Genomic DNA, 56369 nt, shown 5'->3' with positions numbered 1-56369 from the left:
TCGTCAGCCTGGCCACCCGCGTCGACTGGCCGAACTTCGGCGCTCTCGTCACCAGCCCCTCGTCGCTGGCCGCACTAGCTCTGAGCCTTCGCACCTCGGTTGCCAGCACCGCACTCTGCATTCTGCTCGGCGTACCGTTGGCGCTCGTCCTGGCGCGCACGAGCTTTCCGGGCAAACGCATCCTCCGTGCGCTGATTCTTCTACCCCTCGTGCTTCCGCCGGTCGTCGGCGGCATCGCCCTGCTCGCGGCCTTCGGACGCCGCGGCCTGCTCGGTTCCTCGCTGGAGACCCTGGGCGTGAGCATCGCCTTCTCGACCGTCGCCGTGGTGCTCGCTCAGACGTTCGTCGCTCTGCCGTTCCTGGTGCTCAGCCTGGAGGCGGCCCTGCGTGCGGCCGGGTCGCGATACGAGGCCGTCGCATCCACCCTGGGCGCATCACCCAGCACCGTTTTTCGCAGGGTGACGCTGCCGCTTGTGCTGCCGGGCCTGGTCACCGGGGCAGTGCTCGCCTTCGCCCGCGCCCTCGGCGAATTCGGGGCGACGCTCACCTTCGCGGGCAGTCTCGAGGGGGTCACCCGCACACTGCCGCTCGAGATCTACCTGCAGCGTGAGACCGATCCGGATGCCGCGGTGGCGCTCGCCCTCGTGCTCGTGGTGGTGGCCGTGATCGTGATGGTCGTCACCTACGGACGGCGGGAGATCCGATGAGCCTCGACGTTCACGCCGTCGTCGAGCCTGACCGGCTCGATGTGAGCTTCTCACTCGCAGGGGGCGAGACGCTCGCCGTTCTCGGGCCGAACGGTGCTGGCAAGTCGACTTTACTCGACGTGCTGTCGGGCCTGGTGCGACCCGATTCGGGCCATGTGCGCCTCGGCGGCACGACGCTCGTATCGGCCGGGGGCGACGAGCCTGACAGCTGGGTGGCGCCCCACTCGCGCGGCGTCGCACTGCTCGCGCAGGAGGCACTTCTCTTTCCGCACCTCAGCGTGCGCGACAACGTCGCGTTCGGCCCTCGCAGCGCGGGCGTCGATCGGGCCGAGGCCCGACGCATCGCCGAGCGATGGCTCCAGCGGGTGGATGCCACGGGGCTGGCCGATCGGCACCCCCGTCGGCTCTCGGGCGGTCAGGCCCAACGCGTCGCGGTGGCCAGGGCGCTGGCGACCGAGCCACGGCTGTTGCTGCTCGACGAACCATTCGGGGCATTGGACGTCGGTGTCGCGCCGGCGATGCGGCGCCTGCTGTCCGACGTTCTCGCCGAGCGCACGGTGGTGATTGTCACCCACGATCCGCTCGATGCCCTCGCCCTCGCCGACCGGGTGATCGTTCTCGATGAGGGGCACATCGTCGAACAGGGCGACACCCGTGAGGTGCTTCTGAACCCCCAGGCGGACTTCACTCGTCTCCTGACCTTCGGGCTCGGCGCGATCTGACGACGTAGGCTGGGTGGATGAGCATCACGCTCGGCATGCCGACCATCCCTATCCGCGGCACAGCTGTGACGCCCGGCCGACCCCAGGCATCCGATCGCCCCACTGTGCCCGGCCTTCTCGACCGTTTCGGCCGCACGGCCACCGATCTGCGCATCTCTCTGACCGACAAGTGCAATCTGCGCTGCACCTATTGCATGCCCGCAGAGGGCCTGCCGTTCTTGGCGGGACCGAAGTTGCTCACTCGCGAGGAGATCGCTCGCCTTGCCCGCATCGCGGTGGAGGAGCTCGGCGTGCGGCAGATCCGCTTCACTGGTGGAGAACCGCTGCTGCGCAAAGACCTGGTCGAGATCATCGAAGACTGCGCGGCTCTCGAGCCGAGACCCGAGATCTCGCTGACCACCAACGCGATCGGCCTCAAGAGCCGTGCCGCGGCGCTCGCCGCTGCGGGCCTCGACCGCGTCAACGTGTCGCTCGACTCGATCTGTGCCGAGACCTTCGCCACGATCACCCGACGGCCGTTCCTCAATCGTGTGCTCGAGGGCATCGACGAGCTGCGCACCGTGGGCCTCGAGCGCACCAAGATCAACGCGGTGCTGATGCCGGGCATCAACGACGACCAGGGCGTCGAGTTGCTCGAGTGGGCGCTCGCGGGCGGCCACCAGCTGCGCTTCATCGAGCAGATGCCTCTGGATGCCGACCACTCGTGGACGCGCGACGGCATGATCACCGCGGCTCAGATCCGCGAAAAGCTCGAGGTGCGCTACATTCTGACGCCCGACGATGCGCCACGTGACGGCGCCCCGGCCGAGCTGTACCAGGTGCGCGAGAAGTCCGACCCCACGGGCGAGATGCTCGGCATGGTCGGAATCATCGCGAGCGTCACCGAGAACTTCTGTGACGACTGCCGCCGCACGCGCATCACGGCGGAGGGCGGGGTTCGCAGCTGCCTCTTCTCCGAGGGCGAGACTGATCTGCTCGGATCGCTCCGCGGCGGGGCGACCGATTCCGCTATCGCGGATCTCTGGCGCGCGGCGATGTGGGCGAAGCCATCCGGACACGGCATCAATGCAGCGGGGTTCGAGCAGCCGGCCCGTTCGATGAGCGCGATCGGCGGCTGACATGCAGGTGCAGGTGAGGTACTTCGCTGCGGCCAAAGCGGCCACGGGTGTGGCCGAGGAGGTGCGCTCGATTGGCGTCGGAGACACAATCGGCGCCCTGCTCGACGAGCTTGGAGACGACCCTCGGGCGGTCTTCGCCCGCTGCTCGTTCATCCTCAACGAGGTCACCACGACTGACCGCGACATCGTGCTGCGCGACGGCGACCGCCTCGACGTGCTGCCCCCGTTCGCCGGCGGCTAGGCGCGGCGGGCGTCGGCCTCGATCATGGCGCGGTAGGCGGCCCACTCCTCTGCGGAGCGCCCGGGGATATTCGGATCCGCCGCACGCAATCCCACCTCGCCGTCGATGCCCTCGCGCAGAATGTCGGCGTGGCCCGCGTGCCGGGCAGTCTCTGCGACCACGTGGACGAGGATCTGGTGCAGCGTCACTCGGCGCGTCCCCGGCTTCCACCAGGGCACCTCGCCGATGGCGTCGATGCTCAGTGCATCGATCGTGGCATCGCTGCGCGCCGCGGAGTAGTGGTGGAACTCGATGATCTCCGCACGTGACTCGGCAGCGGGAACCCACATGTCGGAATCCGGCACCGCATCCTCGGCCAGCCACGGAATCGCGCGATCGGCGGGGCGACCGAACGTCACCCCGAAGTAGTCGAGTTGCACGCTCGCCACGTGTTTGACGAGGCCGAGAATGTTCGTGCCCGTGGGAGTCAGCGGTCGACGCACGTCGTACTCGCTGAGTCCCTCGACCTTCAACAGCAGGCTGTCTCGCCCACGCCGCAGGTAGTCATGCAGAGTCGTCTTCTCATCCATGCGTCTACTCTGGCCCGTTCGGGCGCCACGCACCATCGAGTTGCCTCACATGCACCGAAAATCGGTTCCGAAGGTGCTTCTGCGCCGACTCGACGAGTGCCGAGGCGGCGCGTCAGTACCGCGCCTTGTCGGGCTCGATCTCGGTGACCCACGCGTCGACCCCTCCGCCGAGGTCGGAGATGTTCGACCAGCCGTTCTGGGCCATGTAGTCCCGGGCCTGGCCCGAGCGGCCGTCGTGGTGGCAGTACAAAATCACCCGGCCGTCCTGAGGCATCTTCTCGCGAGCCTCGTCGCTGAGCAGCTGGCTCATCGGAATCAGTTCTGAGCCCTCGATCGCGACGATGTCACGCTCCCACGGCTCGCGCACGTCGACCAGCACGAAGCTCTGCTCGCCGCGCTCGCGGGCGTCGAGCAGGGCCTTCAGTTGGGTGGGCGTCATGCGCTCGGCGGTCGGTTCGGGCAGTGCGGTGGATGCGTCGGGCTGGGTCACAGGGGTGCCTTTCGTGTCGTGGGTGCCGGACGCCTCGGGCGAGGCCGGCAGGGTTGGTCGCGAGGTCGTGGTTGCAGCGGATGCCACTGCCGACCGCTCTCGCGGAGCCGCGTCGCGCGCGGCCGGGCCGAAGCGGATCTCGCGCCACGTCGCATCCAGGCCGTCGTGCACGAGTAGCCGGCCCAGCAGCAGTTCGCCGAAGCCGAGAAGCAACTTGATGGTCTCGGTGGCCATGACCGAGCCGATCGAGGCGCAGATCGATCCGAGCACACCCGCGGTGGCGCAGGTCTCGCCCTCATCGGCCGGCGGCTCCTCGGCGAACAGGTCGCGAACGGTGACGCCCGCTCCCAGCGCGGCGGGCGGTGTCGCCCAGAACACGGTCGCCTGGCCGTCGAATCGCAGCACGGAGCCCCACACGTAGGGCTTGCCCAATAGCTTGGCCGCGTCGTGGGCCAGATAGCGGGTCTCGAAGTTGTCTGTGCCGTCGACGATCACATCGTAGTCGGCGACGAGGGCGAGCACGTTCGCGCTCGTCACGCGAACAACGAGGGGAAGAATGTCGACCAGGGGGTTCAGCTCAGCGAGGGCCGAAGCCGCAGCCTCGGCCTTGCGGCGACCCACATCGGCGGTGCCGAAGAGGGTCTGGCGTTGCAGATTGGAGGGCTCGACCGTGTCGGAGTCGACGACGCCGACGGTTCCGACGCCTGCCGCGACGAGCGAGGTGAGGATGGGCGACCCGAGTCCGCCCGCGCCCAGCACGAGCACGCGCGACGCCTTGAGGCGGCGCTGGCCGTCGACGCCGATCTGCGGGAGCGTGAGTTGCCGGGAGTAGCGGCTGAGCTCGGCCGGCGTCAGCGCGGGGCCGGGGGAGACGAGCGGGGGATGAGCCATTCCGGCGGGAGTCCTCTTCGGATCGATGCCCCGGTGCGACCGGGAGCGAGCAGACGATTCAAGCGTACGCCGCCTAGCATGAGCGGTATGCAGGCAAGGATCTCGACGGCGTTGGTCGCAGGCGCAGCGACCGTCGCGATTCTCGGGTTGCTCGCGGCGTGCACGTCGGATGCCCGAGACGACGAGACGACGTCGCCGAGCTCCAGCGACTCCTGGACCGTGACAGAAGCCGGCCTCACCCTGCCGCCCTTCGGCGAACCGGCCGACTACCAGCTCGGGGGCAGCTACGACGTCGACGCCGCCGTGAAGATCGTCACCCGCGACAGCACGTCGGAGCCGGCCGAGGGCGTGTACTCCATCTGCTACGTCAACGGATTCCAGTCGCAGCCCGGCGACGATGAGCGGTGGAGCGTCGACAACCCCGACCTCGTGTTGCGGGCTGATGACGGCACGGCGATCATCGACCCGAACTGGCCCGACGAGTTCATTCTCGACACGTCGACGCCCGAGAAGAGGCAGCGCATCTCGCGCGTGATCGGCGCATCCATCGAGGCGTGCGCCGACAAGGGGTTCGACGCTGTCGAGATCGACAACCTCGACACCTACTCGCGTAGCGACGGACACCTCAGCATCGGCGACAACCTGGCGCTCGCGAAGCTCTTCGCCGACCGGGCTCACGGACGTGCCATGGCGATAGGGCAGAAGAACTCAGCCGAGCTGGGCGGGCGCGGTCGCACCGAGGCGGGATTCGATTTCGCCGTCACCGAGGAGTGCGTGCGCTTCGAGGAGTGCGGTGCCTACGCCGAGGTCTACGGCGACCGGGTCATAGACATCGAGTACACCGATGACCTCTCGGCCCCGTTCGACGAAATCTGCGCCTCGAACGAGAGACCGGCCAGCACGATTCTGCGCGACCGCAACCTCGTCGCGAAGGGCCACGCCGACTACGTGTTCGAGCATTGTTGACGAGCCTCGCCCCCGCATCGGCGCGGGTTCGGTACCGTAGAGCAACCACTGGAAGTCAGAACGAAGCGGAGGGCGTCGGGTGTATCTCAAAAGCCTGACCCTCAAGGGTTTCAAGTCGTTCGCGCACCCCACGACCTTCGCCTTCGAGACCGGGGTCACCTGCGTCGTCGGTCCGAACGGATCGGGCAAGAGCAACGTCGTCGACGCACTCGCCTGGGTCATGGGCGAGCAGGGCGCGAAGACTCTCCGGGGCGGCAAGATGGAGGACGTCATCTTCGCGGGCACGGCCACGAAGGGTCCCCTCGGCCGGGCCGAGGTCATCCTCACCATCGACAATGCAGACGGCGCCCTGCCGATCGACTATTCCGAGGTCACGATCAGTCGCACGCTGTTTCGCAACGGGGGCAGCGAGTATGCGATCAACGGCGAGGGCTGTCGGCTTCTCGACGTTCAGGAGCTGCTGAGCGACTCCGGGCTCGGCCGCGAGATGCACGTGATCGTTGGTCAGGGCCAGCTCGACGCCGTGCTGCACGCGACACCCGAAGGACGACGCGGTTTCATCGAAGAAGCCGCAGGGATTCTGAAGCACCGGCGCCGCAAAGAGAAGACGCAGCGCAAGCTCGAGGCGATGCAGGCCAACCTCACTCGTCTCAGCGACCTTGCGGGCGAGATCCGCCGTCAGCTCAAACCTCTGGGCCGCCAGGCCGAGATCGCGAAAGAGGCGCAGTCGATCGCCATGATCGTGCGGGATGCTCGCGCCCGGCTTCTCGCCGACGAGGTCGTCACCCTGCGCACCGCGCTCTCAGACCATGGACGAACCGAGAACGAGCGCCGCACCGAACGCATCGTGCTGCAGGAGCGGCTCGAGCAGAACCAGCTTCGCGTCGCCCGAATCGAGGGCGCCCAGGTGGGCGACGCCGTCGACATCGCGCGGCGAACGAGCTTCGGTCTCGAGTCGGTGCAGGAGCGCTTGCGCGGCCTCTTCACCCTGGCCAACCAGCGGCTCGCGCTGCTGGGTTCGGATGCCGAGGGTACGGCCACAGGGCCCACGGTCACCCCGCAGATGGTCGCCGACGCGGCCGACGAGATCCTGCGGCTCCGCGGCGAGGTTGAGGCCGCCGAGCTTGCCCTCACGGTGGCCCAGGCCGACTCAGTAGACGCGCGCTCCTCGCTCGACTCGGTCGACGAGGAGATCGCGGCCCAGAGCGCCCTCGTGTCGAAACACGATCTCGAGATCTCCAAACTGCAGGGTCAGGTCGACACGGCCAACTCGCGGCTCGCTGCCGTGCGAGGCGAGGTGCTGAGGCAGACCAACGCCCTCGAGGCCGCGACCGCTCGGCGTGAGACGGCGAAGGCCGAGTTCGCTCTTCTCGAAGCAGAGGCCGCCGTTTCTGGAACATCCGAGACCGACCTCGACGAGGCCTACGAGTTCGCGCAGGCCCGCCTGTTCGAGGCCGAGGCCGAGATCGAGGTCCTGCGCGAAACCCTGCACGGCCATGAGCGCGAGCGCGATGCGCTCGCCGCCCGAACGAGCGCCCTGACTCTGGCCCTCGACCAGAAAGACGGCACGACCGACCTCATCGCAGCGAAAGTCCCTGGTGTGCTCGGGCTGGTTGCCGACAACGTCACGGCCAAGCCGGGCTTCGAGGCCGCGATCGCGGCGGCCCTCGGCACCTTGGCCGATGCGGTTCTCGCCGAGACACCGGATGCTGCGCGCACCGCCATCGACCTGGCCCACAGCGACGAGCTCGGCCGCGTCGAGATCGTTGTGGCCGATTCCGCCGATCCCGTTGCTGGAACCGATGCGGTTGCCGAGCCCATCGCATCCGACGCCGCTGGAGTCATCGCGGCCGTCGACGTGATCACGGCACCGGCCGGCGTGCGCGGTCTGCTCGCCCGAACGCTGATCGTCGACGATCTCGCCACGGCCCGAAAGGTGTGGCCGTCGGTGGCGAAGCACGCCGGAGCCACTCTCATCACCCGATCGGGCGACGTGCTCACCGAGTACGTGCTGCGTGGAGGATCGGGTGCCAAGCGCAGCCGCATCGAGCTGCGCGCCGAGCGTGACACCGCCTCGGTGAACCTCGATGAGACGCTCTCGCTGATCGAGAGGGCCAAGTTCGCCCTCGCCGAGCAGCGTGGCATCGTGCAGCTCGCGAAAGAACAGTCGGCGCAGGCGCTCGCGGCGCTCCGCGAGTTCGATTCCGCGCTCGCTGCACAGACCGAGAAGCTCGCCAGGCTCAAGGCCCAACTCGACGCGTCGACGGGCGAGTTCGATCGGCTCAGCTCGGCGCTCGCGGTGTCGGAGGAGACGGTCGCTCAGGCGGAACGTGCGGCCGCGACGGCGAAGGAAGAACTCGAGACGGCTCAGTCCCGCCCACGCCCCATGCTCGACGTGAGCCAGCGCGACGCGCTGTACGCCGAGCTCGAGAGCGCCAGGGAGAGGGAGATCGGGGCGCGGCTCCAGCTGGAGACCGCTCGCGAGCGGGTGCGCGCCGAGGAGGCTCGTCGTGCAGCGCTCCAGAAGCAGGTCGAGGCCGACCGGGCGGCGGCAGAGGAAGCGGCGCGGCGAGCCGTGATCCGGCGGCGTCAAGTGCAAGCCGCCACGGATGTGGTCGAAGCCCTGCCCGCCGTGCTCAGTTCGGTGGAGGCGTCGGTTGCCGAAGCGCGCCTCGAGCAGGCTCGCGCCGAGGCGGAGCGCGCGGAACAGAATCAGGAGCTGCTCGCTCTGCGCCGCGACGAGGCCGCGCTGCGCGAGCGCCTGCAGGCGATCACTGAGAACGTGCACGGTCTCGAACTGCAGATCTATGAGAAGAAGCTGCACCTGTCGAGCGTGCTCGAGCGCGTGGGCAGTGAGCTCGGGCTCGTCGAAGACGTGCTCGTCTCCGAGTACGGTCCCGACCAACTGATCCCACCGGACTCGCCGCTTCCCGAGCCTGTCGAAGGGCAGCCCGCGGGTATCCCCTTCGATCGCGTCGCGCAACAGGCCAGACTTGCGAAGGCCGAGCGAAAGCTCGCCGAGCTGGGCCGAGTGAACCCGCTTGCGCTCGAGGAGTTCGACGCGCTCGAGCAGCGACACAAGTTCCTCACCGAGCAGCTGACCGACCTCACGAAGACGCGCACCGACCTGCTCACGATCATCGACGAGATTGACGTGAAGATGCAGGTGATCTTCGACGAGGCTTTCACTGATACCAAGGCCGCGTTCCAGGAGGTGTTCCCGATCCTGTTCCCGGGCGGAACGGGCAGCATCAGCCTCACCGATCCTTCGAACCTGCTCACCACCGGCATCGAGGTGTCGGTCAAGCCCGCCGGCAAGAAGATCGAGCGGCTCTCTCTGCTGTCAGGAGGGGAGCGCTCGCTGGCCGCGGTCGCGCTGCTGATCGCGATCTTCAAGGCCAGGCCCAGCCCGTTCTACATCATGGACGAGGTCGAGGCGGCCCTCGACGACGCCAACCTGGGTCGGCTGCTGACCATCTTCGAAGACCTCAGAAAGACGAGTCAGCTCATCGTGATCACGCACCAGAAGCGCACGATGGAGATCGCAGATGCCCTCTACGGCGTCTCCATGCGACAAGACGGGGTGTCGGCGGTGGTCGGCCAACGCGTAGGTGACAACCAGCCGGCCTGATTAATTGGACTGCGTCTATTAAATAGCTAGACTGCCTGCATGACAGAGCTTCTTCTCGCCGGATTCGGCGATCACGCGGTGGACTACGCCGATGGATGGGCGTTGCAGCGTCGCCTCCACGAAGGTGTCGTCGCCCGCACGACACCCGACACGCTGGTGCTGCTCGAGCACCAGCCGGTGTTCACCGCTGGGCGCAGAACGGATGCTTCGGAGCGGCCGACCGACGGAACCCCCGTCATCGACGTCGACCGGGGTGGCAAGATCACCTGGCACGGGCCCGGTCAGCTCGTCGGCTATCCGATTCTGCGGCTCGCCGAGCCGATCGACGTCGTGGGCTACGTGCGCCGTCTCGAGGGGATTCTGATCGATGTGCTCGACGAACTCGGTGTGGAGTGCGGACGTGTCGACGGGCGCTCTGGGGTCTGGGTCTCGAGAGGCGGGGCCGATTTCAAGATCGCGGCCATCGGCATCCGCATCGCCCATGACGTGACGATGCACGGCTTCGCGCTGAACTGCAGCAATAGCCTCGAGCCGTATTCGCGGATCGTGGCCTGCGGCATTCGCGACGCGGGAGTGACCACGATCAGCGAATGCATCGGACGTGTGGTGCAGCCGAGCGACGTCGCGCCGCTCATCGCCGACCGCTTCTTGGATTCTTCAGTGATTGCGGGATTCGCTACGGCTGCGGAGGTCGCCGCGTGAGCGCCGTGCCCGAAGGGCGCAAGCTGCTGCGCCTCGAGATCAGAAACGCTGAGACACCCATCGAAAAGAAGCCGGAGTGGATCAAGACGAAGGCACGCTTCGGCCCCGAGTATCGCGCCCTGCAGAACCTCGTGAAAGACGAGGGGCTGCACACCGTCTGCCAGGAGGCCGGGTGCCCGAACATCTTCGAGTGCTGGGAGGACCGCGAGGCGACGTTCCTCATCGGCGGTTCTCAGTGCACCAGGCGGTGCGACTTCTGCCAGATCGACACCGGCAAGCCGGCCGACTACGACACAGACGAGCCGCGGCGAGTTGCCGAATCGGTCGAGAAGATGAACCTGCGCTATGCGACCGTCACCGGCGTCGCCCGCGACGACCTGCCCGACGAGGGCGCCTGGCTGCACGCAGAGACGGTGCGCGAGATCCATCGCCGCAACCCGGGAACCGGCGTCGAGATCCTCGCTACCGACTTCTCGGGCAACAGTGATCTGCTCGCCGAGGTGTTCTCGTCGAGGCCCGAGGTCTTCGCCCACAACGTCGAGACCGTTCCCCGCATCTTCAAGCGCATTCGCCCGGCCTTCCGCTACGAGCGTTCGCTCGACGTGCTCACGCAGGCCAGGGCGGCGGGCCTCATCACCAAGTCGAACCTCATCCTCGGCATGGGGGAGGAGCCCGCCGAGGTGAGCCAGGCGCTGCGCGATCTGCACGACGCCGGCACCGACATCATCACACTCACGCAGTACCTGCGACCGAGCCCTCGCCATCTCCCCGTGTCGCGCTGGGTCAAGCCGGAGGAGTTCGTGGCGTTCAAACAGGAGGCCGAGGAGATCGGCTTCCTCGGGGTGCTCGCCGGTCCGCTGGTGCGCTCGAGCTACAGGGCAGGGCGCCTATGGGCCCAGTCGATGGCCCGCAAGGGTTTCGAGCTGCCCGAGCGGCTCGCTCACCTCGCTGCCGAGGCTGAGCGGTCGGACGGCTTCGTGCAGGCTGTCGGCTAGGGGCACGCCGGTAGTCTTGTCATATGGCTGAACGCACCCCCTGGTCTTTGTCTGGCGCCCTCCGAGGCATGTTCACCAAGCCCACGATCGACGCCAACACGTGGGAGGACCTCGAAGACGCGCTGCTGAAGGCCGACTTCGGCCCCGACGTCACCGACTCGGTCGTCACGGATCTTCGAGCCAAGGTCGACCGCTTCAAGACGACCGACCCCAAAGACCTGCAGCGCATGCTCCGCGAGACCATGGAGGAGCGGCTGTCGCGGCTCGACACCACCCTGCATCTGTCTGAGCGCCCAGCCATCGTGCTCGTCGTGGGCGTCAACGGCGTCGGCAAGACCACAACCATCGGCAAGTTCGCGAAATTCCTCGCCACCTACGGGCGCACGGTCGTCATCGGCGCGGCCGACACGTTCCGCGCCGCCGCCGTCGAGCAGGTGGCCACCTGGGCAGAACGGGCGGGCGCCGCCATCGTGCGTCCGCAGCATGAGGGGCAGGATCCGGCATCGGTCGCGTTCCAGACCATCGAGTACGCCAAGCTGCACGGCACGGAGATCGTGGTCATCGACACGGCAGGCCGCCTGCAGACCAAGGGCGGACTCATGGACGAGCTCGGCAAGATCCGCCGAGTCATCGAGAAGCAGGCCCCCGTGGCCGAGGTGCTGCTCGTGCTCGACGCGACCACCGGCCAGAACGGGCTCGCCCAGGCCGAGGCGTTCATTCAGCACGCGGGCGTGACCGGCCTCGTTCTCACCAAGCTCGACGGGTCAGCCAAAGCCGGCTTCGTACTCGCCGTTCAGGAGAAGACGGGTATTCCGATCAAGCTCATCGGCCAGGGAGAGGGCATCAACGACCTCACCGGCTTCACCCCGCACGTCTTCGCGCAGAACCTGGTCGGCTAGCCGCCTAGAAGCGCGAGGCCACCTCGTAGAGAACCTCTTCGTCGCCTGCGTAGATTCCCTCGGCTCGGGGCCAGTGTGAGATCACGTCGGTGAAACCGAGTTCTGCCGCGCGCCCGACCAGGTCTTCGAAAGCGCCCACGCTCTCGAGCGAGAACTGCCCGCCAGAATCGAGTGACAGGTAGCGATCGATGGATGCAGGGTCACGGCCTGCTGCGTTTGCCGCGTCATCGAGGCGGCCGGCCAGAGCGGCCACCGCCGACCACCACTTCTCGCCGGTGGCGCCGTCTTTGCCGGTCGTGACCCAGCCCTGGCCGTGCTTCGCGACGAGGGCAAGACCTTTCGGACCATTGGCGGCGAGCACGAACGGCACCCGAGGCCGCTGTGAGGGAACCCCGACCATGCGCGCGTCGACCGCCTCGTACCAGTCGCCATCGAAGGAGATGCCGCGCTCACCGTCGCCCTCATGCCGCAGCAGCTCGTTGAGCAGGGTCACGAACTCGGCGAAGCGTGCATGGCGCTCGTGGGGCGTGTACTCGGGCTGACCGAGCACAAATGCGTCGAACCCCGTGCCTCCAGAGCCGACGCCGAGCACGAACCGCCCGCTCGAAATGTCGTCGACCGTGGCGATTTCTTTCGCGAAGGGCACTGGATGCCTGAAGTTCGGCGATGAGACGAAGGTGCCGAGGCGGATGGTCTCGGTGACGACGGCCGCAGCCGTCAGAGTGGGGATGGTCGCGTTCCATGGCTGGTCGGCGAGGGAACGCCACGAGAGGTGATCGTAAGTCCACGCATGATCGAAGCCGAGTCCCTCGGCTGACTGCCACTTTCGGCGGGCGATCGACCAGGGGTCTTGGGGCAGGATGACGATTCCGTGGCGCATGCCCCGAGTCTAGAGACTGGCTCCGACATCGATCGCGAACGGTATCGTCGGAGACGTTCCCCGCGAGAAAGAGACCCATGCGCGCTGTTGTGTTCACCGAGTTCGGCGGCCTTCCCGAGCTGCGAGATGTGCCGGATCCCATTCCGTCGGCCGACGGTGTCGTCGTCAGGGTTGAAACGACGGGAGTGTGCCGCAGCGACGCCCACGGATGGCTTGGTCACGACGACGGAATCGCCCTGCCGCACGTTCCGGGGCACGAACTCGTCGGCCGTATCGCCGCCGTGGGTCCGGAGGTCACGAAATTCACGGTGGGCGAACGGGTGACGGTTCCCTTCGTCTCGGCCTGCGGGCGATGCCCGGAATGCGCCGATGGCAACGGCCAGGTGTGCCGCAACCAGACCCAGCCCGGGTTCACCCACTGGGGATCCTTTGCCGAACTCGTTGCCCTGCACAATGCTGACGTCAATCTCATTCGGGTTCCAGACGAACTCGACTCGGGTGCTGCGGCCCTTCTCGGCTGCCGTTTCGCTACCGCCTATCGAGGACTCGTGCACCGGGCCCGGCTCAAGCGCGACGAGCGGCTGCTCGTCGTCGGCTGTGGTGGTGTGGGGCTGAGTGCGGCGATGATCGGAGTCGCTCTTGGCGCGGAGGTGATCGCCGTCGATATCGATCCGGTCGCCCTCGATCGGGCATCGTCGCTCGGAGTGGCGCACACCATCGGCTCGTCCGGCCTCTCGGAATCCGAGATTCTCGATGCGGTCGCGTCCGTGGCTCCCGCCGGCGTTCAGGTGTCTGTTGAAGCCCTGGGCAGGCAGGCCACGATGCGGCTCAGCGTTCTCGCGCTCGCGCCCACAGGCAGGCAGGTGCAGATCGGCCTGTTCTCTGACGAGCCCGCCGTACCGATCCCAACGATCATCGCCAAAGAACTGTCATTGCACGGCAGTCACGGAATGCCGGCGTCGGACTACCCGGCGCTCCTCGACCTCGTTCTGAGCGGCGCCCTCGACCCTGCGCGCCTCATCGAGCACCGCATCTCGCTGTCGGACGCACCGGGGGCCCTCCAGGCCATCGCGGCCGGTGATAGGTCGTCAGGAGTCACCGTCATCGACGTCGAGTGATGTAAGCGGTGGCGATCAGCGCTCACGATCTCCGGGCGTCCGCCTCGTCGAGAGCGAGATCCTCCTCGAGATCCTCGGCCGTCTCGGGTGAACGGCCGCGCGAGTACGGTCGACCGTCGTGGCTAACGACGAAATGGGGATGCGCCCCACTGTCGTAGTGCAGCCGGAGGTGGCGGAACACGATGAGCCAGCCGAGGCCGATCGCCGCGGCCACAAGCCCCGACGCGGCGGCCACTCCGATCGCCCATCGCGGCCCGAAGGTGTTCGCCACCCAGCCCACGATCGGTGCTCCGAGTGGTGTCCCACCCATGAACACGGCCATATAGAGCGCCATTACGCGCCCACGCATCTCGGGTGCGGTCGTCGTCTGCACGGTGCCGTTCGCGGTGGTCATCAGGGTCTGCGCAGACAAACCCACGAACACGAGCACCACGGCGAAGCCCCAGTAGCTCGGTATGATGGCGGCGACGAGGCAGCTCACCCCGAACGCGGCGGCGGCAACGAAGGTGAGCCGTAGCCGCGGCCGATCGCGCCGCGCCGACAGCAGGGCTCCCGTCACCGAGCCCACCGCCATCACCGACGAGAGCACCCCGAAGGCGGCTGATCCCTGGCCAAACTCCACGCTCGCCATGGTGGAGGTGAAGATGGCGAAATTCATGCCGAATGTGCCGATGATGAACACGATCACGAAGATCACCAGCAGATCGGGCCGGGCTCGCACGTAGCGGAAGCCCTCCAACAGCTGGCCCTTGCCCTGGGGGGCGCGCTGTGTGCGACGAAGCTGGTCGACCCTGATGAATGTGAGTGACGCCAGAACTGCGCCGAACGTCACGGCGTTCAACATGAACACCCAGCCCGCGCCAATCACGGCAACAAGCAGGCCCGCGACGGCCGGGCCGATCATGCGGGCCGCATTGAACGAGGCCGAGTTGAGCGCCACGGCATTCGACAGGTTCGAGCCGCCGACGAGTTCGGAGACGAAGGTCTGCCTCACAGGTGCGTCGATCGCCGAGGCGATTCCCAACAGCAAGGCGAACAGATAGACGTGCCAGAGCTGAGCGACGCCTGTCACCACGATGAGGCCGAGCCCCAGCCCCAAGACACCCATGGATGCTTGGGTCACCATCAGCGTGCGGCGCCGATCGAGACGGTCGGCTATCAGGCCCGACCACGGCACGAGCAGAAGCTGCGGGCCGAGCTGAAGTGCCATGACGATGCCCACCGCTGCCGCGTCGTGGTCGGTCAACTCGGTGAGCACGATCCAGTCCTGTGCCGTGCGCTGCATCCAGGTGCCCACGTTCGACACCAGCGCTCCAGCGAACCAGATGCGGTAGTTGACGCTCGAGAGCGAACGGAACATCGCGCTCACGGAGCCACAAGCTTTCTCAGAATGACCGTCGCCTCCTCGAGCGTTCGACGTTCGTCGGGTGTAAGCGCCGAAAGCCTCGAATGCAGCCACGCGTCGCGCCTGCGCCTCGTTTCCTTCACGACCGCGCAGCCGTTCTCTGTGGCCGTGACGAACACTTTGCGGCCGTCCGACGCATCCGGTGTTCGAGCGACGAGCCCGGCGGCCTCGAGAGCGTTGATCGTGCGGTTCATCGACGGGGGAGTGACGTGCTCCCAGACGCTCAATTCGTTCGGTGTGTGCGCCCCGGTGCGAACGAGATACGCCAGCACGCTGAACTGCGAGTCGCTGAGCTCGATATCGGCCCGCTCGTTGCGGAGTCGTCGGGAGAGATGCATTGTGACTCCGCGCAACTCGGAACTGAGAGCGGGCAACGAGAGAGGAGGGGTCATATAGTTAGCCTAACTCATTAGCTTGGCTAATGACCCCAGCGGTGGGTTCTCTCCCTGCTCCGAACGAATAAACTGTTCGAACCATGGCTACTTTCGGAAACCTGTCTGACCGGCTCGCAGAGACCTTCAAGAACCTTCGCACCAAGGGCAAGCTGAGCCCCGCCGATGTGGATGCGACCGTCCGTGAGATCCGGCGCGCGCTGCTCGACGCCGACGTTGCGCTCGAGGTCGTCAAGGACTTCACCGGCAAGGTGCGCGAGCGTGCGCTGGGCGACGAGGTCAACAAGGCGCTCAACCCCGCCCAGCAGGTCGTGCAGATCGTCAACGAAGAGCTCGTGGCGATCCTCGGTGGCGAGGCCCGTCGCATCCAGTTCGCAAAGAAGCCGCCGACAGTGATCATGCTCGCCGGACTCCAGGGTGCCGGTAAGACCACCCTGGCGGGCAAGCTCGCCAAGTGGCTCGCCAAAGACAATCACACGCCCTTGCTGGTCGCTGCCGACCTCCAGCGCCCGAACGCCGTGAACCAGCTGCAGGTCGTCGCCGGTCAGGCCGGCGTCGCGGTGTTCGCCCCCGAGCCGGGCAATGGCACCGGAAACCCGGTGAAGGTCGCGAAGGACTCGATCAAATTCGCCATCGACAAGCAGTACGACGTGGTCATCGTCGACACCGCCGGTCGTCTCGGTGTCGACGCGGACATGATGAAGCAGGCGTCAGACATCCGCAAGGCCGTCGACCCCGACGAGGTGCTGTTCGTCATCGACGCCATGATCGGTCAAGACGCGGTCGCCACGGCCAAGGCCTTCCAAGACGGCGTCGACTTCACCGGAGTCGTTCTCACCAAGCTCGACGGCGACGCCCGCGGTGGAGCCGCGCTCTCGGTGGCTTCCGTCACCGGTCGCCCGATCATCTTCGCGTCGACGGGCGAGTCGCTCGACGACTTCGAGCCCTTCTACCCCGACCGCATGGCGAGCCGCATCCTCGACCTCGGCGACATCCTGACCCTCATCGAGCAGGCCCAGTCGGCCTTCGACGAGGGCGAGGCCATGAAGATGGCCGAGAAGTTCGCCACCGACACCTTCACGCTCGAAGACTTCCTGTCGCAGATGCAGCAGCTGCGCGGTGCCGGCTCCATCAAGAAGATGATGGGCATGCTCCCCGGCATGGGCGGCATGAAGCAGCAGCTCGAGAACTTCGACGAGCGCGAGATCGTGCGCACCGAGGCGATCATCCAGTCGATGACCAAGGCAGAGCGGCAGAACTCGAAGCTGCTCAACGGATCGCGTCGACTGCGCATCGCCAAGGGCTCGGGAATGACCGTCACCGACGTGAACCAGCTCGTGCAGCGCTTCGAGCAGGCCGCCAAGATGATGAAGACCGTGGCCAAGGGCGGCATGCCGAACATCCCCGGAATGGGCCCGGTGCCCGGCGCCCACGGCGGACGCAAGCAGGTCGCCAAGAAGAAGGGCTCGAAGTCGGGCAACCCGGCCAAGCGTGCAGCCGAAGACGCGGCGCGCGCCGCGGGCATCAAACCGGATGCTGCGCCCGTCACCGCGGGCGGCTCAGGCTTCGGCTTGGGGCTGGGTAAGGGCAAGAGTGCGCCCGGTGCGCCGAGCGAAGAAGAGCTGGCCTCGCTGCAGAAGTTCCTGGGCCGCTAGGCAACGGCCGTCGTTCCCTGAGCTTGTCGAAGGGCAGCGCCGTCTAGTAGCTGGCGTTCGCCGTTAGATAGGCAATCGGATCGAAGCGCACGCCGTCGGCGAAGAACAGCTCGAAGTGGCAGTGTTCGACAGTCGCGTTGCCCGTGTCGCCGGTGAGGCCGATCACCGTGCCAGCGGTGACTTCCTGACCGACCGTCACGGTCACCGATCCGTCTTGGAAGTGCATGTACATGCTGCAGAGGCGTTGGCCGCCGACCATGGTGGCGATCGCTACGTAGTTTCCGGCGGAGCCGTTGTAGCCCGAGGCGGTGACGATACCGTCGCCGATGGCCTGGACCGGTGTTCCATTTCCGGCGAGCAGATCGACGCCGTCGTGCATGCCCTCGGCGCGCGGACCGAATCCGTCGCCGATCTTGACGGGGTGGTCGTAGGGCCAGGTCAGACGTGTCGTCTCGGTGGGTGCATCACGCTGGCAGCCCCACCCTCCGGGGCTTCCGCCAGTGGATGCCGCGGCGGGCTTTGCGACGGGTGTCGGAGTGGGAGTCGGGGTGGGAGTGTTCACGGTGTAGCCGTCGCGCAGAATGCTGACGTCGGCGGCCGAGGCGTCGACCGATAGCAGTTGGTCTTGCGACTGCGGCCCGCCTGTCGCTCCGGTCAGACCGAACGACGAGCCGGGCCCGAACGCGGCGGCGGGAAGTGACGTGGCTACGGCGAGTGCGCCCACGAAAAGCAGCGCGGCTGGGGGCAGAAACCGGGAGGCGATGTTGCGACGGGGCCGCTGAGGGCGCACGTTCGCAGACTTCGGCTCTATCGACTTCACCTGTTCATTGTGAGGTGAGATGCCGGATGCCGCAAGGTGAGTTCTCGATCAGGCGTGATAAGTAGGCTCACATCATGACGACAAACACCTCGCGCCCCGTGCGCATCGGCATCCAGATCGCACCCCAGCACTCCGACTACACGACGATCCGCGACACCCTTCGCCAACTCGAAGAACTGGGCGTCGATATCGCCTTCAACTGGGATCACTTCTATCCCTTGTCGGGAGACCCGGCCGGCCTGCACTTCGAGGGCTGGAGCATGCTCGCGGCCTGGGCGGAGCAGACGTCGACGATCGAGTTCGGCCCCCTCGTCACCTGCAACAGCTACCGAAACCCCGACCTCCTGGCCGACATGGCCCGCACGGTCGACCACATCAGCGCCAAGACTCCGGGAACAGAGGGTCGGCTCGTCTTCGGCATCGGCTCGGGCTGGTTCGAGCGCGACTACGACGAGTACGGCTACGAGTTCGGCACGGTTGGTCAGAGACTGGATGCGCTGGGCGAGGCGCTCCCACGCATCGAGGCGCGATGGGGTGTGCTCAACCCGGCTCCCACCCGCAAGATCCCTGTGCTGATCGGTGGCGGCGGCGAGAAGAAGACCCTCAAACTCGTCGCTAAGCACGCGACGATCTGGCACAGTTTCTCCGATGTGCCGACGCTGCAGCACAAGCTCGAGGTTCTGCGCGGCCACGCGTCGGATGTCGGCCGCGACGTGTCCGAGATCGAGATCTCGAACGATGTGAAGCTCACCGGTGCCTTCGGCTCCGCCGATGCCGCGGTTCTCGACGAGAAGGCCGAGGTGGGCGTCACGCTGTTCACTCTCGGAATCACCGGTCCGTCGATCGACCTGGGCCCGGTGAAGGATCTGCTCGCCTGGCGAGACGAGAAGAACGCCTAGGGGGCGACGTTGCCGAGGCCGTGGCGCAGCTCGCGAGTGAGTGACGCGACCACGGCCTTGAGGCTTCCGCCGTTCTCCTCGGCGACACGGAGCTGGCGCTGGTAGCTGGCGCCGTGTTCGAGAATCAGGTTCACCTGGGCGAGTTCGTCGACGCAGTCGAGCCGCTCGGCGACCGGCGCCAGTGTGACCAGCAGTTCTCGCACATCGTCGGTGACCAATTTTTCGGCGCCCTGCGCATCCACGATGATCTCGGCGTCGAGGCCGTAGCGCGCGGCGCGCCATTTGTTCTCGCGCACGTACCAGGGCTGCAGCGTCGGCAGGGTCTCGCCCGCGTCGAGCCGATCGGACATGTGCTCGACGAGACACTGGATGAGGGCCGCGACCGCGCCGATCTCCTCCGGGCTCGACAGGCCGTCGCAGGCGCGCATCTCGAGCGTTCCCCACTGGGGCGAAGGGCGGATGTCCCAGCGCACCTCGGTGTGATCGTCGACGATGCCCGTGACTTTCATATCGTCGACATACGACTCGTACTGGCCCCACTCGTCGAACTGGTAGGGGAGTCCCGCGGTCGGAAGCTGCTGGAACATAAGCGCGCGGTTCGACGCATAGCCCGTCTTCTCGCCCGCCCAAAACGGGCTCGACGCAGACAAGGCCTGCAGGTGCGGGTAGTAGTTGAGGAGCCCGTTCAAGAGGGGCAGCACCTTGGCGCGGCTCTCGACGCCGACGTGCACGTGGATGCCCCAGATCATCATGTTGCGGCCCCACCACTGGGTGCGGTCGATCAGCTTGTGGTACCGCTCCTTGTCGGTGATCTGCTGGTCGAACCACTGGGCGAAGGGATGCGTTCCCGCGCACATGAGTTCGACATCGAGCGGATCGGTGATGGCGCGCACCTCGGCGAGCTGCTCCTGGAGATCGTCGACGGCATCCGACACCCGTGTGTGCACTGCGGTGACGAGCTCGACGGTGTTCAGCAGCAGCTCTTCGGTGATGCGGGGATGGGCTTCGCCGTCGGGGCCGCGCAGAGAGTGCAGCACGTCGCCGGCGACGTTGACCAGATCGCCGGAGCTCTGCTCGACGAGCGCGATCTCCCACTCGATGCCGAGTGTCGAGCGTTCGGAATGAGCGAACGAGATCTCCATGAGCGGCTCCGATCGATAGCAGCGGGTCGGCTTATCCTGACAGACTCGAACTATCGCATCCCGGAATTACGCGCGCAGGGCGAATATCTGACAGAATGATCTGTCGAGTCTGCCCGCCCGACCCTCTAATCAGGTTGCGGCAGAACCCTCGAGAACTTTTTACGCCGAGTGTGCACCCCACGCTCACGGCTGCCAGTTCACCCACATTTAGGCCCATGAGGGCCGAGAGAAAAACCTAGGAAGAATTGTGGCTGTAAAGATCCGTTTGAAGCGCATGGGCAAGATCCGTGCACCGTACTACCGCATCGTCGTTGCCGACTCGCGCACCAAGCGCGACGGTCGTGTCATCGAGGAGATCGGCCAGTACCACCCCACCGAAGAGCCTTCGGTCATCAAGATCGAGTCCGAGCGTGCGCTCTACTGGCTCGGCGTCGGCGCTCAGCCGACTGAGCAGGTTGCTGCACTCCTCAAGCTCACGGGCGACTGGGGCAAGTTCAAGGGCGACAAAGACGCGGTCTCGACCGTGCGCGTCAAGGAGCCCAAGGAGCCGTTCGTCGCCGACGAGAAGAAGAAGCCGGTTCTGAAGCCCAAGGCTGAGGTCAAGGTCGAGGCTCCCGCCGCGCCCGCCGAAGAGGCACCGGCTGCCGACGAGGCTCCCGAGGCTGAAGCAGAGAAGGCCTAGCCTTGCTCGCTCCTGCTCTCGAGCACCTGGTCAAGGGCATCGTCGACAAACCTGCCGACGTGCATGTCGTTGCTAAGAGCTCGCCGCGCGGAGAGGTTCTCGAGGTGCGCGTGCACCCCGATGACCTCGGCCGCGTGATCGGCCGTGCTGGTCGCACGGCCAAGGCTCTTCGCACACTCGTCGCCGCGCTCGCTGATGGCAAGCGCGTTCGTGTAGACGTGGTGGATACCGATTTCTAAGAACGAGACGCAGCAACTCCGGGTTGGTCGCCTCCTGAAAGCCCACGGGCTCAAGGGGGCGATCAAGCTGGAACTCTTCACCGACGACCCCGCACGACGCTTCGTGCCGGGTGCGGTGTTCACCCTCCAGGTTCCGACATCGTCTCCGTGGCACGGCAAGACGCTCGAGCTCATCGAACTCAAATGGTTCAACAGCCATGCCGTCGGATTCTTCAAGGGCGTGCCCGACCGCACGGCCGCTGAAGGTCTTGTCAAGGCGATCCTGTGGATCGATCAGGACTCCGACGAGCAGTCCGCCGAAGAAGACGCCTGGTTCGATCACCAGCTCGTCGGACTCGACGTGATCCGCGACGGCGAGAAGATCGGTGTCGTGCGCCAGGTCAACCACATGCCGGCACAAGATCTTCTGGTTATCGAACAGGCATCCGGCGAGGTGCTGGTTCCCTTCGTCAAGGCGATCGTTCCGGCCGTCGACATCGCGGCGGGAACGATGACCATCACGCCGCCGCCGGGCCTCCTCGAGGAGCTCCCGGAGTCCGACGACGACGAGGCTCCCTCACAGGAAACCTCGGACGAGGACGCCCTGGCCGAATAGGCGCTTCACCCGAACGGGCGGAGATCACGCCGTCCGACGCGAATATCGTGTCGGACGTGCTGATCTCCGCCCGTTCGTGTTTTCCACAGATTTGCCGATGCGCCTGAACCGGGCTGTCGTGCCGTGCACCATCGTCATATGGCAGATATTGAGACCGTCATAGCCTCGTCAGGCGGCGTCGCGTCCCTGACCTATCTCCAGACCCGCGGTATATCGCTCAGAGAGATCGACCGTGAGCTTCGCTCGGGTGGACTCTTCCGGGTGAGACAGGGGTGGGTGGCGTCGCCGAAAGCACGTGCCGACATCGTCCAGGCCGTTCGAGTGGGCGGCGTCCTTACCTGCCAATCTGTTCTGCGGCCGCTCGGGGTGTGGTGCGACGACGATCGGCTCCTGCATGTTCGCGTAGGCAAGCACACGACGCATCTCTCCGCCCCTCACGATCGTCGCGTTCCGCTGGGCCGTCCCGGTAGTCGCGGCGTTCGAATCCATCGCACGGTCACCGGGTTCGAGGTTCCCGATCCAGGACGCCCTGTCGACTCGCTCGAGACAGCCGTCGTGCATCTCTTCCAGTGTGAATCTCGCGACAACGTGATCGTCAGCCTCGACTCAGTCCTCAACAAGAAACTGCTGAGTCGCGAGCGACTCGAGGAGCTGGCTGCGATCCTGCCCAAGAAGTTTCGTTCGTTCGTATCGCTCACCGACTCGGCGGCGCAGTCCGGATTGGAGACGAAAGCGCGTCTTGGCTTGAGGCGGCACGGAATTCCGTATCGCAGCCAGGTCTTCGTTGAACGCGTGGGGCACGTCGACCTGGTGGTCGGTGATCGCGTGGTGCTCGAGGTCGACGGGGAGGCCTGGCACTCGGGCCCGCTCGCCTACACCGAAGACAGACGCCGCGACCTGGAGCTTCTGCGTCAGGGGTTCATTGTGGTTCGGGTGAGCTACGCACAGGTCATGAACCAATGGGCGCTCATTGAGGAGGTCATCCGCTCGCTTGTGGCCCGTCGGGAACATCTGTGGGCCGCTCGGCACCGCCGTGCCGGTCTCGCGAGTATCGGAACGGGCGGAGATCAGCGCATCCGCACCAAATAGAGTCGCGCATGTCGTCTCCTCCGTCCGTTCGCTCAGGGCACCGTCCGCTGCGCGCACACAGATAGGCTTTCAGGATGCGTATCGACATCGTCTCGATCTTCCCGAGCTTCTTCGACGCGCTCGACATCTCTCTGCTCGGCAAGGCCCGCCAGTCCGGCCTAATCGAGCTCGGCGTTCATGATCTGCGCGACCACACCCACGACAGGCATCGCAAGGTCGACGACACCCCTTTCGGCGGAGGCGCAGGCATGGTGATGAAGCCCGAGCCGTGGGGAGAAGCGCTCGACGCGATCCTCGATGCCGAGCCCACGGCATCCGGTGCCCCGCTCGTGATCTTTCCCTCGCCGGCCGGCGAGGTGTTCACACAGAAAATGGCGCGTGAGCTGTCGACCCGAGAACACCTGATTTTCGGATGCGGTCGGTACGAGGGCATAGATCAGCGGGTGTTCGACGACACGGCCGCCAGGGCCGAGGTTCGCCTGGTGAGCCTCGGCGACTACGTGCTGAACGGCGGCGAAGTTGCCGTCATGGCCATGATCGAGGCGATCGGCCGGCTCATTCCGGGCGTGGTAGGAAACCCCGAGAGCCTGGTCGAAGAGTCGCACGAAGACGGACTCCTCGAGTATCCGAGCTACACGAAGCCGGCGGAGTGGAGGGGCAGGGAAGTGCCGCCCGTGCTGCTGAGCGGCAATCATCGCCTGATCGCCCAGTGGAGACATGAGCAGCAGCTCGAACGCACCGCGCGCGTTCGGCCCGACCTTCTACGAGTGAACGATCAGCCAGACGGCGACGCAGGGCTCGCCTGATCGGTTGCTCAGTCGGTGAGGTCTCGTCGCGGGAAAGGTGATCGAGTCGCCGGCCGTCAGAACGACGTCTTCGCCTTCGAAGGTGATCGTGAGGGTGCCAGAGGTGATGCTGCCGATCTCGAAGCCGTCGTGCCGGATGAGGTCGCCGTGGGCGCTGCCCGTCGACCCTGCCGGGTACGTGGACTCGAAGACCTCGAGGCCGGGCACGGGGCCGGGGGAGAGCCGTCGGTAGACCACGCCCGACTCCAGATTCATGTCGGGCACACGGCCGGCGCGTGAGATGACGTAGCCGTCGCCCTCGACCGGCTGGTCGGGGAGCCCGGCGAGACGGTCGCCGAGAGTCGCGGCGGCTGTGGATGCTGCCGCTGGTTCCGCTCCGGGGGCCTCGAAGGCCGCTGACAGGGGCACGCCCAGTGCGGTGACGATCGCGATGAGGCGGTTCACCGACGGCACCATCACGCCCGTCTCGATCTGGGACACGGCGCTTGCGGAGATGTCGAGTGAGCGGGCGAGGGCTCTCAGTGACAGCCCGGACTGGGTGCGAAGCTCGCGAAGCCGTCGACCGAGGGATTCATTCGCGCTCAGGGCCGCCTCGTCTCCGGGCTCGAGCACGTTCTCCACTCGTCAATTGTCACACGCCTGTAACAGGCACGAAATCGCAGGGCAAGTGTTAAGCAATAGCTTTATGAGCACTGACGGAGCCCTGAGGAGCTGCCGATTAGGGAACGTGGATCGAATCGAATGATCCACCGACTGTCACCCTCCAACCACACTGTCGCACCACTGATGAGAAACCGGAGAATTCCATGACCGAGGTCGTCAACCCGCCTGGGGAGAAACCCGGCGACGTGCTCGAGGCTGCAGGACTGCCGACGGGCAGCGGCGTCGTCGAGGCGTTCCACGATCCACGCCTCAGCAACGAAGATCTTGCGCCGCTCAAGAAGCAGACCTGGAGTGCCTACAACTTCTTCGCCTTCTGGATGTCCGACGTGCACAGCGTCGGCGGCTACGTCACCGCGGGCAGCCTGTTCGCGCTGGGGCTCGCGAGCTGGCAGGTGCTGATCGCCCTTCTCGTCGGCATCACGATCGTCTACTTCCTCTGCAATCTCGTCGCCAAGCCGAGTCAGCAGTCGGGCGTTCCCTATCCGGTGATCTCGCGCACCGTATTCGGTGTGCTCGGCGCCAACATCCCCGCGATCATCCGCGGCCTGATCGCGGTGGCCTGGTACGGCATCCAGACCTATCTCGCGTCGGCGGCGCTGGTCGTCGTGGCCCTGAAACTCTGGCCCGATCTCGCGGGCATCGCGGATGCCGACACCGTCGGTTTCGCAGGCCTGTCACTGCTCGGCTGGATCGCCTTCCTCATTCTCTGGGTCGCGCAGGCCTTCGTGTTCTGGCGGGGTATGGAGTCGATCCGCAAGTTCATCGACTTCTGTGGACCCGCGGTCTATGTCGTGATGATCATTCTCGCCGTCTACCTCGTGTCGCAGGCGGGCTGGGAGAACATCGACCTGAATCTGGGCTCGGTGAAGTTCCAGGGCTGGGACGCTGTTCCCGTCATGCTCGGCGCCATCGCGCTCGTGGTGTCATACTTCTCCGGCCCGATGCTGAACTTCGGCGACTTCTCTCGCTACGGCAAGTCGTACAAGGCGGTCAAGCGCGGAAACCTCCTCGGTCTGCCACTCAACTTCCTCGTCTTCTCCCTGCTCGTCGTGATCTGCGCATCCGCCACCGTGCCGGTGTTCGGCACGCTCATCACTGACCCGATCGAGACCGTCGCCCGCATCGACAATGTGTACGCGATCATCCTCGGCGCGCTCACCTTCGCCATCGCGACGGTGGGAATCAACATCGTGGCGAACTTCGTATCGCCGGCGTTCGACTTCTCGAACGTGGCCCCGCAGAAGATCTCGTGGCGTATGGGCGGCATGATCGCCGCCGTCGGAAGCGTGCTCATCACGCCGTGGAACCTCTACTCGAGCCCGGAGATCATCCACTACACGCTCGACACGCTGGGCGCGTTCATCGGCCCGCTGTTCGGAGTGCTGATCTGCGACTACTACATCGTGCGCAAGCAGACGGTCTACGTCGATGACCTCTACACGATGAGCGAGAAGGGGCGCTACTGGTACAAGAAGGGCTTCAACCCCAACGCGGTCATCGCGACGGCGGTCGGGGCTGTGCTCGCGGCCAGCACCGTGTTCATCCCTGCGCTTCAGGGCGCCGCGTCGTATGCATGGTTCATCGGCTGCGGAATCGGACTCGTCGTCTACTGGCTGGCCGAGAAGATCAACCCCCAGGCGGCCCGCAGCATGCAGGCGGCCGAGGAGCACGAGACCGCTTCGGTCATTCAGTAACACCACCCACCGCACCATCGAACGGACACGCACTCGTGCACATCACCGTGATCAATCCGAACACCACCCGGGCCATGACCGACATGATCGGATCGTGCGCCCGGGGGGTGGCCGGGCCCGGAACGCGCATCAGCGCCGTGAACCCGTCGATGGGGCCGGCGTCGATCGAGAGCCACTACGACGAGGCGCTCTCGGTTCCCGGTCTGCTTCACGAGATCGCGGAGGGCGAGCGGGCGGGGTCTGACGGGTATGTCATCGCCTGCTTCGGCGACCCGGGGTTGGATGCCGCTCGCGAGCTCGCGGGCGGCCCGGTCGTCGGAATCGCTGAGGCGGCGATGCACGCGGCCACCTTGGTGGGCCGGAGCTTCAGCGTCGTCACCTCGCTGTCGCGAACGGTGGGGCGAGCTCATGATCTGGTGCGGCACTACGGTTTCGCCGATCGGTGCGTGGGGGTGTACGCCTGCGACATCCCCGTTCTCGCCCTCGACGACCCGTCGACCGGAGCCGCGCGGGTGATCATCGAGCTGTGTCGGCAGACGGTCGAGCGCGACAAGGCCGATTCGATCGTGCTCGGATGCGCGGGGATGGCCGATCTGTGCAGCTACATCTCCCAGGAGGTCGGCGTTCCCGTTATCGACGGGGTGAGCGCGGCGACGAAGCTCGTCGAATCGCTCGTCACCCTCGGCTACTCCACATCGCGACGAGACGAATTCGCTCGTCCGCTGCCGAAGGCCTACGTCGGCGGGCTCTCCGCTTTCGAACTCGTCGACTGAGTCGGGTGCGGCCGGCTAGGAGCGGGCGGTCAGAATGACCGGGCCATCCTCGGTGATGGCCACGGTGTGCTCCGAGTGCGCGCCCCGAGATCCGTCGGCGCTGCGCAGAGTCCAGCCATCCTTGTCGGTGACGATCTTGTCTGTCGTCTCGAGGAACCAGGGCTCGATAGCGATGACCAGACCCGCGCGCAGGGGGAGGCCCCTGTTGGGCCGGCCGCTGTTCGGAACGTGCGGGTCGCCGTGCATCGTGCGGCCGACTCCGTGACCGCCGAAGTCGGTGTTCACCAGGTAACCGGCCTCGGCCGCGATCTGGCCGATCGCCGCGGAGATGTCGCCGAGGCGTCCTCCTGGGCGGGCCGCCGCGATGCCTGCCTCCAAGGCGCGTTCAGTCGTCTCGATGACCCGCAGGTCTTCTGGGCGAGGCGTTCCGACCACGATCGACACGGCGGAATCCGCTACCCAGCCGTCGACGGATGCGGCGAAGTCGAGACTCACCAGATCGCCGTCGCGAAGAACGTAGTCGTGAGGGAGGCCGTGCAGCACGGCATCGTTGACCGACGTGCACAACACTTTTCCGAAGGGGCTGGCGCCGAAAGACGGGTGGTAGTCGATGTAGCACGACTCGGCACCACGTGACCGGATCATCTCGTGGGCGATCGCATCGAGCTTGAGCAGGTTCATGCCGACGGCAGCCCTGGACTTCAGCTCGGTCAGCACGTCGGCGACGAAGCGCCCCGCTGCCCGCATCTCGTCGATTTCTGTGGGCGTGCGCAACTCGATCATGCCTCTATTCTGCCCGCTGTCGTGTTCGCCCGGGGCGCACATGATCCCAGCCAATTCCCGAGCTGTCGCGCCTAGCCTGAATATGTGATGATTCGTCGGGCTTTCTACTCTGTTCTGTTCCCCGCGGCCGTTCTTCTGCCGGCGTGGTTACTCGTCGGCAGCGCGGTCTTCGGGGGAGGCGCGTGGGAGACACTGGGCGTGCTTCTCGCCAGCATCGTGCTGTTCGTGGCGCTCGCCGCCATCGCCGGCATCGTCTACGCGCGGCCGGGCGTTCGTGCGTCGAAGCGCGTCTCGTGGATCGACGTCGCGGTGCTCACCGTGATCGCTGCGTCGGCGATCACACTGGGCCTCAACACGGCGGCATCGACAGCCGCCTCCGTTGTTCTCATCGTGGCTGTCATCGCAGGATTCTGGGCCGCGGTGTGGCAGTTCTTTGTCGAGGCCCGCAAGCGGGTGCAGGATGCGTTCGCCTCGTTCGAGGTGCCGCAGACCACCCCGGGTGCCGGATTCCGCCCCAACCAGGTGCCCGCGGGCATCCGGAACGATGGCGAGTACATCGTGATCGAGACGAGCCGCGACACCCACTGATTGTGGCCCGGGCGCCGCGTGTGGCAGAATAAACGATTGTGCCTCGGCCCGACTCTGCCACAGGGGAGTCTGCGATAAACGATGGCACCGAAACTCACACTTCTTTTACCCCGTAGTCGACCTGTGGCGGTTGCAGAGAGCGAATCACCATCATGAGCCACATTCTCGATTTCGTCGACGCGGCATCGCTGCGTAGCGACATCCCCGAGTTCCGCGCCGGCGACAACGTCAAGGTGCACGTCAACATCGTTGAAGGTACGCGCTCGCGTATCCAGGTCTTCCAGGGCGTCGTCATCGGCCGCTCGGGCGAGGGCGTTCGCGAGACGTTCTGCGTGCGCAAGGTCAGCTTCCAGGTCGGCGTCGAGCGCACCTTCCCGGTTCACTCGCCGGTCATCGACCACATCGAGGTCGTCACCCGCGGTGACGTTCGTCGCGCGAAGCTCTACTACCTGCGTGCCCTCCGCGGCAAGAAGGCCAAGATCAAAGAGAAGCGCGACGCGTAGCTTTCGCCTTCGAATCGCCTGACAGCCGAAACTCCGTCAGTCTTTCGATTCACATCCCTGAGCTCCCTGCCCATAAAATGGCAGGGAGCTCAGGCGGTTAAATGACAGAAACGACCATGCCATCGCGTACGTCACGCCGGCACAAGAATTCGCGCAAGCAGCGCAGTGCACTGCTGTTCCTGCGCGACATCCTCATCATCTTCCTCGTCGCCGTGCTGGCGTCGGTGCTGATCAAGACCTTCCTTGTGAGGTCGTTCTACATCCCGTCTGGGTCGATGGAGAACACGCTTCAGATCAACGACCGCATTCTGGTCAACCAGCTCGAACCCGGGTTGATGCCGATCGAACGCGGCGATGTCGTGGTCTTCGCTGATCCGGGCGGATGGCTGCCCGCCACGATCGAACCCGAGAAGCCGCCGGTTCAGGCCGCCCTCGACTGGGTTCTCGAGACGGTGGGCCTCACGGCGAGCGATGCCAACGACCACCTCATCAAACGTGTCATCGGCCTGCCCGGCGATCACGTCACCTGCTGCAATGCTCTCGGCCAGATGTCAGTCAACGGCGTTCCGCTCGACGAGCCCTACATCAAGTTGCCCGAGGGTCAGACCGCCGCCTCCGCAGTCTCGTTCGACGTGACCGTGCCCGAGGGGTCGCTCTGGGTCATGGGCGACAACCGCTACAACTCCAAGGACTCGCGGTTCAATCAAGACCAGCCCGGCAAGGGCTTCGTGCCGATCAAGAACGTGGTCGGGCGAGCTCTGTGGATCACATGGCCCGTCGACCGATGGACATTCCTCGACAACTACTCCGATGTGTTCGCGGGCGTCGAGAGCGAGGGATCGAAATAGTCGTCTCCGATCCGAGTCTCGACGTCGAACGAGATCTCGAGAAGCAGGGTGCCCGCATCGTCATCGGCATCGACGAGGTGGGCAGGGGCGCACTGGCCGGGCCTGTCGCCGTTGGGGTGTGCGTGGTGCAGACCAGCAGCTGCGGCCCGATTCCCCAGGGCCTCCGAGACTCCAAGATGCTGTCCGAACCGGCGCGCGAGCGGCTCTCGCCTCTCGCGGCGGCCTGGGCACACGACAGTGCGGTCGGCCTTGCCAGCCCGCTCGAGGTCGACGAGTTGGGCATCATCGCGTGTCTCGGTCTCGCGGCCAAGCGCGGCCTCGGCATGCTCTTCGAGCGCGGGGTGGATGTCGCGGGCGCGGTCATTCTGCTCGACGGCTCCCACAACTGGCTGGCTCCGGCCCTGTCCACTCCGCTGCACGTCGTGACGCGTGTGAAAGCCGACCGTGACTGCGCGTCTGTCGCCGCGGCATCCGTCGTCGCTAAAGTGCACCGCGATCGCATGATGATCGAGCGCCATGCGGGCAGCCCCGACTACGGATGGGCGAGCAACAAGGGGTACGGCAGCGCGGGCCATATGGCGGCCATCGCGGCCCTCGGCCCCACGGACTTTCATCGCAGAAGCTGGCTCAAGGCGCCCGTTGGCGTCGAGGGCTGATCCGGGCCATGCCATTCACGCCGTAGACTGGGCGCACCATGGAAGATGATGAGATCGAGGACTACGACCGCGAAGTCGAACTGGCCCTCTACCGCGAATACCGCGATGTGGTCTCGCAGTTCAAGTATGTGATCGAGACCGAGCGCCGGTTCTATCTGGCCAACGACGTCGAATTGGTTCGCCGCGACACCGAGCACGACTTCTACTTCGAGCTCGTGATGAATGACGTGTGGGTGTGGGATGTCTACCGCTCCGACCGCTTCGTCAAGAGTGTTCGCGTTCTGACGTTCAAAGACGTGAACGTCGAAGAGCTGTCGACGAAGGACTTCGAGCTTCCGAAAGAACTCGCGCTCGACGAATAGGCGTCTTCTCCTCGGCTGACCCTGTGGAGAGTGGGTTTCGCCCGTTCCCTCGATCTGCCGTCTGCCGCGATTCGTGCGCTGCCATCCTCGATGGCGGAGGCGCGAATGAAAGCAAAAGATGCCCTGGGTCGTCAGGGCGAAGACGTGGCCGCGAGCTATCTGGCAGATCAGGGCTTCACGGTTCTCGAACGAAATTGGCGATGCGAGCAGGGTGAGATAGACCTTGTCGGCGTCGATGGGCGAGACACGGTGTTCGTCGAGGTCAAGACTCGATCGTCTACGGCCTTCGGGCATCCGTTCGAGGCGATCACCGACGCGAAGCTGGCGCGGTTGCGGCGGCTCTCGACGGCGTGGTGCGATGCGCAAGAGGGCCGGCGACCCAGTGTCATCCGCATCGACATCGTCTCCGTGCTCATCCGCGACGGCGGTATTCCCGTGGTCGAGCATCTTCGCGGGGTCTTCCGATGATCGGCACGACCTCCGCCGTCGCTCTGCTGGGGCTCACCGGTCAGATGGTCGAGGTCGAGGCCGACATCACTCCCGGCCTCCCGTCGTTCACGATCATCGGCCTGCCCGACACCGCCCTGTCGAATGCGCGCGAGCGGGTGCGGCACGCCACCAGCAATGCGGGCTGCCCGCTCCCGGCAAGGCGCATCACCGTCAATCTGTCACCGGCCGCGCTGCCGAAGTTCGGCCCTGTGTTCGACCTCGCCATCGCGATGGCGCTGCTCGCGGCCGCACGCAGCATTAGTGTCGAATCCATCGGCCGGGTGGTGCACCTCGGCGAGCTGGGACTCGACGGGCGGCTGAGGCCGACCAGCGGCATCCTGCCTGCTGTGGCCGCTGCTGCACGACTGGGGTTCAGTCGGTTTATGGTGCCCACGGGCAACGCCGACGAAGCCGCGCTCGTACCCGGCATCACCGTGATACCCGTGGCATCCGTTCGCGACGCGGCCATCTTTCATGGCAGCACGCTGCAGCCCCAACCCGTCGACCCCATCTTGCTCGCTCGAGAGAGCGCCAGCGAGACGCCGGTGCTCGAGTTGGCCGATGTCGTCGGCAACCGCGATGCCACGCAGGCGCTCGTCGTCGCGGCAGCGGGTGGCCACCATCTCTTTATGCTCGGCCCGCCCGGGGCGGGTAAGACGATGCTTGCTGCCCGTCTTCCCGGGCTTCTTCCCGATCTCGGAGCCCTCGAATCGCTCGAGGTAAGTTCGTTGCGTTCGCTCAGCGGTGAGGTTGTCGGCTCACAGCTCATCACCCGCCCTCCGCTCGAGAGTCCTCACCACACGGCGACGGCGGCCGCGTTGGTGGGAGGCGGCTCCCGGCAGATCAGGCCCGGCGCCGCTGCCCGTGCCTCGCACGGCGTGCTCTTCATCGATGAGGCGCCCGAATTCAATTCCTCGGTGCTCGACGCACTGCGGCAACCGATCGAGACCGGGGTCATCAGCATCCACCGGGCGAACGCCGTCGCCTCTTTTCCGGCGACCTTTCAGTTGGTGCTCGCGGCGAATCCGTGTCCGTGTGGACAGTACGGGGCGCGCGACTCCGAGTGCACGTGCACCCCGCACTCGCGTCGCCGGTACCTCGCACGCATCTCCGGTCCGCTCATGGATCGAATCGATATCCAACTGCGTGTCCAGCGCATCACGGCAGCAGAGCTCCGCATGGCCGACGGCGCGGATCGACTCGACACGGCCACGGCGCGCGCGACCGTCGTCGAGGCTCGAGCGCGATCGGCTGCGCGGCTCGCCGAGACGCCCTGGCGGTTGAACTCGCAGGTGCCTGGCTCGTGGTTGCGCACGGGTCCGCGCAGGCTCCACCGTGCGACCACGGCGTCGCTCGACAGAGCACTCGAACGAGGAGGCCTCACCATGCGCGGGTACGACCGCGTGTTGCGGCTTGCCTGGACCGTCGCAGACCTCGACGCTGTCGAGTCGCCGACGGCCGAGCATGTCGGGCGGGCGCTCTATCTGAGAAAGTCGCTGCAGGCATGAGCATCTTCGCGCTCGATTCGAATCAGGTCATGCGCCTCGCCTCCGCTGTGTCCGTCGACACCAAAACGGAGGTCGATGAGCCGGCCGCAGCCGAGATCTTCGCTCGCGCGGCCTGGACGGGCATCGCCGAGCCAGGTGACTCGGTCGCGGGGGCGCTGGTAACGTCGCTGGGCCCGGTGGTCGCGCTCACCTCTCTCGTCGATTCGTGGTCCATTGAACGCGTGACGGCCGAAGCAGTGGCCGGGGGAGCCGACTCGATCGCGGCACACGACCTCGCTCTCGCTTTCGACCGGTGGAGGCCACGTCTCGTCTCGAGCGCCGCGATCACGGCCCTTCGGCAGGCGGCGAGGGTCTCGGCCCGCCTCGTTCGTCCGACGGACAGCATCTGGCCCGCGGGGGTCGACGACCTCGGCGTGCACGGCCCGATAGCGCTGTGGGTGCGCGGCATCGACGCGGCCCTCGAATCGCTCTCGTCGTCGGTCGCTCTGGTGGGCGCACGCGCGGCCACGGGCTACGGCGAGCACATGGCGATGGAGCTCGGAGCAGGCCTGAGCGATAGGGGAGTGTCAGTGGTGTCGGGCGCAGCCTATGGAATAGACGGCATGGTTCATCGCGCCGTCCTCGCGAGCGGCGGGCTCACGGTCGCCTTTCTCGCGGGTGGTGTCGACCGCTTCTATCCCAGTGGGCACGATGCTCTGCTCGGACGTATCGCCACAGTCGGGGCGGTCGTCTCGGAGCTGCCCTGCGGCTCGCCTCCGACGAAATGGCGTTTTCTCCAACGCAATCGTTTAATTGCCGCGTCGAGTGTCGCCACCGTGGTGGTCGAGGCCGGGCGCCGCTCGGGGTCGCTCAACACGGCAGCGCACGCGGCATCCGTGGGCCGGCCCCTCGGCGCGGTCCCCGGGCCGGTCACGTCGCCGTCGTCGGCGGGGTGTCACCGGCTGATCCGGGAGTTCGACGCGGCGTGCGTCACGAGTGTCGACGAAGTACTGGAGCTCGCGTCGGGCATGGCCGGCAGCGCGCCGCAACCCGAGCTTGACCTCGGCGTCGATGCATCCTCGGAGCGGCTCCCGCCCGATCAGTTGCGGGTACTCGACGCCCTGAGTGTCCGGTCGGCGCGCACGACGGCAGACGTGGCCCGACGCACAGGCATGTCCATGGGGGCGACAGAGGGCGTGCTGGGGCTGCTGGCCCTCGAGGGGGCCGCGATCGAGACGGAGGCGGGATGGAGGAAGCAGAAAAGGTAGCGTGAGGACATGAGTCGTTCAGAGTCCCACACGAAGAACATTCCGTCGCTTGCCATCACAGGATCGACCGGTCACCTCGGCGGAATCGTGGCCCGAGCCGTCGCCGATCTTGGTGAGGAGCAGACACTGGTGGTGCGCGACGCGAGCCGCGCGCCTCAACTCGCAGGCGCGCAGGTGCGCGAGGCGAGCTACCGCGACGGGGTGGCGAGCCGAGGTGCGCTCGATGGTGCGCAGACGCTGTTCATGGTGTCCGCGTCAGAGAGCGTCGACCGCGTCGACGAGCATCGATCGTTCATCCACGCCGCTGCGGCGGCGGGCGTCTCCCACATCGTGTACACATCGTTCTTCGGCGCACACCCGGAGGCCGTGTTCACCCTTGCGCGCGACCACTTCGCGACGGAGCAGCACATCAGAGACTCCGGAATGGAGTTCACCTTTCTGCGCAACAACTTCTACATGGACTTCTTCGCGCTGCTGGCCGGTGAGGATGGCGTGATCCGTGGGCCGGCAGGCAGCGGTCGAGTCTCGGCCGTCAGCAGGGCAGACCTCGCCGACGCGGCGCTCGCTGTGCTGCGAGACCCGACGGCGCACCGCGGGGCCGTCTACGAGCTGACGGGTCGAGAGGCGCTGAGTCTCGACGACGTGGCCGGCGTCATCACGGAGAAGACGGGGCGCGAGGTGACGTTCCACGACGAGACGCTTCCCGAGGCGTATGAGTCTCGCGCTGTCTACGGGGCGCCGGACTGGCAGGTCGACGCCTGGGTATCGACCTACACGGCCATGGCGGCAGGGGAGCAGGAACGGATCACCGGCGACATCCGTGCCCTGACGGGGCACGACCCCGAGACGCTGGGGGAGTTCCTCGACAGCGCGTGAACAGCAGCAGCCCGGGTCTCAGGCCGAGTCGCGCCAAACGATGGCCGTCTCGAGAAAGATCCCCGCGGTATCCACCGTCTCGCCCCTGAGCTGGGCGAGCACGCTTTCTGCGGCCCGCCGACCGAGTTGCCCGGCCGGCTGGTGAACGGTCGACAGCGGCGGCTGCGCCCGCGTCGCCCAGGCGCTGTCGTCGAAGCCGACCACGCCCACATCGCCGGGAACGGATCGCCCGACCTCGCGAAGAACATCGAGAACACCCGCGGCCATGGCGTCTGAGGCGGCGAAGACGCCGTCGATGTCGGGCGCCCTGTCGAGCAGAAGCCGCATGCCATCGATGCCGCTCGTGTGCGCATACAGCGGCGTCGTGATCACCAGGTCGGGGTCGAAGGCGTCGCCGAGCGCGGCGCGGAAGCCGGCCATGCGGTCTTGCCCTGAGTCGCGGTCGAGGCCCGCCGCGATCATGCCGATGCGACGCCGGCCCGTCTCTTTCAGCTTCGTGGTGATGGCTTTCGCGGCGCTGAAGTTGTCGATTCCCACATAGGGAATTCCTTCGATGTCGACGGGATGACCGACGAACGCCGCCGCGATGCCGAGCTCGGCGACCACCTTGGCTATCGGATCGTGGGCGCGCGCCGAGACGATGATGACGCCGTCGACGAATCCGCCGCTGAGGTACTCGGCGACTCTGTGGCTGTCGCGCTCGGAGTCGATGACGAGCGAGACAAGCTGGTAGTCGGCATCGGAGAGTGCGGAGTTGATGCCCAGAAGAATGCTGCCGATGTTGGGGTCTTCGAGAAACAGCGAGTGCGGTTCGTGCACAACGAGCCCCACCGCGTGCGACTGCCTCGTCGCCAGGTTGCGGGCAGCGCTGTTGCGAACGTAGCCGACCTTGGAGATCGCGTCGGTCACGGCCGAACGAGCGGCGTCGGATACATAGGCTTCGGAGTTCAGCACCCGCGACACCGTGCCGCGTGACACGCCCGCAACCGCTGCCACGTCGTTGATGGTCGCGCGTGCGGATGCTGCTCGACGGGCGGTCATATGCCCACTGTACTGGGGTAGAACTCTGCCGGGTGCGGTTGTACTGGCACGCCGGAATTGACAGGTCGATAGCCGTGTGCATATTCTGGGACCGTTCCCAGAGTTGATGGCGATTTCTTGATGATCGCGACTGGGAGCGTTCCCAGACGGAAGCGCCGCGGGATCGAGCATGCACAGACAATGGAGCCCGTACCGTGAGCGAGACCGCAGTAGCCACCCTGATCGATGGCGCCGCATCTGCCTTCACCTTCGGCTGCGATTACAACCCCGAGCAGTGGTCTCCCGAGACCTGGCTCGAGGATGCCCGTCTGATGAACGAGGCCGGCGTCACGCTGGTCGCGCTGAACATCTTCGGTTGGGCTCAGCTCGAGCCGGTGAGGGGCAGCTACGACTTCGAGGCGCTCGACACGATCATCGACCTCCTTCACGATCACGGCATCGGCATCAATCTCGGTACGGCCACGTCGAGCCCGCCCCCGTGGTTCAGCGCCGACTATCCCGAATCGTTGCCCACAATGGCCGACGGCACGACGCGTGCGTTCGGAGGGCGGCAGGCGTTCTGCCCGAGCTCACCCGCGTATCGCGAGCATTCCCTCGCCCTCGTCGAGAAGATCGCGGAGCGGTACGGCGCGCATCCGGCCGTGCGTCTCTGGCACGTCTCGAACGAGATCGGCTGCCACAACGCGCACTGCTACTGCGATACCTCCGCCGTGGCGTTCCGTGAGTGGCTGAAGGCCAAGTACGGTCGCATCGACGACCTGAACGACGCCTGGGGCACCTCTTTCTGGAGCCAGCGCTACGCCGCGTGGGAGCACATCCAGACACCTCGACTCACGGTGTCGACAGGCAACCCGGGTCAGGCTCTCGACTTCATGCGATTCAGTTCGGATGAGCTGCTCGAGCACTACAAGGCGGAGCAGGCGATCCTTCGTAAACACAGCGCCGCGCCCGTCACGACCAACTTCATGGTCACGGCGCACATCCGCAACCAGGACTACTGGGCATGGGCGCCGCACATGGATGTCATCGCCAATGACCACTACCTCGACCACCGCCTGGGTGACGCGCGTGCCGAGCTGTCATTCGCTGCGGATGCGACGCGCGGCCTGGCCGGCGGACGTCCGTGGATGCTCATGGAGCAGGCGACCTCGGCCGTCAACTGGCAACCGCTGAACATCGCGAAGGCGCCGGGAGAGATGATCCGCAACACCCTCAGCCACGTCGCTCGCGGTGCGGATGGGATCAGCTTCTTTCAATGGAGGGCATCGCTGCAGGGCAGCGAGAAGTTCCACTCGGCGATGCTGCCGCACGCGGGAACGGATTCGACGGTCTGGCGAGAGGTCGTCGAGCTCAGCGGCATTCTGCAGAAGCTCGCCGAGGTGACGGGCAGCGTCGTCGAGGCCGACGTGGCCATCGTCTTCGACTGGCAGGCATGGTGGGCCACCGACCTCGACTCGCATCCCTCGGCCGACGTGCGCTATCTGACTCAGGTGCACGCCGCCTACAACGCCCTTCTCGGCGCGGGCGTCACCGTCGACATCGTGGCGCCCGGTGCGCCCGTCGACGGCTACAGACTGGTCGTCGTTCCGAGCCTCTACAGCGTCACGGATGCCGCGGCCCAGGTTCTGGCTGACTATGTGGCGGCCGGCGGGCACGCGGTCGTGACCTTCTTCAGCGGAATCGTCGACGAGAACGACCGGGTGCGCCCCGGCGGCTACCCCGGCGCTTTCCGCGAACTCCTCGGCGTCAGGAGTGAAGAGTTCGTTCCGATTCACCCATCGACCGTCCTCGAGCTGAGCGACGGACAGAGTGCGAGCCTGTGGTCGGAGAGACTGCGGCTCGAGGGCGCGGAGGCGATCTCTGTCTTCACGAACGGCCCTGTCCCCGGCGTCGCCGCCGTGACCCGCAACCCGGTTGGAGACGGCGCTGCCTGGTACGTGGCGACAGCCCTCGACGAGGCGTCACTTTCCGAGACGCTGGTGCGCGCCGCCCGCGAAGCCGGTGTCGAGATACCTGTCGTTCACCCCAGCGGAGTAGAGATCGTGCGACGGGTCGGGCCATCCGGCAGCTGGGTCTTCGTCATCAACCACTCGGATGCGGCGTACGAGTACCGAACGCAGGGCACCGAGATCATCACAGGCGCCGAGGTCGGCACTCGCGCGTCCGCTATGAATGAAACCTCGCAGAACGGCACGCTCGACGTGCCGGCCGGCGCAGTGCGCGTCGTGAGAGAGAGCAGGAAGTAGAAAAGTGACGACCACATCGGTGCCACGGCTGAAAGCCCGCCGCACACCCGTCAAACACAAGCGGGCCATCGCGATATTCCTCGCACCCTTCGCGGTGCTGTTCGCCGCCTTCTACCTGCTGCCGATCGGCTGGGCAATAGGCCAGTCTCTGCTCGTCGTCGAGCGCGATGGCACCTTCGGCAAGCCGGTGGAGGTCTTCGGCGGCCTCACCCAGTACATCCTGGTTTTCCAGAACGAGGCGTTCTGGGCAGCCGTCGGTCGGGTCGCGCTCTTCGGCGTGGTGCAGGTGCCGGTGATGCTTGGCTTCGCGCTGGTGCTCGCACTGCTGCTCGATTCTCCGCTCGTGAAGGGCAAGAAGTTCTTCCGTCTGGCGTTCTTCGTGCCGTATGCGGTCCCCGGAGTCATCGCCGCAATCATGTGGGGCTACCTCTATTCGCCGAACCTCTCGCCCTTCGCCGCCTTCACCTCGGGCTTCGATCTGCTGGCACCTGAGACGGTGCTCTGGTCTATCGCGAACGTGGTTACGTGGGTCTACGTCGGCTACAACATGTTGATCATCTACTCGGCGCTGCTGGCGTTGCCGAGCGAGATCTTCGAGGCGGCGAGACTCGACGGGGCGAATCAGTTGCAGATCGCACTGTCCATCAAGATCCCTCTCGTGATGCCCGCGATCGTGCTCACCGCGATCTTCTCGATCATCGGAACGCTGCAACTGCTCGCAGAGCCGCAGGTGTTCCGCAGCTTCACCTCGTCGGTGTCGAGCACGTTCACGCCCAACATCGCCGTCTACACGACCTCAGCGGTTCCGAACGTGAGCCTGGCCGCCGCAATGAGCGTGGTTCTCGCGATCGCCACCTTCATCATGTCGTTCGTCTTCTTGAAGTTCACCCAGCGGAAGGGCGACAAATGAGCCAGATATCTGCCGGAGCTCCCAAAGAGAAGCTCGCGTCGCGCACCGCGGCCATGATCGTGATGGGCATCTCGACGCTCTATTTCCTCGTGCCCATCTGGTGGCTCTTCATCGGCTCGACCAAGTCGCGAGAACAGTTCTCGAGCACGGCGGGCCTGTGGTTCGCCGACTTCAACCTGTTCACCAATATCGCCGACCTCTTCGCCTACAACGACGGCGTCTACCTTCGCTGGATGCTGAACAGCATCGTCTACGCGAGCTTCGGCGCGCTGCTGGGAACGCTCTTCGCGGCGATGTGCGGCTATGCGCTGGCGAAGTACCGGTTTCCGGGTCGCGAGCTGATCTTCAATACCGTGCTCGGCGGTGTGCTGGTTCCGGCAACGGCCCTCGCACTGCCCTTGTTCCTCATCTTCAGCCAGTTCAACGCGACCAACACGTTCTGGTCGGTGTTCCTGCCGAGCATCGTGAGCCCGTTCGGCGTGTACCTGGCGCGTATCTTCGCGGCGGCGAGCGTGCCGGACGAGTTGCTCGAGGCTGCGCGGCTCGACGGCGCGGGCGAGGTGCGCACCTTCTTCTCAGTGTCACGCCGCCTCATGACCCCGGCGCTGGTCACGATCTTCCTGTTCCAGTTCGTCGCCATCTGGAACAACTTCTTCCTACCGCTCATCATGCTGCGCGACCAGACGCTGTTCCCCGTGACCCTCGGCCTTTACACCTGGAACTCGCAGGTCAACCAAATTCCCGAGATCCGCACCTTCGTCATCATCGGGGCGTTCCTTTCGATCATCCCGCTGATCATCGCCTTCCTCAGCCTTCAGCGCTTCTGGCGCGGCGGGCTGGGGGCCGGCAGCGTCAAGTAACCGCTGCCACCTCGCACAACCCGCACCACAGAACCGCACAATCACAATCGAAGGAAGAGAAGATGCACATCAAAAACAGCAAGCGCATTGTCGCGCTCGGTGTTCTCGCGGCCCTGAGCCTCACGGGATGCGCCGCGGGCGGCAGTTCTGGCGGAAGCGGCGGCGATGCCGCCGCATGTGCCCCCAGCGACGGCAAGGTCGATCTGACGTTCACCTCGTGGATTCCCGGAATCGATAAGGTCGTCGACATCTGGAACAAGGAGAACCCCGACATTCAGGTGACGGTGCAGACCGGCCCGAACGGAAACGGCGGCACCTACAAGAACTTCTTCAACCAGCTCAGCGCGGGCAACGCGCCCGACCTCGGCCAGATCGAGTACGACGCACTTCCGAACTTCCGCGTTCAGGACGGCCTCACCAACATCGCCTCGTGCAAGAACGTCACCGAGAGCAAGGATGACTTCATCGACTGGACCTGGAACCAGGTGACGTTCGGAGAAGACGACGCGGTCTACGCGATCCCGCAGGACACCGGCCCCATGGCCATGTACTACCGCAAGGACCTCTTCGAGAAGGCCGGCATCCCCGTGCCCACCACCTGGGACGAGTACGCCGCGGCAGCGAAGACCATTCGCTCGCAGGGCGGATACATCACGAACTTCCCGCAGAACGACGTGAACTGGTTCGCCGGCCTCGTCTGGCAGGCAGACGGTCGCTGGTTCTCGAACGACGGCGACAAGTGGGACGTCACTCTCACCTCGCCCGAGTCCGAAAAGGTCGCCGACTACTGGCAGGGTCTCATCTCGAACGACCTCGTCTCCAAGGTTCCGGCCTGGACCGACGAGTGGAACAACGCCTACAACACGGGCAGCGACTGGACCTGGATCTCGGCCGTCTGGGGAGCCAACTCGATCTCGAGCGGCGCCCCCGACACATCCGGCAACTGGGCCGTTGCGCCTATGCCGCAGTGGAAGGCCGGCGACACCAAGGCGGGCAACTGGGGCGGGTCTTCAACGGCCGTGCTCAAGGGCTCGAAGCACCCCTACGAGGCCGCGCAGTTCGCTCTGTGGCTGAACACCAGCGACGAAGCCCTCACCGCTCTGAACAAAGAGGCCAACCTCTATCCCGCGACGAAGGCCGGTCTGAAGCTGCCCGTCCTCAGCGAGGGAGTCGACTTCTACGGCGGACAGAAGATCTACGACACGTTCGCCACCGCGGCGAATGAGACGAACCCCGACTTCGTCTGGGGCCCCACGATGACGCAGACTTACGGCGACGTCGCTGACGGCTTCGGCGAGGTGCTCGGTGGCACCGGCACGCTGACCGATGCTCTGAAGACGGGCCAGCAGAAGACGATCGACGCCCTCGATGCGGCTGCGATCCCCGTCAACAAGTGAGCATGATCAATAAGTGAACATGATCCATCACCTCCGTGCCGCGGGCACCAGCTTCGTGCTGGACGCCCGCGGCACGGCCGTGCCCGCCGTCATCCATTTCGGAGCCGATCTTGGCGAGCTCGACGAGCACGCTCTGCACGACCTCGTCGAAGCACAGCGCCCGGCTGTCGGTCCGAGCTCTATCGACTCGGTCCTCACGCAGTCGATCGTTCCCCTCATGGCCGACGGGTGGTCGGGTAGGCCTGGGCTCGCCGGGTATCACGAGGGCACGCCGGTCTCCGCCCTCGGCGCCCAGAAAACGGCCGCGCTCCGGCTCAGAGACACGCGGCGCACAGACCACAGCGTCACCCTCATTCTCGAGACCGTTCCGTCGGTTGCCGGTGAGCCGGATGCGACGGGTCTGGTCGTCGAGGTCGACATCGAGTTGTCGACCGAGGGCGTTTTGCGCCAACGGCTCAGCCTGAGCAACGAGGGATCGAGCGTGTATTCGCTGGCCTCCCTCGACGCCACCCTTCCTGTGCCCGCGAGAGCGCGGGAGCTGCTCGACTTCACCGGCCGATGGCCGCGCGAGCGCCAGCCTCAGCGACACGATCTGGGCGTGGGAACGTGGACGAGAGACAGCCGACATGGCAGACCCGGCCACGACGCGGCGTTCCTTCTGGTGGCGGGCACGCCGAACTTCGGTTTCCGGCACGGCGAGGTATGGGGTTCTCACCTCGCCTGGAGCGGTGATCAGCGACTCTGGGCTGAGGCCTCGGCAACTGGGCACGCACTCGTGGGCGCGGGGGAGTTGCTCGAACCGGGCGAGATTCGTCTCTCTCAGGGCGAGAGCTATCGATCACCCTGGCTCGTCTCGGCATGGTCGAACGACGGCCTCGACGGTCTGACCCGTCGCCTGCACCGCTTCGTCCGCTCGCGACGAGCCCTCGGCGAGCGCAAGGTCATGCTGAACACATGGGAGGCCGTCTACTTCGACCACGATCTCGCTAAGCTCACGCGGTTGGCCGAAACGGCGGCCCGGGTGGGCGTGGAGCGCTTCGTTCTCGACGACGGCTGGATGAAGGGCCGCACCGATGACCGACGCGCGCTCGGCGACTGGGTCGTCGACACCTCAAAGTGGCCCGATGGTCTGCATCCCCTGATCGAGCGCGTGCACGCTCTCGACATGGACTTCGGCCTGTGGGTCGAGCCCGAGATGGTGAGCGTCGACTCAGACGTGTTCCGGGAGCATCCGGACTGGGTGCTCTCCGCCGCGAATGCCGAACTCCCGCAGCCCTGGCGCCATCAACAGGCCCTCGACCTGTCGAACCCGGCGGCCTTCGGCCACGTGCATGCTCAGCTCGTAGCCCTGCTCGAGGAATACCCGATCGCGTATCTGAAGTGGGATCAGAACCGCGATCTTCTCGGCGGCTCCGCCCATCGACAGACGCTCGCGTGTTATCGGCTCATGGACGAATTGCGGAGTGCGTTTCCGGGGCTCGAGATCGAGTCGTGCTCGTCGGGTGGCGGACGCGTCGACCTCGGGGTGCTGGAACGCACCGACCGTGTCTGGCCGAGCGATACCAATGACTCGCTCGAGCGCCAGGCGATCTACCGATACACGGCGGGTCTCGTGCCGCCCGAGTTCCTCGGCGTTCACCTCGGTGCGCCGACTGCCCACACGACCGGACGCAGCCACGAACTGAGCTTTCGACTTGCGACTGCGCTGTTCGGCCACGCCGGCATCGAGTGGGATCTCACGACCGCAAGCGAGACGGAGCTCGAGGCGATCCGTGAGTGGACGTCGTTCTACCGCGAGCAGCGTGCCCTCCTGCACTCGGGAGTGCTGGTGCGGGCCGACGACGTCGATCCGGCTCGTCAAGTGCACGGCATCGTGACTCCGGATGCCGAGGCCGCGATCTTCGCGATCATCACGATGGCCGCGACCCGCGATTCGCCGGTCGCGCCGGTCGTCTTCCCTGGGCTCGATCCCGACCTCGTATACCGTGTGCGCCCCGTGAGGCTCGGGGAGTGGCCTCGCGTGCTGCAGGATGCTCCGCCTCCGTGGTGGACTCATGGAGAGATCACGCTGCCCGGTCGGGTGCTCGTCGAGCTCGGTCTCACCGTGCCGCTGCTTCTGCCCGAGCAGGCGCTTGTTCTGCACGTCGCAGCCGTCTGAGCGATCAGCTCGCCCGAGCGGGCGGGCCTGCGAGCGGATGCGCGCAGAAGGCGGCATGCTGAAGGCATGCAGCTCGAACGCGCGATCGACGACTTCATGTCGTACCTCGTCGGCGAGCGCGGCTACTCGCCGCACACGGTGCGGGCCTACCGCTCGGACCTTGCGGCGCTGGCCTCCTTCGCGGCGCAAAAAACGATCGGCGACACCGACGAACTGACGCTCGAGGTCTATCGCGACTGGCTGTGGGCGGCATCGCAGGCGGGGCTCTCGAAAGCGACTCTGGCGAGGCGCTCTGCCACGGTGAAGAGCTTCTCGGCCTGGCTTTCCCGCTCGAACGATGGGGCTACCGATGCCGCGTCGAGGCTGCGGGCTCCCAAGCCGGATCGCAGCCTTCCCCGTGTTCTTTCGAGAGATGCGATGGACGCGGTACTCGACACCTTGGCCGCTCGAACCGTTGACGGCGAGCCGATCGCCCTTCGCGACCTGGCCATCGTCGAGCTTCTCTACGCGTCGGCGCTGCGCGTCTCGGAACTCGTGGGCATAGACCTGGGTGATCTCGATCTCGACCGACGCACGGTGCGCGTTTTGGGAAAGGGGAGCAAGGAGCGCGTCGTGCCCTTCGGCCAACCCGCCCATCTCGCGTTGGTCGACTATCTGCAGCGCGGTCGGCCCGCGTTGATGGCCCGCTCGAGTAACGGCCCCGGATCGTCGGCCGTCTACCTGGGCGCGCGCGGTGCCCGGCTCGGCACGCGGTCGGTATATGGGCTCGTGTCGAAGCTGCTCTTGGATGTTCCGGGCTCGGGCCCCGAAGGTCCTCACGCTTTCAGACACACCGCCGCCACCCACCTGCTCGATGGCGGCGCGGATCTGCGGGCCGTGCAGGAGATGCTCGGGCACGCGAGCCTCGGTACGACCCAGATCTACACTCACGTGACGACCGAGAGGCTGCGTGAGACGTACCGTCAGGCACACCCGCGGGCTTAGTCGGCGCCCGCGCGTCGCGGTCGACCGGCAGGAGCACCGCTCTCGGTCGCGCGTCGAGCAGGAGCAGGGGCGAGATGTATCGGCCGTCGTGTCGAACACCGAAATGCAGGCACGATTCGGCGCAGTGGCCCGCCGCCGACACCACTCCGATCTGCTGTCCGCGCGCCACACGATCGCCCTTCTTCAGCGTGGTCTCAAGCGGTTCGTAGCTCGACACCAGGTCGCCGGTGTGCGCGATCGACAGGACCGTGCGATCCACCACGCGCCCGGCGAAGTGCACGATTCCCGAGTCGGGCGCGACGATGATGTCTCCCGGTGACGCTGCGATATCGATGCCTCGATGGCCGGCGGAATACTCATTCGATGGAGGCTGCCAGTCGCGAATGATGACGTAGGAGGCGCCGACGGGCCACTCCCACGCGGGGGCGGTGGGAGTCGGTGACGGCGCAGCGAGAGCCAGTGCGATGACGATGAGTGCGAGACGTCTCGCGAGCCGTCGAATCGAGAGGTGGATGCCGGAACGATGCATGAAGCCAGCCTGTCAAGGGGGATGCCGATGAGGCGCCGGATGCCCCGACCAGGGGAGAGTTCGTGCCAAGATCGACGTGTTAGGGACAGCGTCGTGATGCGCGCACTGTCGGTCACAAGAGGGAGCAGATCATGGCAACCAGCGGGGGCGCAGCGCAGGCGGACACCGACGTGAAAACGGATAAGAAGCTCAGGCGCAAAGTCATTGCGCTCGCGGCGGCCGGTGCCATCGGTGGCTTCCTCTTCGGATTCGACTCCTCGGTTGTCAACGGCGCGGTCGACGCCATCCAGGGCGATTTCGGCCTCAGCGCGACGTTCACCGGCTTCGCCGTCGCATCCGCTCTTCTGGGCTGTGCCGTTGGCGCCTACCTGGCGGGACGCCTCGCCGACCGGGTGGGACGCATCCCGGTCATGCTCATCGGAGCGGTGCTCTTCCTCGTGAGTTCGCTCGGTTCGGGACTCGCCTTCGCCGCGTGGGATCTCACCGTGTGGCGCCTGGTCGGCGGGCTCGGCATCGGTATCGCATCCGTCATCGCCCCGGCCTATATCTCGGAGATCGCGCCGAAGGCGATCCGAGGCAGCCTGGCCTCGCTGCAGCAGCTCGCGATCACCGTCGGTATCTTCACGGCCCTGCTCTCCGACGCAATCCTGGCGAACGTTGCCGGCGGCGCGAGCGAGGTCTTCTTCCTCGGCCTCGACGCGTGGCGATGGATGTTCCTCGTGTGCGCCGTGCCCGCGATCGTCTACGGCCTCGTCGCACTGAGGCTGCCGGAGTCGCCCCGCTACCTGCTGATGACCGGCAAGAAAGAGAAGGCCACGAAGGTTCTGGCCTCTATCACGCCGCAGAACCAGCTCGACAAGGCCGTCGCAGACATCGAGGCGGGCATTCGCGAAGACGAGGCCAACGCTGACAAGGGCTCTCTGAGAGGAAAGCGGTTCGGCCTGCTGCCGATCGTCTGGGTCGGCATCATTCTGTCGATGCTGCAGCAGCTCGTGGGCATCAACGTGATCTTCTACTACTCGACCACCCTCTGGTCGAGCGTGGGTTTCAAAGAGAGTGACTCGCTCACGATCTCGGTCATCACCTCGGTCACCAACGTCGCCGTCACGTTCGTCGCCATCTTCCTCGTCGACAAGGTCGGGCGCCGACCGATCCTGCTGTTCGGCTCGGTCGGTATGGCGGTGGCTCTCGGATCGATGACGCTGGCGTTCAGCCAGGCGCAGCTCGTCGATGGCAAGCCCAGCCTCGAGGGCGCGTGGGGAATCATCGCGCTGGTCGGCGCCAATCTCTTCGTCGTCGCATTCGGCGCATCCTGGGGCCCGCTGGTCTGGGTTCTGCTCGGCGAGATCTTCCCGACTCGCATTCGGGGCCGCGCACTCGGTGTGGCCGCCGCCGCGCAGTGGCTCACGAACTTCGCCGTCACCATGACGTTCCCGATCATCTCGCAGGACATCTCGCTGACGCTGGCCTACGGTCTCTACGCGGCCTTCGCCGTACTGTCGTTCTTCTTCGTCTTCTTCAAGATTCCCGAGACGAAGGGGGTGGCGCTCGAGGAGACCGGCAGCCTGAGTGTTGTCCGTGGTCGTCGGCGCGAGAAAGACGGAGTCGGCGGCGCCAAATAAGCTGCCATTATGCAGCTCGGTCAATACCCTCCAGCCGACCACGTGCTGGCGCATATCAGCGACACCCACTTCCTGGGCGGGCGCAGACCTCTATACGGCAGTATCGACACCGATGCGAACCTCTCCGCGGCCATGGCCGCCCTCGAAGCGTCTCGACTCGACATCGACGCACTGGTGTTCACGGGTGACATCGCAGACCTGGGCGAACCGGATGCCTACGGCCGGGTGCGCGCGATCGTCGAGCCGGCAGCCGCCCGCATGGGTGCTGAGATCCTGTGGGTAATGGGAAACCACGACGACAGATCCGCGTTCCGCGCTGGCCTCCTCGACTCGATCGGCGATGATGCGTCCCTCGACGATGCACCGATCGACAGGGTGGTCGATCTCGAGGGGCTGAGGGTCATCACCCTCGACACCTCCGTGCCGGGTTATCACCATGGCGAACTGGCACGGGAACAGCTCGAATGGCTCCGCGAGCAGCTGGCGGTCAGTGCGCCGCACGGCACGATCCTCTCGCTGCACCATCCTCCGATTCCGAGTCCGGTCGCCTACATGCAGGTTCTCGAGCTGCAGCGGCAGCATGAACTCGCCGAGGTCGTCCGCGGCAGCGACATCCGTGCCATCCTCGGTGGGCATTTGCACTACTCCACCCACGGCTTGTTCGCGGGCATTCCCGTCGCGGTCGCCGCAGCGACCTGTTACACGATGGATGTCTCGGCGCCGGAGTCGACGCTGGTCGGCCGAGACGGTGGCCAGTCGATCACGCTCGTGCACGCGTACGCCGATCAGGTGGTCCACTCCATCGTGCCGCTCGGCGATTTCCCCGTCGTCGCCCGCTTCGATACCGACTTCACGCGCCGTCTCGAAGCCGCCGATCCGGTCGAGCTGCGCGAGTACTACGCCAAGCAACAGGGGTGATATAGTTTCCGGAGCACCTCGATCCGTCGGGGTGACTACGCGTGCCCGCTGACTTATAGTCACGACTCCACTCGGTCCTCCCCTCTCCCTTCTGTTCTGCAGAAGTGCGTGATCGGTGGTCGGAGGCGTGCAGGGCACCAGGAACCGTCGCCAACAGGTCGACGGTAAGAAACCGATTGACGTGTGCCTGCGGCGCGACAGTTCTGATGAACTGCGGCGTGCGTAGCCGCCGTCGAAGAACAGGAGACGGCTCATGGCCGTTGTAACCATTCGCCAGCTGCTCGACAGCGGCGTTCACTTTGGACACCAGACCCGCCGTTGGAACCCGAAGATGAAGCGATTCATCCTCACCGAGCGTTCGGGCAGCCACATCATCGATCTGCAGCAGTCGCTGGTGCACATCGACAAGACCTATGACTACGTCAAAGAGACCGTCGCCCACGGCGGAACGGTTCTCTTCGTCGGAACCAAGAAGCAGGCTCAGGGCTCCATTGCCGAGCAGGCTCAGCGCGTCGGCCAGCCCTACGTCAACCAGCGTTGGCTTGGTGGCCTCCTCACCAACTTCCAGACGGTCTCCAAGCGTCTTGCGCGCATGAAGGAACTCGAAGAGGTCGACTTCGACGACACCACTCGCGGCTACACCAAGAAGGAACTGCTCATTCAGAAGCGCGAGCTGGTGAAGCTGCAGAAGAGCCTCGGCGGTATCCGCAACCTCACGAAGACCCCGTCCGCGATCTGGATCGTCGACACCAAGAAAGAGCACCTCGCCATCGACGAGGCGCACAAGCTGGGTATCCCCGTCATCGCGATCCTCGACACGAACTGCGACCCCGACGACGTGCAGTACCCGATCCCGGGCAACGACGACGCGATCCGCTCCGTTGGTCTGCTCACGCGCATCATCGCCGACGCCGCAGCCGAGGGCCTGATCCAGCGCCACCAGAAGCCCGAAGAAGGTGCAAACGTCTCGGCAGTCGAGCCCCTGGCCGAGTGGGAGCGCGAGCTTCTTCAGGCATCGGAGAACCCGTCGACCGAAGCTGAGAAGATCGAGGCCGTCGACGGTCTCGTCGAGAACGCCGTCGAGTCCGACGCCGCCAAGGCTGCCGTTGCCGACGTCGTCGCCTCGGAGACCCCCACCGAAGAGAACGACGCAGACGCCGTCGTCGCCGAGCACGAGGCCGCCGCAGACGCGTCGATCGTTCCCGAGCACGCCGTCGAGTCCGACGCCGCGACCGAGGCTCGCCTCGAGGCCGAGGCCACCGACGCCGAGAAGACCCCCGCGAAGTAGTTCGCGCCTTCCTCGATATCTCACCTCTTTAGTCAAGTAAGGAAGCACACCATGGCAGATTTCAGCCTGGCTGACCTCAAGACCCTGCGCGAGCGCCTCGGCACCGGCATGGTCGATAGCAAGAATGCGCTCGTCGAAGCCGGCGGAGACCTCGAAAAGGCGACGGAGATCCTTCGCCTCAAGGGAGCCAAGTCGAACGCCAAGCGCGCCGACCGCTCCACCAGCGAAGGCCTCGTCGCGGCCAAGGAGAGCGGCAACACCGCGACCCTGATCGAGCTCGCAAGCGAGACCGACTTCGTCGCCAAGAACGACAAGTTCGTCGCTCTGGCGGATGCCGTGCTCGACGCGGCCGTCGCGGCTGGCGCAACCTCGGTCGAGGAGGCCCTTGCGGCCCCCGCGGCCGGTGGAACAGTTGCCGACCTGATCAGCAACGAGGCGGCGATTCTCGGAGAGAAGATCGAGCTTCGTCGTCTGGCCGTCGTCACCGGTGATGCGTTCGCCATCTACCTGCACAAGACCTCGAAGGATCTGCCTCCGCAGGTCGGCGTGGTCGTGGGCTACGTGGGATCGGATGCTGACACGGCTCGCTCGATCGCTCAGCACATCTCGTTCGCCAACCCCGAATTCCTCGCTCGCGAGGACGTGCCGGCTGAGGCAGTCGAGAACGAGCGTCGCATCGTCGAGGAGATCTCGCGCGGCGAGGGCAAGCCTGAGGCCGCCCTGCCGAAGATCATCGAAGGTCGCCTCGGTGCCTACTACAAGCAGGTCGCCCTGCTGGAGCAGGACTACGCAAAAGACAACAAGCAGCAGGTCAAGAAGGTGCTCGCCGACGCCGGCATCACCGTCTCCGGCTTCGCGCGCTTCAAGGTCGGCGCGTAATACCTCGACGTACTTTTCGACCGAAGGCCCATCCCGTTCGCGGGATGGGCCTTCGGCTATTAAGTAGGATCGATCATGGCCGCTCTCTGGGGGGTGAGCCCCAGCCTCAAGGAGACTCGCCTGTGAAGACGACCGCATCGCCTGTGCGCCATGCCCGCATGCCTCTCCGTGGAGCCTGGGTGCGGATCCTCCGTCTTGTGGCCATCGTTGCAGGCGTCGCGGTGGTCAGCACGGCCTGTATTGCCGCCGTTGGTGCCTGGACCTTCACCTCGACAATCGAGGCCAACTCGGTCGATATTCATCCCCAGCAGGGTGATGACCAAGCACCGCCCGCGATCGGAGCCCACGAAGGCGGCTTCAACGTGCTCATCGTGGCTGCCGACAACGATGCGAACCAGAGCCAGGATCTCTACGGCGAACGCGATGGCGCCACGCTGAACGACGTGAACATGCTGCTGCACGTCTCCCAAGACCATAAGACTGCCGTCGCCGTGAGCTTTCCGCGAGACCTGATCATCGCGCATCCGGAGTGTGAGAAGGGCGACGCCATGAGCGCAGCCCCCATCAACGAGGCGTGGGGGAGAGGCGGCCTTGCCTGCGTCGCGACGACGGTCGCCGACCTCACTGGCCTCCGCGTCGACTATGCCGTGTCAATGACATTCGACGCCGTGATCGCCCTGACTGACTCTATCGGCGGTGTTCCGATCTGTCTGACCGGGCGCGTAACGGATGACCAGGTCGTTTATCCCGACGGAAACGGTGAGCTACAACACCTGGACCTTCCGGCAGGCATCACCGAAGTTCAGGGTGGCCTCGCCGCCGGGTTCCTTCGCTCGCGCCACGGAGTGGGGGACGGCGGCGACCTCAGCCGCATCTCGTCGCAGCAGCAGTATCTCTCGTCTCTGGTGCGCAAGCTGAAGAGCAACGACACCCTGGGTGACTTCGGCAAGCTCTACTCGCTGGCGAACGTCGTGGCCGACCCGAAGTACTTCACGCTTTCGTCCGACCTGGCGAGGGTCGACACGATGATCTCGTTGGCGCAGGCACTGCGTACGATCGACCTCAGCAACATCACTTTCGTTCAATATCCGGGAACCACCAACGACCCTGACTATCCGGGCAAGGTCGTGCCTACACAAGACGCGGCCGACACGCTCTTCGCGTTGATCAAAGCAGATCAGCCTTTCACTCTCGGCGCTAACTCACAACCGATCGGAAGCACGATCGAGCCCACCGCGCCCGCGGAGCCCGAGGCTCCCGTCGATCCGGCAGCTCCCGTCGATCCTGCGGCTCCCGCAGACCCGGCGACACCGGATGCCGGAGGGCCCCCTGTGCTCGACGGCGTCACCGGTTCGACTGCACAACAGGAGACCTGCGCGATCCCGTTCGAGGACTAACTCGACCGGCCCCTAAAATTGGCAGGACGAGATCGAAAGGGATCCACACTCATGACTTCACCAGAACCCCGGCGCCGAGTACTGCTCAAACTCTCTGGTGAGGCATTCGGTGCCGGCTCCCTCGGAGTCAATCCCGATGTGGTCAGTGAATTGGCCAGGGAGATCGCCGCAGCGGCGAAACAGGTGGAGATCGCAATCGTCGTCGGAGGAGGAAACTTCTTCCGCGGCGCAGAACTCTCGCAGCGTGGCATGGATCGTGGGCGCGCCGACTACATGGGCATGCTCGGGACGGTGATGAACGCCCTCGCGCTGCAGGACTTTCTCGAGCAGGCCGGGGCCGCCACTCGGGTGCAGTCGGCGATCTCGATGACACAGGTCGCCGAGCCGTACATTCCCCGACGGGCCGAGCGCCACCTCGAGAAGGGCCGCGTGGTCATCTTCGGAGCCGGCGCCGGTCTGCCCTACTTCTCGACCGACACCGTCGCGGCGCAGCGTGCCCTCGAGATCGGTGCCAATGTCGTGCTCGTCGCGAAGAACGGTGTCGACGGCGTCTACGATTCCGACCCGCGCACCAACCCCGACGCGAAGAAGATCGACAGGCTCACCTACCTCGACGCTTTGCAGCGCGAGCTCAAAGTCGTCGACTCGACGGCGTTCAGCCTCTGCATGGACAACAAGATGCCGATGATGGTCTTCGGCATGGAGCCGCAGGGCAATGTGACCAGGGCGATTCTGGGCGAGCGCATCGGCACGCTGGTCAGCACGTCGCACGAGTGACCAGGCACGTCGCCCTAAACTACTGAAGAACCAAAAGAAGGAGTTGCCGTGATCGCGGATGTACTGGCCGGCGCAACAGAGCGCATGAAGAAGGCCGTCGACAACACGAAGGAAGACTTCTCGAGCATTCGTACCGGGCGGGCGAACCCTGGTCTCTTCCAGAGGATCCTGGTCGACTATTACGGCACCCCCACCCCGCTCAGCCAGCTGGCAGGCCTTCAGAACCCCGAAGCGCGCACGATGCTCATCACGCCCTACGACAAGGGTGCGCTGCGTGATATCGAGCAGGCGATTCGCGAAACCCCCAACCTCGGCGCCAACCCGTCGAACGACGGCAATGTCATCCGCGTCACACTGCCGGAGCTCACAGAGGAGCGTCGCAAGGAATACGTGAAGATCGTGCGCACGAAGGCCGAAGATGGCAAGGTGTCGCTGCGCAACATCCGCCGCAAGGCCAAAGACGAACTCGACGCTCTGAAGAGCGAGGTCGGCGACGACGAGGTGGCGCGCGCCGAGAAGGAGCTTGAGCAACTCACGAAGTCGCACGTCGATGGCATCGACGACGCCCTGAAGCGCAAGGAAGTCGAACTCCTCGAGATCTAGGCCACTTCTATGACGAACGATCCCGACACTCCCGCGTCCGAGGCAGATCCGGCGCGTAAGCATCCGGGCATGACCCGCGCCGAGTTCGAGGCGAAGGTGCGCGAGCGCCGGGATCAATTCGATCGGGCGAACGACAAGATCACTGCCCGTTCGGGCCGCAATCTCGTCAGCGCGATAGGCATCGGCCTGGCGCTGGGGCTTGTTATGATCTTCAGCCTGGTCTTCATCAAAGACATCTTCGTGGTCTTCGCCACGGTGCTTGTGGCGTTCACCGCTTTCGAACTTGCGACGGCGCTTCGGCACGCTGGCCGCGACGTGCCGCGCATCCCGAGCGTTCTAGCGCCGGTTGTTGTGGTGCCCGTGTCGTTCTACTCCGGTGAAGAGTGGCAGTGGATCTCGATGATCGGCGGTGTTCTGCTGGTCGTTCTCTGGCGACTGGTCGAACTCACGGTGCCCCGGCACCGCGCGTCGATGCGCAGCGTGGCACTCGACATGTCGGGCGGCGTATTCATCCAGGTCTACGTCACGTTCCTGGGCAGCATCGCGGCCCTGCTCCTGCGCAACGACCACGGCCAATGGTGGGTGATGGCCTTCCTCATCGTCGTGGTATCGGTCGACGTGGGCGCCTATGCCACGGGACTGAATTTCGGCAAGCATCCGATGGCACCGACCATCAGCCCGAAGAAGACGTGGGAGGGCTTCGCGGGGTCGTGGATCTTCGGCGTCGCGTCGAGTGTGCTGCTCTCCATCTTCCTGCTCGACATGCCGTGGTGGTTCGGCCTCATCCTGGGAACAGTGCTGGTGCTCAGCGCAACCGCCGGCGACCTGTCCGAGTCGTTGCTGAAGCGCGACCTCGGTATCAAAGATATGAGCACCTGGCTTCCCGGCCACGGCGGGTTCCTCGACCGACTCGATTCGATCCTGCCGTCCGCCGCTGCCGCGTACGTGCTGTTCATAGTCTTCGCTTAGGCGTCGACCGACAAGTGTTGACAGAATGGTGACCGTGAGTCAAACGTTTCCCCGAGCGCGATCCTCCAGGCCCGGCTACAAGGTCGACGAGGTCGAGAAGTTCTTGGCCGCTGCGCGAATCGCATACAGCGCCGAACCCGGCGACACCGGCACGATCATCACGGCCGAAGGCATCCGGCACATGGCTTTCGGGCTGGAGAAGGGGGGCTACTCGACCCTCGCGGTCGACGCGGCTCTCGAGCGTCTCGAGGAGGCATTCGCTGCCCGTGAGCGAGAGAAGATCTCCTCGTCGGTCGGCGACGAGGCCTGGTTTGCCGACGCGAGAGATAAGGCCAGAGAGATTCTGGCTCGGCTAGAGAGGCCCGCGAAGCATCGATTCCGCAGCAGCGGCCCGTTCAAGCTGGGATATGACAAACGCGATGTCGATGCGTTCGCCGAGCGACTCATCTCCTATTTCAGAGAAGGCACAGAGGTCTCGGTAGACGATGTGCGCCAGGTCTCGTTCCGCTCGCGCACGCGCGGATATTCCGAAGCGCAGGTCGATCTCGTGCTCGACGCTGTCATCGATGTGATGCTGTCGGTGCGCTGAGAGCTTCTTCGCAGCCTGCAATTCGGGCGGAAGTTCGCTAAAGTCGAATAATCGTGGTTAGAAATCTGGAACGTGACGCAGCCGCGGGGGTCTCTCTGAAGCCCCGTGTGAGTTCAGTGCCGGTTCAGCCGAACGGCGTGGCTCCGATCCGTGTTCTCGATCCCGTGACTCCGCGCCGGGCGAGGATCGTCTCGCGGCCCGGTCGGCTCGCCCTGCAGCTTCTGGGCGTCGCGGCCGTCGGAGCATCCGTTCTCGTCAATGTCGTCGACCCGTACTCCGGTGTCGCCGCATCGGAGTACTTCACCGTCGCTCTCGAGCCGGGCTCGAATCTGCCCTCGCAGAGCGTCACATCGTCGAATCTGGCGGCATCGATCGTTCGCGACGGCTTCACCGTGACCGAGCCGCCGAAGCCCACGCCTACTCCGACGCCGACGGTGTCTCCGGCGGATTCGTCGAGCAAGGCCAGCGGAGGTGGCGGAGGCTACGCGCCGCCGGCCGGCGCCCCCGACCCCGGCAGCGCGCAGGCTATCGCCGCGCAGATGGTTGCCGACCGCGGCTGGCCGAGCACCGAATACGACTGCCTGTACTCACTCTGGTCGAAGGAGTCGGGCTGGCGCTACAACGCGTACAACGCCAGCAGCGGCGCCTACGGCATTCCCCAGTCGCTGCCCGGAAACAAGATGGCCAGCGTCGCCGACGACTGGGAGACCAATCCGGCCACCCAGATTACATGGGGGCTCAACTACATCACCGCCCGCTACCAGACTCCGTGTGGTGCATGGGCCGAGTCGGAAGAGAATAACTCATATTGATTCAATAGGCTGACCCCATGGGGTTGGCTCTGATTGCGGTTCTCGGCGTCGTCGTCATCGTGGCGGTGTCTCTTCTCGCGCCGAAAGTCAAAGTTGCCGCGCCGCTGATCCTCGCTGTTCTCGGCATCGGCATATCGGTGCTGCCCGGTATGCCTCCCGTGCACGTGGCGAGTGCTGTGATCCTCTCGGGGGTGCTTCCGCCTCTGCTCTATGCCTCGTCGATCAGCCTGCCCTTGGCCGATCTGCGCTCGAACATCGGCAGCATCTCGGCCCTCGCCGTTGTGCTGGTGGTCGTCAGTGCATTCGGCACGGGCTTTCTCCTGTTCACCCTGTTTCCCGACCTCAACCTGGCGTCGGCGATCGCCCTCGGCGCGGTGATCAGCCCGACGGATGCCGTGGCCGCCACATCGATCGGCAAACGACTCGGTCTTCCTCCTCGGCTTCTGGCGGTGCTCGAGGGCGAGAGTCTCGTCAACGACGCCTCGGCACTGGTGCTGCTGAGAACGGCCATCGCTACCACCGCGGGTGCTGTCAGTGCGTGGCAGATACTGGGCACGTTCGCCTACTCCGTCGTGCTCGGTGTCGGCCTCGGCGTGGCGATCGGATATCTCACCGTGTTCGTTCGGGCGCGGGTTCCCGACCCTGTGCTCGCTACAGCGATCTCGTTCGTGGTGCCGTTCGCCGCGTACCTGCCCGCAGAAACGATCGGCGCATCCGGTGTGCTGAGCGTGGTGGCTGCCGGTCTCATCACCGGCCATCTCGGCGCCACGAGTTTCTCGGCTCCGGCTCGACTGAGCGAGCGATTGAATTGGCGCACGTTTCAGTTTCTGCTCGAGAACGGCGTGTTTCTGCTCATGGGCCTCGAGCTCAAGACGATCGTGGAGGGAGTGCGGCACTATCGCCTCGATGTTCCCCAGGCGATACTCTTCGGGCTTCTCGCCACCGCCGTGCTCATCGGCATTCGTTTCGTCGTGGTCGCGGCGATGACCGCAATCGGCCGCCTGCCCAGAAAGAAGCCCGACCCCGAGATGCTCGGCGCGCGGGAGGGCGTTGTGCTGTCGTGGAGCGGAATGCGCGGCGTCGTCACGGTCGCCGCCGCTCAGTCGTTACCCGAGGGCATTCCCTATCGAGAACAGCTCGTGCTCATCGCCTACACGGTCGCCATCGTGACGCTCGTCGTTCAGGGCGCAAGTCTCCCCGTCGTGATCCGGATCGCAGGGGTGAAGGGCACCCCCAGGGAGAGACAGCGCGAAGAGTTCGCGGAACTCATTGATCACATCAGGCTCAAAGGGGCCGAGCGCCTCGACGATCCGGCGCTGGCCGCCGTGAGCGGGGGAGAGCTCGACCCAGCGGTCCTCGAACGCGTGCGTGGCGATTCCGAGAGGCGCAGCGACTACGCCCGGGAGCAGTCCGCGGCATCGGAGGGGCAGGGTCCCGCGGCGAACGAACAGTACGCGATCGTACGGCGAGACATCCTGCTGCACGAACGTGCCGCTCTGGTCGCGGCTCGCAACAGGGGCGGCTACTCGTCGACGGCCTTGGCCCGTGCGCAGGAGATGCTCGACCTCGAAGAGGCAGGCCTCGATCACTCGCGCGACGGCGACGCGGCGGGGCACTGACCTAGATGAGTGAGTCCGATTCGTTTCAGTGGTCGTAGGCGATGAGGGAGCGTTTGGCGGGGGCATTGATGAGCCAGTTGTGCCAGATCCCGGCGGCGAGGGCGAGGAGTCTCGCGGCGACGCGGGAG

The 56369-nt window shown here is 65.6% G+C and carries 54 protein-coding genes and 4 pseudogenes (1 of these 58 running past the window's edge); 46 read left to right on the top strand and 12 right to left on the bottom strand.

The features are described from left to right. The 4 genes in view from TZ00_RS12065 to TZ00_RS12050 are tightly spaced (at most 17 nt apart) and all read left to right on the top strand, a layout consistent with a single transcriptional unit that may run on beyond the window. Positions 1 to 707: the 3' portion of an ABC transporter permease gene (locus tag TZ00_RS12065; RefSeq protein WP_044442321.1), read on the top strand. The gene continues 85 nt to the left of window position 1, outside the view; 707 of the gene's 792 nt are visible here — the last part of the coding sequence; its start codon lies beyond the left edge, outside the window; its stop codon occupies positions 705 to 707. Next, a complete protein-coding gene (locus tag TZ00_RS12060) occupies positions 704 to 1429 on the top strand; it encodes a sulfate/molybdate ABC transporter ATP-binding protein (RefSeq protein WP_052521532.1) in 726 nt (241 codons plus the stop codon). Before TZ00_RS12065 ends, TZ00_RS12060 begins: the two co-directional genes overlap by 4 nt. Positions 1430 to 1446: 17 nt before the next feature. After that, positions 1447 to 2547 (top strand): GTP 3',8-cyclase MoaA, encoded by a 1101-nt coding sequence (gene moaA / locus TZ00_RS12055; RefSeq protein WP_078715161.1) that lies wholly within the window; start codon positions 1447 to 1449, stop codon positions 2545 to 2547. A gap of 1 nt (position 2548) precedes the next feature. After that, complete coding sequence (locus TZ00_RS12050) at positions 2549 to 2788, top strand: MoaD/ThiS family protein (protein WP_044442079.1); 240 nt, start codon at positions 2549 to 2551, stop codon at positions 2786 to 2788. On the opposite strand, the gene TZ00_RS12045 is transcribed toward TZ00_RS12050, so the two are convergent. Beyond that, positions 2785 to 3357, bottom strand: coding sequence for a DinB family protein (locus TZ00_RS12045; RefSeq protein WP_044442078.1), 573 nt, complete (start codon positions 3355 to 3357; stop codon positions 2785 to 2787). The two genes, TZ00_RS12050 and TZ00_RS12045, sit on opposite strands and share 4 nt — an antisense overlap. A 112-nt stretch (positions 3358 to 3469) precedes the next feature. Beyond that, positions 3470 to 4738, bottom strand: coding sequence for a ThiF family adenylyltransferase (locus tag TZ00_RS12040; protein ID WP_044442076.1), 1269 nt, complete (start codon positions 4736 to 4738; stop codon positions 3470 to 3472). 87 nt (positions 4739 to 4825) lie between these two features. Here TZ00_RS12040 and TZ00_RS12035 point away from each other — a divergent pair, with 87 nt between their 5' ends. The 5 genes from TZ00_RS12035 (at position 4826) to ftsY (ending at position 11931) form a co-directional block, all read left to right on the top strand. Beyond that, on the top strand, positions 4826 to 5704 hold the full coding sequence (locus tag TZ00_RS12035; RefSeq protein ID WP_152631183.1) for an endo alpha-1,4 polygalactosaminidase: 879 nt from the start codon (positions 4826 to 4828) through the stop codon (positions 5702 to 5704). Positions 5705 to 5783: 79 nt separating this feature from the next. Further along, positions 5784 to 9335 (top strand): chromosome segregation protein SMC, encoded by a 3552-nt coding sequence (smc, locus tag TZ00_RS12030; protein ID WP_044442075.1) that lies wholly within the window; start codon positions 5784 to 5786, stop codon positions 9333 to 9335. A gap of 39 nt (positions 9336 to 9374) precedes the next feature. Continuing rightward, entirely contained in the window at positions 9375 to 10037 is a 663-nt protein-coding gene (gene lipB, locus TZ00_RS12025) for a lipoyl(octanoyl) transferase LipB (RefSeq protein WP_044442074.1), read from the top strand. Continuing rightward, complete coding sequence (lipA, locus tag TZ00_RS12020) at positions 10034 to 11032, top strand: lipoyl synthase (RefSeq protein WP_044442073.1); 999 nt, start codon at positions 10034 to 10036, stop codon at positions 11030 to 11032. The genes lipB and lipA overlap by 4 nt, the downstream gene beginning before the upstream one ends. A 23-nt stretch (positions 11033 to 11055) precedes the next feature. Next, positions 11056 to 11931, top strand: coding sequence for a signal recognition particle-docking protein FtsY (ftsY, locus tag TZ00_RS12015; RefSeq protein WP_044442072.1), 876 nt, complete (start codon positions 11056 to 11058; stop codon positions 11929 to 11931). Positions 11932 to 11935: 4 nt separating this feature from the next. Here ftsY and TZ00_RS12010 read toward each other — a convergent pair whose 3' ends face one another. Further along, positions 11936 to 12811 carry an LLM class flavin-dependent oxidoreductase gene (locus TZ00_RS12010; RefSeq protein ID WP_044442071.1) on the bottom strand — a complete coding sequence of 292 codons (876 nt, stop codon included), beginning with the start codon at positions 12809 to 12811 and terminating at the stop codon, positions 11936 to 11938. 77 nt (positions 12812 to 12888) lie between these two features. Here TZ00_RS12010 and TZ00_RS12005 point away from each other — a divergent pair, with 77 nt between their 5' ends. Beyond that, complete coding sequence (locus TZ00_RS12005) at positions 12889 to 13929, top strand: zinc-dependent alcohol dehydrogenase family protein (protein ID WP_044442070.1); 1041 nt, start codon at positions 12889 to 12891, stop codon at positions 13927 to 13929. A 22-nt stretch (positions 13930 to 13951) separates the two neighbouring features. Here the strand turns inward: TZ00_RS12005 and TZ00_RS12000 are convergent, their stop codons facing one another. Together TZ00_RS12000 and TZ00_RS11995 are read right to left on the bottom strand one after the other, a co-directional pair. Further along, complete coding sequence (locus tag TZ00_RS12000; protein WP_044442069.1) at positions 13952 to 15298, bottom strand: MFS transporter; 1347 nt, start codon at positions 15296 to 15298, stop codon at positions 13952 to 13954. Further along, positions 15295 to 15726: a MarR family winged helix-turn-helix transcriptional regulator gene (locus TZ00_RS11995; protein ID WP_044442068.1), complete on the bottom strand. Its 432-nt coding sequence runs from the start codon at positions 15724 to 15726 to the stop codon at positions 15295 to 15297. Before TZ00_RS11995 ends, TZ00_RS12000 begins: the two co-directional genes overlap by 4 nt. A gap of 83 nt (positions 15727 to 15809) precedes the next feature. Here TZ00_RS11995 and ffh point away from each other — a divergent pair, with 83 nt between their 5' ends. Continuing rightward, positions 15810 to 17381, top strand: coding sequence for a signal recognition particle protein (gene ffh, locus TZ00_RS11990; RefSeq protein WP_044442067.1), 1572 nt, complete (start codon positions 15810 to 15812; stop codon positions 17379 to 17381). 43 nt (positions 17382 to 17424) lie between these two features. Here ffh and TZ00_RS18940 read toward each other — a convergent pair whose 3' ends face one another. Then, the gene (locus tag TZ00_RS18940; RefSeq protein WP_052521531.1) at positions 17425 to 18201 is read right to left on the bottom strand and encodes a M23 family metallopeptidase; all 777 of its coding nucleotides are present in this window, start codon (positions 18199 to 18201) and stop codon (positions 17425 to 17427) included. Between the two features lie 74 nt (positions 18202 to 18275). Here TZ00_RS18940 and TZ00_RS11980 point away from each other — a divergent pair, with 74 nt between their 5' ends. After that, positions 18276 to 19100, top strand: coding sequence for an LLM class F420-dependent oxidoreductase (locus TZ00_RS11980; protein ID WP_044442066.1), 825 nt, complete (start codon positions 18276 to 18278; stop codon positions 19098 to 19100). On the opposite strand, the gene TZ00_RS11975 is transcribed toward TZ00_RS11980, so the two are convergent. Further along, on the bottom strand, positions 19097 to 20242 hold the full coding sequence (locus TZ00_RS11975) for a glutamate--cysteine ligase (protein WP_044442065.1): 1146 nt from the start codon (positions 20240 to 20242) through the stop codon (positions 19097 to 19099). The two genes, TZ00_RS11980 and TZ00_RS11975, sit on opposite strands and share 4 nt — an antisense overlap. A 247-nt stretch (positions 20243 to 20489) precedes the next feature. Between TZ00_RS11975 and rpsP the strand changes: the two genes are divergently transcribed. From rpsP to trmD, 5 genes are all read left to right on the top strand, one after another. Next, entirely contained in the window at positions 20490 to 20924 is a 435-nt protein-coding gene (rpsP, locus tag TZ00_RS11970; RefSeq protein ID WP_044442064.1) for a 30S ribosomal protein S16, read from the top strand. A gap of 2 nt (positions 20925 to 20926) precedes the next feature. Next, positions 20927 to 21163 carry an RNA-binding protein gene (locus tag TZ00_RS11965; RefSeq protein ID WP_044442063.1) on the top strand — a complete coding sequence of 79 codons (237 nt, stop codon included), beginning with the start codon at positions 20927 to 20929 and terminating at the stop codon, positions 21161 to 21163. Beyond that, the gene (gene rimM, locus TZ00_RS11960; protein ID WP_084606076.1) at positions 21150 to 21758 is read left to right on the top strand and encodes a ribosome maturation factor RimM; all 609 of its coding nucleotides are present in this window, start codon (positions 21150 to 21152) and stop codon (positions 21756 to 21758) included. Before TZ00_RS11965 ends, rimM begins: the two co-directional genes overlap by 14 nt. A gap of 138 nt (positions 21759 to 21896) precedes the next feature. Beyond that, a complete protein-coding gene (locus tag TZ00_RS11955) occupies positions 21897 to 22847 on the top strand; it encodes an endonuclease domain-containing protein (protein WP_044442061.1) in 951 nt (316 codons plus the stop codon). A 74-nt stretch (positions 22848 to 22921) separates the two neighbouring features. Next, positions 22922 to 23653 carry a tRNA (guanosine(37)-N1)-methyltransferase TrmD gene (gene trmD, locus TZ00_RS11950; protein ID WP_044442060.1) on the top strand — a complete coding sequence of 244 codons (732 nt, stop codon included), beginning with the start codon at positions 22922 to 22924 and terminating at the stop codon, positions 23651 to 23653. Here the strand turns inward: trmD and TZ00_RS11945 are convergent. Continuing rightward, positions 23609 to 24274 (bottom strand): helix-turn-helix domain-containing protein, encoded by a 666-nt coding sequence (locus TZ00_RS11945; protein ID WP_084606075.1) that lies wholly within the window; start codon positions 24272 to 24274, stop codon positions 23609 to 23611. The two genes, trmD and TZ00_RS11945, sit on opposite strands and share 45 nt — an antisense overlap. A gap of 185 nt (positions 24275 to 24459) precedes the next feature. On the opposite strand from TZ00_RS11945, the gene TZ00_RS11940 reads away from it, so the two are divergent. Together TZ00_RS11940 and TZ00_RS11935 are read left to right on the top strand one after the other, a co-directional pair. Next, complete coding sequence (locus tag TZ00_RS11940; RefSeq protein ID WP_044442059.1) at positions 24460 to 26010, top strand: NCS1 family nucleobase:cation symporter-1; 1551 nt, start codon at positions 24460 to 24462, stop codon at positions 26008 to 26010. A gap of 35 nt (positions 26011 to 26045) precedes the next feature. Continuing rightward, positions 26046 to 26783, top strand: coding sequence for an aspartate/glutamate racemase family protein (locus TZ00_RS11935; RefSeq protein WP_044442058.1), 738 nt, complete (start codon positions 26046 to 26048; stop codon positions 26781 to 26783). 15 nt (positions 26784 to 26798) lie between these two features. Here TZ00_RS11935 and map read toward each other — a convergent pair whose 3' ends face one another. Further along, positions 26799 to 27566, bottom strand: coding sequence for a type I methionyl aminopeptidase (map, locus tag TZ00_RS11930; RefSeq protein WP_044442056.1), 768 nt, complete (start codon positions 27564 to 27566; stop codon positions 26799 to 26801). Between the two features lie 84 nt (positions 27567 to 27650). On the opposite strand from map, the gene TZ00_RS11925 reads away from it, so the two are divergent. The 9 genes from TZ00_RS11925 to TZ00_RS11885 all read left to right on the top strand — a co-directional run bounded on the left by TZ00_RS11925 (position 27651) and on the right by TZ00_RS11885 (position 34643). Further along, positions 27651 to 28154 (top strand): hypothetical protein, encoded by a 504-nt coding sequence (locus tag TZ00_RS11925; protein ID WP_044442054.1) that lies wholly within the window; start codon positions 27651 to 27653, stop codon positions 28152 to 28154. Between the two features lie 152 nt (positions 28155 to 28306). Further along, on the top strand, positions 28307 to 28657 hold the full coding sequence (gene rplS / locus TZ00_RS11920; protein WP_044442052.1) for a 50S ribosomal protein L19: 351 nt from the start codon (positions 28307 to 28309) through the stop codon (positions 28655 to 28657). Between the two features lie 101 nt (positions 28658 to 28758). Then, on the top strand, positions 28759 to 29505 hold the full coding sequence (gene lepB, locus TZ00_RS11915; protein ID WP_044442050.1) for a signal peptidase I: 747 nt from the start codon (positions 28759 to 28761) through the stop codon (positions 29503 to 29505). Continuing rightward, positions 29442 to 30161 (top strand): ribonuclease HII, encoded by a 720-nt coding sequence (locus tag TZ00_RS11910; protein ID WP_338010792.1) that lies wholly within the window; start codon positions 29442 to 29444, stop codon positions 30159 to 30161. Before lepB ends, TZ00_RS11910 begins: the two co-directional genes overlap by 64 nt. 38 nt (positions 30162 to 30199) lie before the next feature. Next, complete coding sequence (locus TZ00_RS11905) at positions 30200 to 30523, top strand: DUF2469 family protein (protein WP_044442048.1); 324 nt, start codon at positions 30200 to 30202, stop codon at positions 30521 to 30523. 105 nt (positions 30524 to 30628) lie between these two features. Next, complete coding sequence (locus tag TZ00_RS11900; RefSeq protein WP_044442311.1) at positions 30629 to 30991, top strand: YraN family protein; 363 nt, start codon at positions 30629 to 30631, stop codon at positions 30989 to 30991. Beyond that, positions 30988 to 32520 (top strand): YifB family Mg chelatase-like AAA ATPase, encoded by a 1533-nt coding sequence (locus TZ00_RS11895; protein ID WP_044442046.1) that lies wholly within the window; start codon positions 30988 to 30990, stop codon positions 32518 to 32520. The genes TZ00_RS11900 and TZ00_RS11895 overlap by 4 nt, the downstream gene beginning before the upstream one ends. Beyond that, positions 32517 to 33767 carry a DNA-processing protein DprA gene (gene dprA / locus TZ00_RS11890; protein WP_052521529.1) on the top strand — a complete coding sequence of 417 codons (1251 nt, stop codon included), beginning with the start codon at positions 32517 to 32519 and terminating at the stop codon, positions 33765 to 33767. The genes TZ00_RS11895 and dprA overlap by 4 nt, the downstream gene beginning before the upstream one ends. A gap of 9 nt (positions 33768 to 33776) precedes the next feature. Beyond that, positions 33777 to 34643 (top strand): SDR family oxidoreductase, encoded by an 867-nt coding sequence (locus TZ00_RS11885; protein ID WP_044442044.1) that lies wholly within the window; start codon positions 33777 to 33779, stop codon positions 34641 to 34643. Between the two features lie 18 nt (positions 34644 to 34661). Here the strand turns inward: TZ00_RS11885 and TZ00_RS11880 are convergent, their stop codons facing one another. Continuing rightward, positions 34662 to 35684, bottom strand: coding sequence for a LacI family DNA-binding transcriptional regulator (locus TZ00_RS11880; protein WP_044442042.1), 1023 nt, complete (start codon positions 35682 to 35684; stop codon positions 34662 to 34664). A 194-nt stretch (positions 35685 to 35878) separates the two neighbouring features. Between TZ00_RS11880 and TZ00_RS11875 the strand changes: the two genes are divergently transcribed. The 6 genes from TZ00_RS11875 (at position 35879) to TZ00_RS11850 (ending at position 44239) form a co-directional block, all read left to right on the top strand. Further along, positions 35879 to 37930: a beta-galactosidase gene (locus tag TZ00_RS11875; protein WP_084606074.1), complete on the top strand. Its 2052-nt coding sequence runs from the start codon at positions 35879 to 35881 to the stop codon at positions 37928 to 37930. A gap of 4 nt (positions 37931 to 37934) precedes the next feature. Further along, a complete protein-coding gene (locus TZ00_RS11870; protein WP_044442041.1) occupies positions 37935 to 38840 on the top strand; it encodes a carbohydrate ABC transporter permease in 906 nt (301 codons plus the stop codon). After that, complete coding sequence (locus tag TZ00_RS11865; protein WP_044442040.1) at positions 38837 to 39700, top strand: carbohydrate ABC transporter permease; 864 nt, start codon at positions 38837 to 38839, stop codon at positions 39698 to 39700. Before TZ00_RS11870 ends, TZ00_RS11865 begins: the two co-directional genes overlap by 4 nt. A gap of 62 nt (positions 39701 to 39762) precedes the next feature. After that, complete coding sequence (locus TZ00_RS11860; protein WP_044442038.1) at positions 39763 to 41097, top strand: ABC transporter substrate-binding protein; 1335 nt, start codon at positions 39763 to 39765, stop codon at positions 41095 to 41097. A gap of 19 nt (positions 41098 to 41116) precedes the next feature. Next, positions 41117 to 43255, top strand: a complete 2139-nt coding sequence (locus TZ00_RS11855; protein ID WP_044442037.1) for an alpha-galactosidase — start codon at positions 41117 to 41119, stop codon at positions 43253 to 43255. A gap of 66 nt (positions 43256 to 43321) precedes the next feature. Then, the gene (locus TZ00_RS11850) at positions 43322 to 44239 is read left to right on the top strand and encodes a tyrosine recombinase XerC (protein WP_044442036.1); all 918 of its coding nucleotides are present in this window, start codon (positions 43322 to 43324) and stop codon (positions 44237 to 44239) included. A gap of 127 nt (positions 44240 to 44366) precedes the next feature. On the opposite strand, the pseudogene TZ00_RS20620 reads toward TZ00_RS11850, so the two are convergent. After that, a pseudogene (locus TZ00_RS20620) lies at positions 44367 to 44768 on the bottom strand (peptidoglycan DD-metalloendopeptidase family protein); the annotation flags it as partial. Positions 44769 to 44899: 131 nt separating this feature from the next. Between TZ00_RS20620 and TZ00_RS11840 the strand changes: the two are divergent. From TZ00_RS11840 to TZ00_RS11790, 12 genes and pseudogenes are all read left to right on the top strand, one after another. Beyond that, on the top strand, positions 44900 to 46390 hold the full coding sequence (locus TZ00_RS11840) for a sugar porter family MFS transporter (RefSeq protein WP_044442034.1): 1491 nt from the start codon (positions 44900 to 44902) through the stop codon (positions 46388 to 46390). Positions 46391 to 46399: 9 nt separating this feature from the next. Continuing rightward, positions 46400 to 47308 (top strand): phosphodiesterase, encoded by a 909-nt coding sequence (locus TZ00_RS11835; protein WP_044442032.1) that lies wholly within the window; start codon positions 46400 to 46402, stop codon positions 47306 to 47308. A 253-nt stretch (positions 47309 to 47561) separates the two neighbouring features. Continuing rightward, positions 47562 to 48320 (top strand): annotated as a pseudogene (rpsB, locus tag TZ00_RS11830) (30S ribosomal protein S2); the annotation flags it as partial. 72 nt (positions 48321 to 48392) lie between these two features. Further along, positions 48393 to 48596, top strand: a pseudogene (locus TZ00_RS20615) (hypothetical protein); the annotation flags it as partial. Between the two features lie 51 nt (positions 48597 to 48647). Then, positions 48648 to 49475: a translation elongation factor Ts gene (gene tsf / locus TZ00_RS11825; RefSeq protein ID WP_044442029.1), complete on the top strand. Its 828-nt coding sequence runs from the start codon at positions 48648 to 48650 to the stop codon at positions 49473 to 49475. 122 nt (positions 49476 to 49597) lie between these two features. Continuing rightward, on the top strand, positions 49598 to 50872 hold the full coding sequence (locus TZ00_RS11820) for an LCP family protein (RefSeq protein ID WP_052521528.1): 1275 nt from the start codon (positions 49598 to 49600) through the stop codon (positions 50870 to 50872). Positions 50873 to 50923: 51 nt separating this feature from the next. Then, positions 50924 to 51649, top strand: a complete 726-nt coding sequence (pyrH, locus tag TZ00_RS11815) for a UMP kinase (protein ID WP_044442028.1) — start codon at positions 50924 to 50926, stop codon at positions 51647 to 51649. Between the two features lie 48 nt (positions 51650 to 51697). Next, entirely contained in the window at positions 51698 to 52252 is a 555-nt protein-coding gene (gene frr, locus TZ00_RS11810; RefSeq protein WP_044442026.1) for a ribosome recycling factor, read from the top strand. Positions 52253 to 52261: 9 nt separating this feature from the next. Next, entirely contained in the window at positions 52262 to 53221 is a 960-nt protein-coding gene (locus TZ00_RS11805) for a phosphatidate cytidylyltransferase (RefSeq protein WP_238579675.1), read from the top strand. Positions 53222 to 53246: 25 nt separating this feature from the next. After that, positions 53247 to 53810 carry a DivIVA domain-containing protein gene (locus TZ00_RS11800; protein ID WP_044442024.1) on the top strand — a complete coding sequence of 188 codons (564 nt, stop codon included), beginning with the start codon at positions 53247 to 53249 and terminating at the stop codon, positions 53808 to 53810. A 107-nt stretch (positions 53811 to 53917) separates the two neighbouring features. After that, positions 53918 to 54622 (top strand): aggregation-promoting factor C-terminal-like domain-containing protein, encoded by a 705-nt coding sequence (locus TZ00_RS11795; RefSeq protein ID WP_152631181.1) that lies wholly within the window; start codon positions 53918 to 53920, stop codon positions 54620 to 54622. A 17-nt stretch (positions 54623 to 54639) separates the two neighbouring features. Further along, complete coding sequence (locus TZ00_RS11790) at positions 54640 to 56241, top strand: cation:proton antiporter (RefSeq protein WP_044442022.1); 1602 nt, start codon at positions 54640 to 54642, stop codon at positions 56239 to 56241. Positions 56242 to 56266: 25 nt separating this feature from the next. Here the strand turns inward: TZ00_RS11790 and TZ00_RS19700 are convergent. After that, a pseudogene (locus TZ00_RS19700) lies at positions 56267 to 56369 on the bottom strand (IS982 family transposase); the annotation flags it as partial.

This window comes from Agreia bicolorata (genome assembly GCF_000938265.1).
Lineage (GTDB): Bacteria > Actinomycetota > Actinomycetes > Actinomycetales > Microbacteriaceae > Agreia > Agreia bicolorata.
Note: the sequence above shows the minus strand (reverse complement) of the source record. Positions and strands in the feature narration are given on the sequence as shown.

Excerpts from the sequence above, each read along its gene's own strand:
- TZ00_RS12060 (WP_052521532.1), top strand. The coding sequence starts at position 704 with ATGAGCCTCGACGTTCACGCCGTCGTCGAGCCTGACCGGCTCGATGTG.
- moaA (WP_078715161.1), top strand. The coding sequence starts at position 1,447 with ATGAGCATCACGCTCGGCATGCCGACCATCCCTATCCGCGGCACAGCT.
- TZ00_RS12050 (WP_044442079.1), top strand. The coding sequence starts at position 2,549 with ATGCAGGTGCAGGTGAGGTACTTCGCTGCGGCCAAAGCGGCCACGGGT.
- TZ00_RS12045 (WP_044442078.1), bottom strand. The coding sequence starts at position 3,357 with ATGGATGAGAAGACGACTCTGCATGACTACCTGCGGCGTGGGCGAGAC.
- TZ00_RS12040 (WP_044442076.1), bottom strand. The coding sequence starts at position 4,738 with ATGGCTCATCCCCCGCTCGTCTCCCCCGGCCCCGCGCTGACGCCGGCC.
- TZ00_RS12035 (WP_152631183.1), top strand. The coding sequence starts at position 4,826 with ATGCAGGCAAGGATCTCGACGGCGTTGGTCGCAGGCGCAGCGACCGTC.
- lipB (WP_044442074.1), top strand. The coding sequence starts at position 9,375 with ATGACAGAGCTTCTTCTCGCCGGATTCGGCGATCACGCGGTGGACTAC.
- ftsY (WP_044442072.1), top strand. The coding sequence starts at position 11,056 with ATGGCTGAACGCACCCCCTGGTCTTTGTCTGGCGCCCTCCGAGGCATG.
- TZ00_RS12010 (WP_044442071.1), bottom strand. The coding sequence starts at position 12,811 with ATGCGCCACGGAATCGTCATCCTGCCCCAAGACCCCTGGTCGATCGCC.
- TZ00_RS12005 (WP_044442070.1), top strand. The coding sequence starts at position 12,889 with ATGCGCGCTGTTGTGTTCACCGAGTTCGGCGGCCTTCCCGAGCTGCGA.
- TZ00_RS11995 (WP_044442068.1), bottom strand. The coding sequence starts at position 15,726 with ATGACCCCTCCTCTCTCGTTGCCCGCTCTCAGTTCCGAGTTGCGCGGA.
- ffh (WP_044442067.1), top strand. The coding sequence starts at position 15,810 with ATGGCTACTTTCGGAAACCTGTCTGACCGGCTCGCAGAGACCTTCAAG.
- TZ00_RS11980 (WP_044442066.1), top strand. The coding sequence starts at position 18,276 with ATGACGACAAACACCTCGCGCCCCGTGCGCATCGGCATCCAGATCGCA.
- TZ00_RS11975 (WP_044442065.1), bottom strand. The coding sequence starts at position 20,242 with ATGGAGATCTCGTTCGCTCATTCCGAACGCTCGACACTCGGCATCGAG.
- TZ00_RS11955 (WP_044442061.1), top strand. The coding sequence starts at position 21,897 with ATGGCAGATATTGAGACCGTCATAGCCTCGTCAGGCGGCGTCGCGTCC.
- trmD (WP_044442060.1), top strand. The coding sequence starts at position 22,922 with ATGCGTATCGACATCGTCTCGATCTTCCCGAGCTTCTTCGACGCGCTC.
- TZ00_RS11940 (WP_044442059.1), top strand. The coding sequence starts at position 24,460 with ATGACCGAGGTCGTCAACCCGCCTGGGGAGAAACCCGGCGACGTGCTC.
- map (WP_044442056.1), bottom strand. The coding sequence starts at position 27,566 with ATGATCGAGTTGCGCACGCCCACAGAAATCGACGAGATGCGGGCAGCG.
- rplS (WP_044442052.1), top strand. The coding sequence starts at position 28,307 with ATGAGCCACATTCTCGATTTCGTCGACGCGGCATCGCTGCGTAGCGAC.
- lepB (WP_044442050.1), top strand. The coding sequence starts at position 28,759 with ATGACAGAAACGACCATGCCATCGCGTACGTCACGCCGGCACAAGAAT.
- TZ00_RS11910 (WP_338010792.1), top strand. The coding sequence starts at position 29,442 with ATGGACATTCCTCGACAACTACTCCGATGTGTTCGCGGGCGTCGAGAG.
- TZ00_RS11905 (WP_044442048.1), top strand. The coding sequence starts at position 30,200 with ATGGAAGATGATGAGATCGAGGACTACGACCGCGAAGTCGAACTGGCC.
- TZ00_RS11900 (WP_044442311.1), top strand. The coding sequence starts at position 30,629 with ATGAAAGCAAAAGATGCCCTGGGTCGTCAGGGCGAAGACGTGGCCGCG.
- TZ00_RS11895 (WP_044442046.1), top strand. The coding sequence starts at position 30,988 with ATGATCGGCACGACCTCCGCCGTCGCTCTGCTGGGGCTCACCGGTCAG.
- dprA (WP_052521529.1), top strand. The coding sequence starts at position 32,517 with ATGAGCATCTTCGCGCTCGATTCGAATCAGGTCATGCGCCTCGCCTCC.
- TZ00_RS11885 (WP_044442044.1), top strand. The coding sequence starts at position 33,777 with ATGAGTCGTTCAGAGTCCCACACGAAGAACATTCCGTCGCTTGCCATC.
- TZ00_RS11880 (WP_044442042.1), bottom strand. The coding sequence starts at position 35,684 with ATGACCGCCCGTCGAGCAGCATCCGCACGCGCGACCATCAACGACGTG.
- TZ00_RS11865 (WP_044442040.1), top strand. The coding sequence starts at position 38,837 with ATGAGCCAGATATCTGCCGGAGCTCCCAAAGAGAAGCTCGCGTCGCGC.
- TZ00_RS11860 (WP_044442038.1), top strand. The coding sequence starts at position 39,763 with ATGCACATCAAAAACAGCAAGCGCATTGTCGCGCTCGGTGTTCTCGCG.
- TZ00_RS11855 (WP_044442037.1), top strand. The coding sequence starts at position 41,117 with ATGATCCATCACCTCCGTGCCGCGGGCACCAGCTTCGTGCTGGACGCC.
- TZ00_RS11850 (WP_044442036.1), top strand. The coding sequence starts at position 43,322 with ATGCAGCTCGAACGCGCGATCGACGACTTCATGTCGTACCTCGTCGGC.
- TZ00_RS11840 (WP_044442034.1), top strand. The coding sequence starts at position 44,900 with ATGGCAACCAGCGGGGGCGCAGCGCAGGCGGACACCGACGTGAAAACG.
- TZ00_RS11835 (WP_044442032.1), top strand. The coding sequence starts at position 46,400 with ATGCAGCTCGGTCAATACCCTCCAGCCGACCACGTGCTGGCGCATATC.
- tsf (WP_044442029.1), top strand. The coding sequence starts at position 48,648 with ATGGCAGATTTCAGCCTGGCTGACCTCAAGACCCTGCGCGAGCGCCTC.
- pyrH (WP_044442028.1), top strand. The coding sequence starts at position 50,924 with ATGACTTCACCAGAACCCCGGCGCCGAGTACTGCTCAAACTCTCTGGT.
- TZ00_RS11805 (WP_238579675.1), top strand. The coding sequence starts at position 52,262 with ATGACGAACGATCCCGACACTCCCGCGTCCGAGGCAGATCCGGCGCGT.
- TZ00_RS11800 (WP_044442024.1), top strand. The coding sequence starts at position 53,247 with ATGGTGACCGTGAGTCAAACGTTTCCCCGAGCGCGATCCTCCAGGCCC.
- TZ00_RS11790 (WP_044442022.1), top strand. The coding sequence starts at position 54,640 with ATGGGGTTGGCTCTGATTGCGGTTCTCGGCGTCGTCGTCATCGTGGCG.